The sequence below is a fragment of the Actinophytocola sp. genome (assembly GCF_009379765.1).
In the GTDB taxonomy this organism is placed as follows: domain Bacteria; phylum Actinomycetota; class Actinomycetes; order Mycobacteriales; family Pseudonocardiaceae; genus Actinophytocola.
Map to the genome: position 1 here is coordinate 1 of NZ_WHTD01000048.1, position 48,385 is coordinate 48,385.

Below are 48,385 nucleotides of genomic sequence, written 5' to 3' on the forward strand. Positions count from 1 at the left end.
AGCTCCGGCGGGAACGCCGCAGTCAGCACCCCGACCCCGACCAGATCCGGCAACCGAACCTGCGTACCCACCTTGACCTGCTGTCCCACTCTCGCCACAACCAAGATCATAACCCCACAGCACCTAAGTTAGCGGCATTGCCCCAGGGCCCATCCGGGCGCTTGTACCGGGCGCGCCACGATCCATTGTCGCACTGCTGGCCGTAGGCCATCGGCGGGCTCACCGGCGTGCTGCTCGCCGCGCCCGCCATCGACTTCCACGTCCACGACACCTATTTCGTGGTCGCGCACTTCCACTACGTGTTATTCGGCACGATCGTGTTCGCCACGTTCGCCGGGATCTACTTCTGGTTCCCCAAGTTCACCGGCCGGATGCTGTCCGAACCGTTGGGGCGACTGCACTTCTGGACCACCTTCATCGGCTTCCACACCACGTTCCTGGTCCACCACTGGCTCGGGGCGGAGGGCATGCCCCGTCGCTACGCCGACTACCTGCATTCGGACGAGCTCACCACCCTGCACGCAAACTCCCTCGAGTGGGCAACGACCAGCCCACCGCCGCGACACAAACTTCACCGAGCTACCCAAGATCCGTTCCGAGCGGCCGGCGTTCGAGTTGCACTACCCACACATGGTCGAACGGTTCCGCGAGGAATCTCGCCAGAAACCGACGAAGGACTCCCCCCGCGTACCGGCGCCGTCCGAGGTCGGCGCCGCCGCCATCCAACCAGACGACCAGGCCGACAACACCGACCCACGCAGCAAGTGATCCGTCGTGCTGACCCGATCCGATCGGCGACGGCTCCGGCAGGTGGCGCACGGCTTGCGCTACACCGATCCGGAGTGGGCCCGCCGGCACGATCCACGATGGCGCGTGAGGGCCACCGAGCTCACCCAGCTCGCGGTGGACCTCACCGCGGTCACGCTGGTGGTGGTCGGCGCGACGCTGGTCAGCCTTCCATTCATCTTCGCCGGCATCCTGCTTGCGTCGGGCGGCATCACGAGCCACATCAGCTCACAGGCGCGCAAACCAACTGCCTGAGGTCCAGGCGCTACCGTCAGGTCAGCGGTTGGCCGCCGGTCACGCCGAGCACTTCGCCGGTGATGTAGCTCGATTCCTGCGAAGCGAGGAACACATAGGGTGGGGCGAGCTCGGCGGGCTGTGCGGCGCGGCCGAGTGGGGTCTGCGCGCCGAACGAGTCGACCTTCTCCGCCGGCATGGTTGCCGGGATCAGCGGTGTCCACACCGGCCCCGGGGCCACGGAGTTGACGCGGATGCCCTTGGCCACCAGGTCAGCGGACAGGGCCTTGGTGAAGTTGACGACGGCGGCCTTGGTGCACGCGTAGTCCATCAGCTCCGGTGACGGTTGGAACGCCTGGATGGACGAGGTGTTGATGATGCTCGATCCCGGCTGCATGTATGGCACGGCCGCTTTGCACAGCCAGAACATCGCGTAGACATTCGTCTTGAACACTCGGTCGAACTGCTCCGTGGAGATCCCGAGCAGCCCGTCATCCTGCGCCATCTGGTAGGCGGCGTTGTTGACCAACACGTCGATGCGGCCGAACTCGGCGACCGCTCGCTCGACCAGGTCGCCACAGTGCCGCTCGTCCCGAATGTCGCCGGCCACCAGCACGGCCTCGCGGCCCGCCTGTCGCACCAGCTCCGCCGTGCGCTCGGCGTCGTCCTGCTCGTCGGCGAGGTAGGACAGTAAAAGATCCGCACCCTCGCGGGCGAACGCCACCGCCACCGCCCGGCCGATGCCGGAGTCACCACCGGTGATCACCGCCCTGCGGCTCACCAGCCGGCCGCTTCCCCGGTAGGACTCTTCCCCATGGTCCGGCTCGGGCCGCATGACCTCACCTGTGCCCGGATGCCCCTGCTCCTGTCCCCGCTGCTCCCCCGGTCGTGGGTACTGGTTCCGGGGATCCCGTTGGGTGTACTGGTCGTCGGTCATGGTCGCCCCTTCCGGCGGGTGGATGACTCGTCCGCGACGGTGATCCCCTCTTCCGGCCCGCCGGCCTACGGACCACACGGACATCCCTGCCCGCTCCGCCATCCACAATGGTCCGGAAGTCATTCGCGGCAACCTCCTCCCAGCTTGGTGGTGGCCACCAGCCGCGTCAGCCGGGTACCCGGTGGGGCTCGGTTGCCTGTGGAGGCAGGCCCACGGGCGGTACGGCGTAACCCGCCAGGCGTGCGGGCAGGTCGTCGTTGTCATCGGCCGCACGAAAGACAGGTGGTTCCTGGGCGCGCGGCGGCTCGTCCGCATAGTGACGCCGGACGGTGCGCGCCACCGCCTCGGGCCCGGGCAACACATCGTCCCCCAGGTAACTCACTACGAGCAGGCTCTCTCCCGGATGCGTCTCAACGCCTAGCGCCCAACCATGTTCCTCGTCCCAGACAAGGGCAACGTCGCGGGTGGGAAACGCAGGTAACCGGTCTTCCAGGGCGATGTAGACATTGGCGAGTGGCTCGAGCTGGACCAGCCAGCCCGGCCCCCGCATGCCCACCTCGGTCGCAACGAGCCGGACGTACTCATGCAAACCACGGGCCGCCGCGGAGTCGGAATCCAGTTCCACGATCGTTCAGCCGCCTCTCGTTCGTGAAAATCTGCCTACCGCGCACCGGCTGCTTGACGCGCCCGCACGGATTACCCTCCGCAGGACGCGCCAAACAGCTCACCGATCTCCTCACGTGTCGAGAACACCTGTGACGAATTCTGGGGAGGGCCTCCGTCAATCGGTCCGGTGGGCGGAACGAGCCTCGCGCAGGAACAGACCGAGCGCGACCATGCCGACCCCGAGGAACAGGTGTAGCCAGTTGTCCGCGCCGTTGACCGGAACGAAGTTGGCCGCGCTGTCATGGTCGATGACCAGCCCGTAGAGCCACAGCACCAGGTACACGGCTCCGCCGCCGATGAGGAACGACCTTGCGCCGGACACGGACCGGGCCATCACGAGGCCGACGACACCGAACAGCAGGTGCACGATGTTGTGCAGGATCGACACGTGGAACACGCCGAGCAGCATCGCGGTTGACTCGTGCCCGGCGAAGGTCATGCCCTCGTAGTCGGTAGTCGCGCCTGGTATGAACCCGACTATCCCGAGGAGCAGGAATACCGCCGCCACCACCGTTGCCGCCAACCTCGCCGGGTGCCGGGTCGCCGTATTGGTATCCGCCATCATGTCCTCCAGATTTCGATGTTCGCGGCCGTCGGGCGGTCGCCTGGTGGTCGCGTGCTGCGGGCTACCCGCGAATTGCTGCCGCAACACGCGAGTCGGGTACGGAAACCGTCAGCCGAGCAGGGTCCTGGCGAGCAGGAACACGTTCAGCGCGGAGATGACCAGTGCGACAACGGCCCCGGCGACGGTGGTTGTCCGGCGGTTGACGAATGGACCCATGATGTCGCCACGCCGGGACAGCAGTACGAGCGGCACGAGCGCGAACGGGATGCCGAAGGAAAGGATCACCTGGCTGAGCACCAGTGCCTGCGTGGGGTCCACGCTGGTGGCGAGGAAGGCCAGGGCGGGGCTCATGGTGATCAGCCGCCGCAGCGCCAGCGGGATGCGCCGGCGCAGGAAGCCCGACATCACGACCTGGCCGGAGTAGGTGCCGACGCTGGAGGCGGCCAGCCCGGACGCGAGCAGGGCGAGCGCGAAGGCCAGCGCGGCACCCGGACCGAGCAACGTGCCGAGGCTGCCGTGCATACCCTCCAGCGACTCGGCCGGTGCGGACGTGCCGTGCAGCGCGCTCGCGGCGACGACCAGCATGCTCACATTGACCAGCCCGGCGAGCCCCAGCGCGACGGCGATGTCGAGCCTGCTGGTGCAGCAACGCCCGGCACCGCTCGGCGACGCTCCCCCGGTGCTGGTGCTGGTTCAGCGCCGAGTGCAGGTAGATCACGTGCGGCATGACGGTCGCGCCGAGCATGCCGGTGGCCAGCAGCACGCTGTCCGTGCCGGCGAAACCGGGCACCAGGCCGGCGCCCGCGTCGGTCAGCGGGCCCAGCTGCAGCGTCTGGTAGACGAACCCGGCCAGGATCACGGCCAGCAGCCCGATGATCACCGACTCGAACCGCCTGCGCCGCAACAGCGCCAGCATCAGGATGCCGAACGACACGACCGCGGTGATCGCGGCGGCGGGGAGCAGCGGGATGCCGAACAGCAGGTTCAGCGCCACCGCGGCGCCGACGAACTCGGCGAGGTCGGTGGCCATGGTGACCAGCTCGGCCTGGACCCACAGCAGCCCGATGACCGGGCGGGGATAGTTCTCACGGCACAGCTCCGGCAGGTTCATTCCGGTCGCGATGCCCAAGTTTGGCCGACAGGTACTGGATGAACATCGCCATCAGGCTGGCGCTGACGATCACCCACAGCAGCAGGTAGCCGTAACCGGCGCCGCCGGCCATGTTCATGGCGAAGTTGCCCGGGTCGACGTAGGCGATCGCGACCACGAACGCCGGACCCATCAAACCGGCGACGGTACGGAACCGGGCACGGGACCAGCGGCGCGCCGCTGCGACCGGCGCCGGCCCGACCGGCGCCGGGGCGAGCGAGCTGACCATGGAACACCTCCTGGAGAAGACGGGTGCCTGCCGGCCTCGGGGGGACGGGCCGGCGGGCACCAGGACTACGTGAGCTTCTTGATCGCCTTCTCGATCAGTCCGAGGTTCGCCGGGCTGGTCGCGTACAGCAGTGGATCCGGCTTCGGCGCGGAGGCCCTACCGCCCAGCGGCCCTCCGCTCCGGCCTTGCCGTCGGACAGATGCCAGATCGTGCCGGCGTGCTCCCGGTACTCCTCGTCGAACAGGGCACTCGGCGCGACAGCGCTCTCCAGGCCGTCCTCCTGCAGCTCCTCGATGGCGGCGAGCCACATGTTCTGGTGCACGGTGTCCCGGGCGAGGTTGAACTTCAGCATGTCCCTCACACCCGGGTCGTCAGTCATGTTGTAGAGCCGGGCGGTCTGCAGCCGCCCCTGCGCCTCCGCGGCCACGTTGGCCCGGAAGTCGGCGAGCAGGTTGCCACTGGCGACGATGTAGCGCCCGTTCCACGGCACCCCGTTGCTGTCGGACAGGGTCGGTCCGCCACCGCTGACGATCGCCTGCTGCGGGTCCATTCCGCCGATGATCGCGGCGACCACCGGATCGTCCTCGACCATCGCCGCGGTGGTCTCCGCCGGAGCCCCTTCCAGCAGCCGGGCCACCATGGTCGCGAGCATCTCGACGTCGCCGATCTCCTCGGTCGCCACGTCCATGATCAGGTCCTTGTACTTGCCCTCCATCCGGCAGTTCCAGCCCTGGAACAGGTACTGCATGGTCACAGTCATTTCGCCGTAGGCGCCACCGATCAGCTCCTGCAGCTTGCGCGCGCAGTGCGCGTCCGGCTTCTCGGGCTTCGCCTCGAACTGCAGCCGGCTCGTGTGGGTGAACATGGGCTCTCCTGGTCGGTCGCTCCGCGGATGCGGGTGCCGGTCTCCGACCACGACCGGCACCCGCCGCAATGGCATCCGGGACGCTATAACCGGCCCGTGACACGCTCGGCACGTCACGACCACGCCCGCGCGACCATGCCGTCACCGCGATGTCTCCGCGCTGCTCAGGCCGGGAAAAATCCGGCCGAGAAATGTTGCAGTCGCACGGACCGGGGAACTCGCTCGAGGCCGAACCGAACCCGAGAGCAAGGGGGCTCCCATGACACCGAACCGCGCTGACTGACCGGTGGTGTCCGTGCGACTCCTGGACGGCTTCGAGCTGCGCGTCGACGACGATCCCGTGCCGGTGCTGCCGAGCTCCCAGCGTCTGCTCGCCTATCTCGCCATGCACCAGGGACCGGTCACCCGCGCGGTGCTCGCCGCGGCACTGTGGCCCCGCGCCACCGAGCGGCGGGCGGCCGCGTGCCTGCGCTCGACCGTGTGGCGGTTGGTGAAACCGCCACACGCACTGGTCGACGTCCGCCAGGGCATGCTGGAGATCAGCGCCGCCCCCGAGGTCGATGTCATCGCGGTGCGTCGGTTCGCGGCCGAACTCGCTGTCCCGACGACCGGCTGGCCCACCATGGCCGTCCCGTTCACCGCGCTGACCGCGGAGCTCCTGCCCGGATGGACCGACCATTGGATCGACGCCGAACGCAACTGGTTCCGTCAACTCTGCCTACGCGCCCTGGAAATGCTCAGCGAACGATTCCGCATCGGCGGCGACCACTTCCACGCCCACGAGACCGCGGTCGCCGCCGTACGCAGCGACCCGCTTCGGGAGAGCACGCACCGCCGCCTGATCGAACTCCACCTGGCCGACGCCAACCCGGCAGCGGCCCTGCGCCAGTACGTCGACTACCGCTCCCGGCTACGCACCGAACTCGGCTTGACACCCTCACACGAGATCCGCCGCCTGGTAGAACCGATACTCACCGACCGCGTCGAGACCGCCCCGCCTACCATGCCCGGATCTCGGCACGTGCGTGCCCGACACGCGCCCGAGAAGACCATGCAGAAGCCGACAACGATATGGCACGGTCCAACGGAGGTGACGCGTTGAAGGCTGAAGTAGTCGTGCTACGGCGCGCCCTGCGGTCGGGTCAGCCGTCGTCGGCGTCGTCGTCGGCGTCGGATTCCTCCTGCTGGCGGCGGACCCGTTCCTCGGCTTCCTCGCCCTGCGCCCGGCTGCCCTCGGCGGGTTCGGACGAGTGCTCACTGCGCTGGTCCCCGTTCATCCGGTCCTCCCTCGTTCGTCAGGCCCGCCCTGGGGGTTTCCTGCCCCGACCCAGGGAAACGCTGAGCGCCGGCCACGTACGGCAAACCAGGACGACCAGCGCCAGCTCGACCGGTGCGCCGCCGTAGTACATCAGCTGACCGGCCTGCTGGGCCTGGTCGGTGGGCACACCAGGTGGCGGTTCGGCGTAGAGCAACTTGGCGAGCACGTTGTGCGCCGCGATGGCGGCGATCGACATTCCCGCCCGCCAGGCCGCTGGAGCTCGGTGCGGCGACGGGTCGGGGCCACCGAGGACCGCGTAGGTGAACAGGTACCCGGCCGCTAGGACGTGGGCGGTCACGACCAGCCGCCACCACGGATCGGCGTGTGTCGCGGCGTGAAGACCAGTGCGGTAGAGCGCCCACAGCCCGCCGACGCTGAGCAGTGTCGCTGTCAGCGGGTGGGTCAACACCGCGACGAGCGGCGAGGACCGTGCCCGCGCGACCGGCCGCGCACGAGCCGCCGGCAGGACACGGAGCAGCAGCGTGACCGGCGCCGCGGACACCAGCAGCAGCGGCGCTGCCATGCCCACCAGGACGTGCGTAGCCATGTGGGCCACGAAGTCGTGGTGGGCGCGCTGAGCGAGAGGACCCGCCAGTGCCACCGCCACGCAGAGCCACCCGCCGACCCACCACACCAGCCGGGACAGCGGCCAAGCCGAGCCACGACGCCACAGCCGCGGCAGCCCGGCCAGGTAGGCCAGCACCGCGGCACCGGCCAGCAGCAGACCCAACCACTGATCCGCGGCTCCGTGCTCGGACACGGTCGCTATCCCCTGGCCCTCGCGGAACGGACCCACAGCACGATCCCGACGGCCAGCAGCACCGCCGCGAGGCCGTTCCAGATCAGGTCATACGGCGTCAAGTCCACCCCGTACCGGATCTGATGCAGCCTCATCAGCTTGTGCTGGACCAAACCGTCGTACAGCTGGAAGGACCCCACCCCGATCAGGCAGCCCGCGGCGAACAGGGCGGCGCGGAACCCCCGCTCACGGCGAAGACCACCCACCATGAACAGAGCGGCCACCGTGGCGAACCAGCTGAACGCGTGGAACAACCCGTCGGAGACCAGGCCGATCCCGGTTGTCGACCGGTCGTAGAAGTGGTGCCAGTGCAGCAACTGGTGAAACACCACCTCGTCGACCATCGCCACCGCCCCAACGCCCAGCAGGAACCCGGCCAGGACGGACCTGCCATGCCAGGTGGCGCGGCTACTGGCCGAACTCGCGGTCATGGTGACCCCGTTCAGCCGCCGGCCGAGGGCGCGCCGGCGAAGGCCTCGGTGCCGCGCCGGCTCGCAACGGCTCGACCTCCGCGCGTTGACGGGCAGCCACCTCGATCAGCTCGTCGAAATCGAACATCGGGCAGCCGCACGGCCAGACCGGCCTGGTCACGCAGGGTCGTCCACAGCTGCTTCGTGCCGTCGATGCCCATCGCGAGAATCTCCAGCTCCTCGAACCGGCTGAGCGGCGAGTACGACCTGAGCCGGCCGTTGAGCTTCGACCGTGCGACGCGCTCGGCCACCAACGCGAGCCCAGTCTTGACCACGCTGGTCCGGACACCCAGTCGCCGCATGACGGCGCGGAACGTCTCCACATCCTCGGCGATGCCAGCAGCCACACGGCTGAGAGCCCCGCCGACCGGAGTGTCGTGGTTGTTGCGCGCCGACCGCTTGGCCAGCTCCCGCCCCGCCACTCCCATCGCGAGCTGGTCATTCAGGTAGATCCCCATAAGCTCGTCCACACCACTGAGATACCCGGGCGCCCGCGCGCGAACCACCACAGGCCAGCAAAGCCACCGGGCGAGAATTCATGCCCGTATCGGCCTGACATGGACCGCACCACCGGACGGCCCGAGCACCGGGCCGGCGTTCGGTGTACCGCACGCGCCGTCGGGTGTTCGGCGTAATGGCCCTCGAACTGCCTCCCGGTGACTCGCTGTCGTTCGTCGGCACCGCCACCACCCATCCGGCTGGGTGAGCTCACCGTGTTGACCGACCCCAACTTCCTGCACCTGGGCCAATGGTCCTATTTCGGCCAGGACTTCCCTCGGCGCCGCAGGGTGCGGACCTGCTCAAGCTGCTGCGACCCCGCGCAGGCCGTGCCGGTGCACCACCACGACTACGACCTGTTCACCTCGCCGATGTCCAACTTCATGACCGAAGTGGGTGACTGCGCGCCGGCGGTGCGCGTGCGGCTGCTGCGAGGCGACACGCTGCGTTTCCACAACCACCGCGCCCAGCACAGCGAGAACGTCGAAGGACAACAACTCATAGGCCCCGACTCCACCGATGAGGCGGTCGGGCAAGTCTCGGCCACACCCGCAACTTCGGCATCGGCGAAGCTCTCGGTCTCCACCCCCTCATCGAATCGCCATCCAGCGAGACCTCGGCAAGCATCGACGACCTGGCCTGCCCCCGCACCTGCGCCGCCTCGTCGTAGGTCTTCTGGATGGGCGTGCCGGGACTGCCGTGGTCGGCATAGGCTTTCAGGGTCTTCTCCGGCACGGTGTTCACCGTGCCCGGCGCGATGAGGTTGCTGACGTAGAGGGTGTCGGGGTAGTCGTGGTTCTTCACGCCGGTCGAGGCCCACAGCGGGCGCTGCGGCTTGGCGCCCTGCGCCTCCAGCGCGCGCCACCGGTCGGAGGAGAAGACCTCCTCGTGGGCCTGGTAGGCCAGTTGCGCGTTCGCCACCGCGGCTTTGCCCTTGCGGGAGGGGTCCGCGCCGGCCTTTTCCAGGCGCCTGTCGATCTCGGTGTCCACGCGGGAGATGAAGAAGGACGCCACCGACTCGATCCCGGTCAGCGATCCGCCGTCCTGCACGCGCTGCGCCAGTCCGGACAGGTAGGCGTCCATGACCGCCCGGTACCGCTCGGGGCTGAAGATGAGGGTGACGTTGACGCTGATGCCCCGGGCAATGGACGTGGTGATCGCGGCCAGGCCTTCCTGCGTCGCCGGGATCTTGATGAACAGGTTGAGCCGGTCGACCAGCCACCACAGGTGGGCCGCCTCCGCGGCGGTGGCGTCGGTGTCGTGCGCCACCCCGGGGCCACCTCTAGCGATACCCGGCCGTCGCGGCCGGTGCGCTGCGCCACCGGGGCGAGCAGGTCGCAGGCGTCGCGGACGTCAGCGGCGGTGATGGTTCGCAGTGCCTCCTCGACGCTGATCTTGCGGATGGCCATCGCGTGCACCTTGCCGCACGGTCCGAGGCTGATAGAGGTCGTACAGGTAGAGCTTGCGGGTGATCGGGTTGATCGAGCCGACGGTGGCCGCTGTTCGGGTCCGGGCGACCCGCCGCGGCTTCGTCGTGGATTACAGCGACAGGACAACTCACGGACCTCAACGAGCGACGAAGTCACGCAGGAACCACCGTACGGCAGTTGCAGCGCATCACGGTACCACCATCCATCTGCCGCTGGGGAAGCTCCTTCAACCGTCGGGTTTCCGGCGCTGGGGGTGGGCATCACCTGTCGGAATGCAGTGGGACGGGACGAGCACGTTTGACCGCACACCGAAAGGCAATTCTCGTCCGAAGCTGTTATCGGGCCCACCGGTAGCGGTTTCCCATCGCCCTACCGGAGGTAGCCCCATGACCATGATCCACAATGAGCCGGCACCACCGCTGAGACCCCCAGCCGGTGACGCCCAGCCGATGTTGTCCGGAGAGAAGTCCGACACGCAGAGCGCCCTGATCAAGGTTGCGGTGATCGTGCCGCTGGCCGCGCTCGTGGCGGCGGTGCCGTTCGCGTGGGGATGGGGGTTGGGCTGGGTCGACATCGGGCTGGCCGCGTTCTTCTACACCTTGACGTGTCTGGGGGTCACGGTCGGGTTCCACCGTTACTTCACCCATGGCGCCTTCCGCGCCAGGCGTGGCTTGCGGGTCGTGCTCGCCGTGGTGGGCAGCATGGCGGTGCAGGGCCCGGTGATCGGGTGGGTGGCCGATCACCGGCGCCACCACGCCTACGCCGACCGGGAGGGTGACCCGCACTCGCCGTGGTGGTTCGGCACCACCCCCGTGGCGCTGGTCAAGGGGTTCTGGCACGCGCACATGGGCTGGATGTTCGACCGTGCGCAGACCAACGCCCAGCGTTTCGCGCCAGATCTGCTTGCCGACCGCGACATCCGGCGCGTCGACCGGCTCTTCCCCCTGCTGACCGCGGTCACCCTGCTCGCGCCGGCCGTTCTCGGTGGGTTGATCACGATGTCGTGGTGGGGAGCGGTGACCGCGTTCTTCTGGGCCAGCCTCGTCCGCGTCGCGCTGCTGCACCACGTGACCTGGTCGGTGAACTCGATCTGCCACATGATCGGTGACCGTCCTTTCGAGGCACGGGACAAGTCGGCCAACTTCTGGCCGCTGGCCATCGCGTCGATGGGCGAGTCCTGGCACAACTCCCACCACGCCGACCCCACCTGCGCCCGCCACGGCGTGCGCCGCGGACAGATCGACATCTCCGCCCGGATCATCCGGATCTTCGAGATGCTCGGCTGGGTCTCCAAGGTCCGCTGGCCCAAACCCGAACGCCTCGCCCGCAGACTCAAGACCAACGAGCACACCGCGGATGGGTCCGTCTCGCGAACCGAGATCGAACGTGAACTCACGCGACACCCCGAGGACCGCTGGTCCGGGGATGACTCCCGACTCGGCCAGGAATAGGCGAGTCCCAGCCGGATGGATGGCGCGGCGAGCGGAGTCGACAGCACTGTGTACAACCGGTCCGTCGAACACGCGCCCGGCGATCCGGGCGTTTCACTGGAAAGAGATACGTTGTGTCGCCGAAGAAATCGTCGGAGGTCGGCAGTGCGTCGGATTCTGGCGTCGAGCCGGTGATCGAGGTCGTGAGTGGTGTGGTGAGCATCGTCGAAGGGGTGCAGCGCGCGCTGGCGCCGCGGGTGCACGATGCGTTCGGTGCTTTGGTTTATGACACGGTGCGGTCGGGAGTCAGGGCCGGTGGCACCATGGCCGGATCAATCGCCCGGGTGGTGGGTGTGTCCCTGCCGGTGACGACGGTCGTCGAGTCCGGTGTCGTGCAGCGTGCCGTCGGCGGGGCTAACGCGCGAGTTCCCGGGGTGGCGCGGTCCCGGGGGCCATGACGGTGCGTCTGGACCACCGTCGGGTCGGTCTTGACCGCGAGTCGCTCGCGGCGGCGTACCCCTCCGCGTCCGCGTCGGGCCGGGTGGTGGTGGTGGTGTTCCTGCATGGGCTCGTCGAGACCGAGCGGTCGTGGTTTCACCGGCCGCGGCCCGGCAAGGCTCGAAACGGTACCGACTTCGGCAGCAGGCTGGCTGAGGATCTGGCCGGTACACCGGTGTATGTCCGGTACAACACGGGCCGCCGTATCTGCGACAACGGGCGTGAGCTCGCCGACCTGCTGGCCGAACTGGTCGAAGGGTGGCCCGTGCCGATCACCGAGATCGTCCTCATCGGACACTCGATGGGCGGGTTGGTGGCACGCAGTGCGGTGCGCCAGGCCGGCGACCACCCGACTCCGGGGCTGTCCAAGGTCACCCGGCTGGTGTGCCTTGGCAGTCCACACACGGGTGCGCCGCTCGAGCGAGGGGTGGTGCGGGTGGCCGGAATACTCGGCATGTTCGCCGCGCTGGCTCCGGTCGCCCGGCTCATGGCGTTGCGCAGTGATGGCATCAAGGATCTTGCTCGGGGATCTCTGCACCAGGACCACCGGGCGGAGTATGGGCGGCCGGTCGACGCGGGCCTGCCCGCCGGTGTTCGACAACTCTTCGTTGTCGCAACCCTGTCCCGTTCGGAAGGGAGCTTGTGGGGCCCGCTCATCGGCGATCTGGTGGTGGCGCCGTCGAGCGCGGGAGACCGCACGCAAACCGCGGACCTCGAATGGCTGGGCGGCCTGCACCACTTCGATCTTCTCAGCCACGACGCCGTCTACGGCGTCGTGGCTGAATGGCTCCGGACGTGACTACGCGGTAGTGGTGCCGGCAGGGCGGCATAGCGGGTGTGCACCCGACCGCGACGGGTACTACCCGGTGCCCTGTTCGTTGTGGGAGCGCTGTGGTCGGACTGTGGTTTCTGCTGGACTCGGCGGCCGTGCCGGCCGACCTCGTGGCGGCGCGCACGCAGATGGCGCTGTCGCTGGGCTGGCACATCGTCATCGCGTGCTTCGGGGTCGGGATGCCGATCCCGTTCACCGACCTGCACCGCCTGCCCGGCGACGAGCCAGAGCAGGAGGGGTGGATGAGCGAAGCCCCTGGGGATGCAGAACGATCTTGGTCGAAAGCCGTGCTACGAGGGCTTCACCACATCCAGGCGCCGACACGCCTATGATCACCAACCTGTGATCAACGAGAAGCCTTGCCTGTCAACACTCCTGACGCCGGTTTTCGGCTTGTACGGTAGTGACAGCCGCTTCGGGGCGCGGTCGCTTCACACGACTCTCAGCCTGGCTGACCCACGAGGATGGGACGGTAGGCTCGTGGTCGACGTAGCCGACCTGACCTCGTCGACTGCAATAGCATGATCCGGGTCGCCTGACACGCGGGACCCAGAGGGCGAGACCCTGATACTGCTCACCGGATGGTCAAAGAGCGACCCGGCTGGCGGCGGTAGTGGATGTCGCGAACATGCGGGTGGAGGACGTCACGTGAACCGAGCCGAAACCGGCGGCGCCGCGAACCAGGTTCGAAACGTGTACGTGCATTCGGCCCTGTTCTACGGCTCGGACGAGGAGTACCTGGCCACACTCGTGCCGTTCGTCACCGACGGTCTCGCGCTGGGCCAACCGGTAGCGGTAGCAGTTCCCGGCGAGCGGCTGCGGGTGCTGAGCGCGGCGCTGAATGGCGCGGCGGACGGGGTCAAGATGGTCGACATGACGGTCGCGGGCCGCAACCCCGGGCGCATCATCCCCAGCGTGCTCCGAGGCTTCGCGGACAGGCATGCCGGGGTGCACGTCCGGATCATCGGCGAGCCGATCTGGGCCGGCCGCACGGCCGTCGAGTACCCCGCTTGCGTGCAGCACGAGGCGTTGATCAACTACGCGTTCGCCGGCAGGGACGTCACCATCGTCTGCCCGTACGACACCAAGGGCCTGGACGACCGGGCCCTCGCGGACGCCCATGCGACCCACCCGGTGTTGTGGTCGGCCGACCGGCGCCGCGCCAGCCCGTGGTACGCGCCGGATGTTGTCCTCGACCGCTACAACCAGCCGCTCCACGATGCCGCGGCCGACGCAGACGGTCTCGCGGTCACCAGCGTCACCGAGGTCGCTGCCGCCCGCCGGTTCGCCACGGAGCGGGCGAGCCACCTCGGCCTCGATGACGAGCAGATACCCGACCTGCGGCTCATCGTCACGGAGTTGGTCACCAACAGCCTCGTTCACACCGACGGTGGATGCCGCCTGCGGGTCTGGCACGACCACAGTCACCTGATCTGCGAGGTACGCGACACAGGACGCCTCACAGACCCACTCGCCGGCCGCCACCCAGCGTTGGAAGGGCAGAAGGGCGGCCGCGGCCTACTGCTGGTCCACGAACTCGCCGACCTCGTCCGCACCCACACGAGCCCCCACGGCACGATCATCCACGCACTCCTCCGGCTCTGACCGCGCCGACGTCGTCTCTCCCACGTCACGGGGTTCGCCGAAAGGAGGGGCGAGACCCGCGGCGATGAGGGAGACTCTCGTGGTCGGCCACGGCCCAGCCGACGAACGAACATCTTCGAGTAGCGATCATCGAGGCCACGTCACCTGCCGGTCGGGTTGTGGCCAATGTCGCCCGACAGCTTGGTCCCGGTCTTCGGCGGCGAACTCCCGGTCCGCCAGGTCCGAGATGCGGTGTGCCTGGCCAGCGGGGGCGGCAGGGCTGTAAGCCCAGCTCACACCTCACGGTGACACGTATGCTTGTGCCGCTCAGCATCCGGTCCGGTACCGTCGATCCGATCCATCACCAGATCTGATGAGCTCCCCAGACGGCTCTCGATCCAGGCGGCGACCGAGAGAGCGTCATGCGGTCACGTGCATCGTCACAACGGTTAAGGAGGCGGCCGCGTGAACGAGGACCCAAGCGAGAACGGCAAGGGAGATGCCCTCCCCGACGAAGCGCCGCTCGTTATTCGTGTCGAACGCGACAGAAGTGCCGCGATAGTGCACGTCGCGGGTGAGATCGACCTGTCCACTGCGCCGATGCTGCGTGAGTCGATCACCACAGTGCTGAAGGAGTCGCCGCCCCTGCTGATCGTCGACCTCACCGAGGTAGGTTTCCTGGCCTCCGCCGGTCTCAACGAGCTCATCGTCGCGGGCGAGCAGGCTGAACCGCTCACCAGGTTGCGGGTTGTCACGGCAGGCAGGTCCACCACCCTGCGCACGCTGAACCTGACGGGCCTGGACAACGTACTTGCCATCTTTCCCACAGTCGACGAGGCGCTCGCGACCCCGGCGGTCGACGAGTAGACGGCTCCCACGACCCCGCGGTCATGGCTATGAGCTGTGGCGGGCTGTTCAGCGTGAATGGTGTGGTGGCAAGAGCCGCAGACCACGAGGGTCTTGCGGCGCTGTTTCGCCATCAACGCCGCCCACGCCGGCGAAGTTCGTCCCGGTGGTGTGGCGAGATCAGCGAGTCTGCGGACCTGGTGCACCTGGATGCCGTCGGTGTTCCCGCAGAGTTCGCAGCGGCCCGCCAGCAGCCGAGCGACCAGCTGTTTCGGCGGGCCGTGGCCGGGAGGAGCGGGCGATCGGTCAGGATCGCCCGTGGCTGCCGTTCGAGGGGTATCCGCCGAACCGTGCGACCAGCGGTTTCCTGCTTGGGCGGTCGACGCTGCAGCCGCGACCTGGGCGATCGCTGGTTCGATCTTTGGGGAGAACCTCACTGTCTGTGAGAGTTCACACCTCGGTTGCTCCGCGGCAAATAGTGGCGTCCGCCATGGATGTGCTGTTCACTTCGGTGTGCCAGTTCTGGTGTTGGAGGTGACGGAATGAGCGACGACGCGCAAGCGGAGATGCGGCTGCGCGTGTTGAAGACGGTCACTGACAATGCGCTGATGGAACTGGATATCGAGAAGCTCCAGGAAGTCCTGCTGTGGCGCGTGCGCGATCTGTTCCACGTCGACACCGTCACCATCCTGCTCGCCGACTCCAGGCGCGGACAGCTGCTGGCCAAGGCGTCCGCTGGTCTGGACGAGGAGGTCTTCCAAGGCGTGCGGATACCGATCGGCGTCGGCTTCGCGGGCCGGGTGGCCCAGCTGCTGAAGCCGGTGCAGATAGAGCGCGTCGATGAGTCCACAGTGGTCAACCCGCTGCTGTGGGAGCATGGCCTGCGTGTGCTACTCGGTGTGCCAATGGTGGCGCAGGGTGAACTGATGGGTGTGATGCACCTGGGCAGCACCTCGCCCCGACGGTTCACCGACAACGAGATCGAGTTGCTGCAACTGGTTGCCGACCGAGTCGCGACGACAGCGCACATTCACCGGTCCCGTTCCGAGCAGGCAGCGGCCGCCATGCTGGTGGACAGTCTCCTTCCCGGGCGGCTGCCATCCACGGCGGGCTGGGAGTTGGCCGCTCGCTACGTCGCCGGCGCTGACAGCGGCGTAGGTGGCGACTGGTATGACGTGTTCCCACTACCCGACCACCGCATCGGCCTGGTGATCGGCGACGTGGTCGGCAGCGGCCTGCCCGCCGCGACGGTAATGGGACGGCTACGCAGCGCGCTACGCGCCTACGCGTTGGAGTTTGCCGACCCAGGTGTTGTACTCGGCAAACTCGACCGTAAGGCCAGTCACTTCGAGCACAACACCATGGCCACTGTCGCTTATGCGGTCATCCACACGAGGACCGACAGCATGGACATGGCACTCGCCGGACACCTGCCGCCGATCATCGCGCAGCCCGGCAAAGACGCGGAGTTCGCCGCCGCACCACTGGGCCCACCCATCGGACACCACATGGCCGTGACAGGACGCCGTAGTACCACCCTCGACTTGCCGCCCGGTACGCTCTTCGCCTTCTACACCGACGGCCTGGTGGAACGCCGCAACCTGGACCTCGACAGCCGCATGGAGCAACTGCGGGCGACCGTTCGCCCTGACGCACCAGAGGTGGTCTGCGCACACCTCATGGCAACCATGGTCGGCACCAGTCCCGCCACCGACGACATCGCACTCCTGGTGGGCCGCCACACCACGCCCTCCGGCCAGCCCGCCTGAGCCACCCCTCGCCTGTTTCGGGTCAATCCATCCGGGTGACGGCGGCCGACGGGTACCGTCGACCGCCGTTCCCACATCCCCGAATAAGACGAAGTCACCTGCGACGGTCACTCCGCCGATCCGGGCCTGCGAACGTCCTCCCGCCACGCACCGGTTGCCTGGCCACGATGCTCGATGAAGTCCTTGAAGCGCTGCATGTCGCCCTTGAGGCGACGATTAAGGATTCCGAGCTTGTCGGCCGCCTGCTCGACGAAGCCGTCCGGGTCGATGTCCATCTGGGCGGTCACCCGCGTGGTGTTGTCGTCCAGACGGTGGAAGGTGATCACACCGGCGTGGTCGGGACCGCTGTCCGCCTTCCATGCCACCCGCTCGTCGGGGTGCTGTTCGGTGATGGTGGCGTTGAACTCGCGCGTGACGCCACCGATCTTCGTCACCCAATGTGTATGCGTGTCGTCGAGTTGCCGGACCTCCTCGACAGCCTCCATGAACGACGGGAAGGTCTCGAACTGCGTCCACTGGTTGTAGGCCCTGGAGACGGGCACCTGCACGTCGACCGACTCGGTGATGGTGCTCAACGCACATCCTCCTCGCTACCTCGTGTGATCGGCCAAGCGCCGCCGATCGCATCGATTCTTGGCGCACCTGGGTACCCGAGCCGGCATGACATACACATCAGACAAAGCCGAGCAGAGCACGACGAACGGCGGCTGGACCCTCGGCTCGCCGGAGCACACGAGTCGGCATTCCGCGGCTCAGATTCCGCCAGTCGACCAGCCAGCTGGCGGAATCGCCCACCATGACCGACCAGCCATACCTCTCGCTCAGCGATGAACCGACGCGTCACTGGGTTGGGTCGAAGACCGTGCGGACGCAGCCGTCCTTCTTGTGTTTGAACAGGTCGTAGCCCTTCGCGCCCTCGTCGAGGGACAGCTCGTGGGTGACCAGATGGCTGGTGCTGATCTCGCCTTTCGCCAGCCGTTCCAGCAGCGTTGGGGGATGTAGCGCTGGCCGTGCTGCTGCGCGCCGCGGAGCGTGAGCCCGTTGTTGATCACGGCGCCGAGTGGGAACTTGTCGACCAGGCCGCCGAACACGCCGAGCACGAACACGGTGCCGCCCTTGCGGCAGGCGTGGATGGCTTCCCGGACGGCGGTCGGACGGTCCGACTGCAGGTGCAGTTGCTGCTTGACCTGGTCGTACACATGGTGCGGGCCCGCGCTGTGCGCCTCCATACCCACGGCTTCGATGCGCACGTCCGGCCGCGGCCGGACGTGCGCTCACGGAGTTCGGCGCCGACGTCGGTGGCGGAGTAGTCGATGGTTTCCGAGCCGATGTGCTGCTCGGTCATCGCGAGCCGTTGCGGGATGCAGTCGATGGAGATGACCCGCGCGGCACCGAGCAGCATCGCCGCGCGCGCGCCGCCATCTGGCCGACGGCGCCGCAACCCCATACGGCCACCACGTCGCCCGGTCGTACTCCGCCGAGATCGGCGCCCATCCAGCCGGTCGGGACCGAGTCCGAGACGACCAGGGCGCTGCGGTCGTCGACCTCCGGCGGCACCGGAAAGGCACTGTAGTCGGCGAACGGCACCCGGATGTACTCGGCGTGGGAACCCCGGAACCCGCCCATCGCGTGGGAGTAGCCGAAGATCCCGCCGGGCTCGTAGCCGTAGGCCATCGACGCGATGCCCGGGTTGGTGTTCGTGTTGTCGCACAATGACCACAGGTCGTTCTGGCAGTACCAGCACCGGCCGCAACCGATGAACGACGCGACCACCACCCGGTCGCCGACCTTGTGGTTGCGCACGCCGGGGCGACCTCGACGACGTCACCGAGGAACTCGTGCCCGAGCACGTCTCCGGCCTCCATCGCGGGGATGTAGCCGCCGATCAGGTGCAGGTCCGACCCGCACGTGGTGGACAACCGGACCTTGACGATCATGTCCTGGTCGTTGCGGATCGCCGGGTCGGGCACCGTCTTCGTGGCGAGCTTGTTCACTCCCTGCCAGCACACTGCCTTCACAGCCGTCCCTCCCCACCCGCGCGCCGCGTGATCGCCCGGACCAGTGCGCCGCCGGGAGTCGGCTTGCTGGTGGTTGGCTCGTCCGGCCGGAGCACCTCACCTGCCTCGACCATCGTCTTCAGGTCCCGCAGCGCTCGCCGCAGGTCGCTTGCCGGCGGTGTCGCGCCGGTGCCGGTCTGCCGCGGCCGGGCGGCGACCTCGGTGCCGCGACCACCCGGCGCCGGGGTCAGCCGGGTCTCCACCTCCGCGCCGAGGTCGGTGGCCGCGTCGGCGAGCCGCTCGGGTGGGGCGTTGACGGTGACGACGAGCCAGCGCGCGCCGGCGGTGGTGACGGCGGTGCGATGGGCTGCCACCTTCCTCGCCACGGCCCGACCCGTGACGACGCCGGCGACGACGAGTGCGCCTGTCCGCAGCGGTCTCATGATCGCCCGTCCTCGCCAAGCGTTGTCCGGACGAGATCCTTCGTCCAGTCGAACAGGGACAACACCGGCTCGGCGACACCACCACCGATGAGAAAGGCACCCGCTCCGGACACCGTGCGTGCCATCGCCAGCCCGGCGATGCCGAACAGCAGGTGCACCGCCACCACCATGGCCGCGGTCCGAACAGGGTGCGCGCGAGCCACAGACGTTGCCATCGGACTCCCTTCGACGATGGCGGGCATCGAATTCCGCCCGCCTCGTGCGGCGGACATACCCGCCAATCCGGCGTTCATTCCTCCGGTTTCCGATGTGCCGCGGACCTGGGCACCGGCACCTGGACCACCCTCGCGCAGGTCGTCGCCAACTCACTCGGCGTGGACGTCGAGGACGTGACCATGCGCATCGGCGACACCCGCTACCCGACCGCCTCGGTCGCCGGCGGCTCGTCCGGCATGACCACCTGGGCTGCCCGGTCGTGAACGCCGCCCGCGCCTTCCGGGACAAGCACGGCACCCAGCCAGCGGACGGCGCGGAGGCCGAGGCCACCTCGCTCGACGGGGACGACCCGCATGTGAACCCGGTGAGCAGCTAGGGAATCGGCGAGATCGGCATCGTGGGCACTGCGGCGGCCGTCGCCAACGCCGTGCACCACGCCACCGGCATTCGGGTCCGCGACCTCCCATCACACTCGACAAGATGCTGGCGGCCATGCGGCACACCCGCGAGAAACCCCAGCCCTGACCAGGTCGTGCCGGCCTCGTCGTCGACGGCCTTCCTGACTCGGCGGAGTCGGGTGCGGCGACGTGAGCTTACGTGGCCGGAGATACCACCGGTCGCCAACACGATGCCGGCGAAGATGAAGGACATGCACGGTCGCGCGTAGTCCGCGCGCAACCTGCCGGAGCCGGCGCCGGTCAGCACATGGCTGGCCTGTCACCCCGATCCCGATTGGTCGAACGCCTCGGTCCCGGCGGCGGCCCGGAACGGCTCGATCTCGGCGCGTTGATGGGCAGCGCGGTCGATCAGCACGTCGAAGTCGACATCGGGTAGCCGCGCACCGAGACCGGCCAGATCACGCAAGGTCGTCCACAGCTGTTTCTTGCCGTCGATGCCCATCGCGAGGATCTCCAACTCCTCGAACCGGCTCAACGGCGAGTACGACCTGACTCGACCGTTCGGCTTCACCCTCCCCACCCGCTCGGCCACGATCGCCAGCCCAGTCTTCACCCGGCTGATCTGGACCCCCAGCGGACGCATGATGCCGCGGAACGTCTCGACGTCCTCGGCGATTCCGGCCGCCACCCGTCCGAGCGCCTCGCCCGCCGGAGTATCGCGGTTGTTGTGTGCCGACCGCTTGGCGAGCTCCCGCCACGCCACGCCCATAGCCAGTTGGTCGTTCAGGTAAATGCCAAGGAAACGGTCCATGGCCTGGTGATACCCGTTTCATCACCATGAAACCATCGCCGCCGTGCCCCGTCAGGCCACAAGCACCTCACGGACCTTGGGCGGAAGGTCGACAAGCCGGCTCCACCTCGTCGAGGGAGACGATCGCTCCGATCTCCTTGTGCAGTCCGCGCCTCTGTCGTGGCAGATCACTCCGGGCACGTAGCCGAGCGCGGCTGGTATCCCGCCTGCGCCTTACGGGATTGAACCGCCCCGGGTTCGGTAGAGACTCGTTACTGGGTCGGGCGACCAGACTGGTCAACCGTCGGGCCGGCTGACGCACATCCGGGAAGCTGTGCGGTGGCGAGCACCCATCCCTGTCAGCCCAGCGACGTCCGCGCCACGGATGATTTGACACACGACACGCTGTATGACCGCGCGGCGAGGTCTGGGATGAGCCCCGCCGATCGATTGCGGCTGATGAGAGCGTGCGTCTCGTTCGGCGTCAGGTGCTGGACGTCTACCGGTCGAAGGTGAACACCGCCTGCAGGACGTGCCTGCGGTGGTGGGCGAGGTCGGTGAGCAGGGCCGGCGCCAGCTCGATGGGCACCAGGTCGGTGATCACGTGTTCGCGCATGCCCTTGGCTTCAGCCCGCAGCAGGCGGATGGTTTCAGCCGAGAGGCGCTCCCGGTCCCATAGGTGCATTGTGCCCCTGGGCACCCGCCCGATCTGCGCGCAGCGGATCGCGAGTCCGTTGTGGTGGAACTCCTCCCCCAGCCGCAGGTCCGCCGCGCCGCCGGCGTAGAACGCGAGGTCGATCACGGCGCCCTGGGGCCGCAGCAGTCGCAGTGCGAGCGCGAGGTTCTCGGCGTTGCCCCGGCACTGGAACACGACGTCCGCGCCGCGATCCCGGCTGGCGTGACGCCACCGGGACTTCAGCGTCTCCGCCGGCTCGCCGCCCGGGTCGAGCACCTCGAACCCCAGCGCGCCCGCCGCGGCCTGCCGCTGCGGTGTGGAGTCGACGAGCACGACCTCCTCGGCGCCGTGGTAGCGGGCGAACAAGGCGGTCAGCAGGCCGACCACCCCCGCACCGGTCACCGCGACCCTGCGACCGAGCACGCCGTCGGACAACGACCGCACGTCGGTCCCGTGCAGTTCGGCGGCCGCGTGCAGGAGCCCGTTCGCGCAGATCGGCCCCATGTGGGCGACATAGATCCCGAGCAGCGGGTCGAGGTCGTCCGGCAGGGGCACCACCCGGTCGACGAACGGGTCGACGCGGTAGCCGGAGCGGTGCCCGTAGGTCATCGCCACCGTCGTGCCCGCCGCGACCGCGGGGGCGCGGCTCTCCCGCACGATGGCGACCTCCATGTAGCCGAGTTTGCGGACCGGGTATCCGTCGCCCTCGCCCGGCCGGAACAGGCCCAGCTCAGCGTCCCACCCGGAGTCCAGAAAAGGGTTGGTGCCCTTGAGGAAGCTCAGCTCGGTGCCCGCGGATAGTCCACTGTAGATTGTTTCGGCGCGGAAGGTGCCCGCAGTCGGGGCGTCGGGCGGCTCGGTACGCACGCTCACCTGTCCGGGCGCGTCGATCACCAGCACGCGGTCATCCATTCGGTTCCTCCAGTAGGTGCACCGGCTCGCCGTCCTCGGCGGAACGCGCGAGCGCGCAGGCGAGCCGGTGGGTGCGCAGTGCCTCGGCGTAGGGCACCCGCACGTCGTCGGCACGGCCGAGCACGGCGTCGACGAACGCCCGGTCCGCGGCCCGCTTGGCATCGTCGGGATCGACCGCCTCCCACGCCGGTTCCCGGTCGTCGGCGCGGACCGCGATGCCGTCCTCGGTGATCGTGATCGCGAGACCGTCGGCGAAGACCTCCAGTCCGGCACGCTGTTTCCAGCCCAGCACGCAGGTGGCGGACAGGGTTCCGACCGCCCCGTCCGCGAACCGCAGGGCCGCCGCGGTCGCCCCGGCGACGTCACCGCCCGCCGCGGGCGCACCGGCGACGGCGTGCACCTCGACGACCTCGCCCGCGAGCAGCCGGGCCAGGTCCAGCACGTGCACGGCCTGCTCGATGGCCTGTCCGCCGGACCGGTCCCGGTGCGACCACCACGGCACGGGCGGCACCTTGTCCAGCCATGCGCCGGCCACGAGCCGGACCGGCCGGTCCGCGAGCAGTTCGTGGGCACGCCGCACCGTGGCCGCGTAGCGCCAGTGGTGGCCAACCGCGGTCAGCACACGGGCGTCCGCGACCACGGCGGCCACCCGCTCGGCCACTTCGAGGTCGAGCCCGAGCGGCTTCTCCACGAACATCGGCAGGCCGGCGGCGGCGATCGCCTCCTCGATGCGGCCGTGCCCGAACGGCGGCACGCACACGTACACCGCGTCCACGCCCGCGTCGAGTAGTTCCTCGAGGTCGGCGGCGGGGCGCGCACGCCAGGTCCTGGCGAACTCCGCCCGCCGCGGCTCGTCCGGGTCAGTCACCGCCGCCAGACCGACGTCCGGGAACTCGTTCAGCATGCGGGCATGCCGGTCCGCCACCGCGCCCGCGCCGACGAACCCGACCCCACAGTCACGCACCCGTCCTCCTCGGTCACCGTCGAGAGTCCTCTTCCTATACGACACGGGGATTGCCGGTCCGACCGCGACGAAACGGATCGCGACCAGATGATTCGGTCACCGTGCACGGGGAAGCCCCTTCGCCGTGAACGAGACAACGGCCGGGCTGTCCGACGCAGTCGCGGACTGGTTACCCCGCCGCACCTGGCGCTCCGACCAGTGGCGAGCGGAGGCGCTCGCGACGCGGAAGGACGGTCAGCGGATCAGCGTGGTGATCCCCGCGCGGAACGAGGAACGCACCATCGGCGCCATCGTCACCACGGTGTGTGAATGCCTGATGCGGACGGTGCCACTGGTCGACGAGCTCATCGTGGTGGACTCCCGCTCCACTGACACCACCGCCGCCACCGCCGCCGCAGCTGGCGCGACGGTGGTCGCGCAGGACGACGTGCTCCCCGCGCTGGAGCCGATGAACGGCAAGGGCGACGCCCTGTGGAAGGGGCTCGCGGCCAGCACCGGTGACATCGTCGCGTTCATCGACGGAGACCTGCGCGACTTCAGCGCACGCTTCGTCACCGGGCTGCTCGGTCCGCTGCTCACCCAACCCGGCGTGAGCTACGTCAAGGGCTTCTACCAACGCCCGCTGGTGGACGGCGGCGGCGTGGACCGCGACGGCGGCGGTCGGGTGACCGAGCTGGTGGCGCGCCCGCTGCTCGACTTCTACTGGCCGGACCTCGCCGGTTTCGTCCAACCGCTGGCCGGTGAGTACGCGGGGCGGCGTGACGTGCTCGCGGGGGTGCCGTTCGTCGTGGACTACGGCGTGGAGGTCGGGCACCTGATCGACCTGCTCCACGCCTACGGGCTCGACGCGCTCGGCCAGGTCGACCTCGGCGTCCGTCTGCACCGGCACCAGCCCAACCACCGCCTCGGGCACATGTCGGCGCAGATCCTGCTCACCGTGCTCAACCGGCTGGAGAACACGGGCCGAGTCATCGGCGCGACGCCACCGTCGACCACACTCGCCCAGTTCCTCACCGACGACGAACCCGCCACCGGCTCAGACGCCGGCCCCGGCGGCGGTCAGGTGGCCGGGCTGGGCCGCAGGCTCGTCCTGACCCGCATGTCGCCGGCGGAACGACCGCCGCTGACGACCGTCGAGCAGGCACAGCCATGAGTCTCACCGTGCTCATGAACGCGGGGCCATGGCTGCCGGTGCCGCCGAACGGCTATGGCGGGATCGAGAATGTCGTCGCGACACTGACAACCGCGCTCCGCGAGTTGGGCGTGCGCGTGGTCATGGCCACGGTCGCCGACAGCACGCTCCCGGTCGACGAACGGATCACGCACTTCCGGCACGGCCAGTTCGAGCACCTACTCGAGCCGTACAACCGCGTCTCCGGGCTCGCCCACGCACACCAGCAGCGCGTGCTCGCAGAACTGCGGCGACGCGACGACATCGACCTCGTGCACGACCACCTCGAGGTGGTCGGGCCGAGCATCCTCGCCTGCACAGACGCCCCCACGCTGCACACGCTGCACTGGGATCCGCGGCGGCACGCCGAGTTCTACTCCGCTCTCGACGGCGGACCACACCTGCGCGTCAACGGGGTCTCCCGGGCGCAGCTCGCGACGGCGCCGCCCGCCCTGCGCGCACGCAGCGTCGGCCACGTGCACCTGGCCACCCCGCTCGCCGACGGCGCGGATCGCAAGCCAGTGCCGCGCAAGGAGGACCACGTGGTGGTGCTCGGCCGGATCACCCCGTGCAAGGGCCAGCACGTCGCGATCCGGGTCGCCGCCAAGGCCGCGTTGCCGCTGGTGCTCGCCGGCCCGGTCGGGCCCTGCCGCGACCAGGCCGAGCTGGACGAGGCGTTGCGCGGCAACGGGAACGCGGCCGCGAACCCGGACGTGCGGTACTTCCTCGAGGAGATCGCACCGCACGTCGACGCCACCCGGGTGAGCTGGCCGGGCACCCTCTGCGACACGGAGCGGACTCGGCTGGTCGGCACCGCACGGGCGGCGCTGTTCCCCATCGAATGGGACGAGCCAGGCGGCACGGCGGTGATCGAGTCACTCGCCCTGGCCTGCCCGGTGATCGGCTACCGCCGCGGGTGCCTGCCCGAACTCGTCGACCACGACCACACCGGACTGCTCGCCGACCCCGGCGACGAGGACCAGCTCGTCGAGCAACTCCTCGCCGGCAAAGGGATAGACCCGGCCGTGTGCGCTCGCGAGGCCGCGCGGAGGTTCACGCCACGTGTCATGGCGCGGCGGTATCTCCAGCTGTACGAGCACATCCGCACGAGCACGTGCTGACCGACCACGCCTCGCGCTCGTGCGCGGGCTGGTCGATCAGCACGCGTAACCGCATTCCCGAGCTCACGGGTTGATGGCCGGCAAACGCGCTGAGGGTCGAGATCTCGATGCGCGCGGGCGTGGTCGATGATCAGTTCACCATCCAGGCTCTTGTTACCGCTTCCGGTGCGCGCGGGTGTCCTCAGACGGTGCGGGCGCCGGTTTTGGTGGTGAAGCGGAACTCGAGGGTCACTGGCAGGGAGGTGAGGTCGAGTGCGTTGCGGAGGCGAGGAAGGCCGTGGGTGTTGAGGCGGTGGCGGATATCGGCGAGGTCCGCATCGTGTTCGGTGGTGACGACCACGGCGAGTGTCGGAGCGTGCTGGGTGCCGGTGAGGTCGGCGTGCGCGGTGCGGATGCCGGGATATGCGGTGATATCGGCGACGAACGGTGTGGCAGCGATGCGCAATGGACCTGGATCCCGAGGTCAAGCGGGTCATTGCTCTGCTCCGGTTGGGGAGTCCAAACGGGCGCGCCCGACGGGACTTCCGACCCAGGTCAGACGCGCGGGCAATGCCCACGCGTCGACCGTCGTTGGGCCCTTGTGGCCGTGCGTGTCCCTGTATTGGTTGGAGGGGAAGGGTGAGGAGCGTGCCATGGCCCACGACGACGAGTTCATGCGAACGAGCGACGCCTTCTCGTGGTACCAGGAGTCCGATCCGGCGACGCGCGCCACCATCGTCGCGGTCGTCTGGCTCGATCGGGCGCCGGACCTGGAACGCCTGGTCGAACGGGTGGGCGCGGCGAGCAAGTTGGTGCCGCGCCTGCGTCAGCGGGTGGTGGAGCCGCCGGCACGCATCGCCGTAGGCAGGGGCTGCTGCTGGCCGAACTTGTCATGGGCCACAGCCGCGTTCACGCACCGACCGGGTGGATTCACGCGTCCCCGGTGCGTCTGCCCGTTCAGCGCACAACTGGTGGGCAAAACGGGGCAACCCCGGCGACGACGCTCCATCCGGCGGTCGTGGCACGGCTGTGTTTGCGCTTCTTACCGGGAGCCGGTGCTGATCCTGTGCGTTGGCTCCGCCTGGGCTGCGCCGACATCGGCGGTCACCGCCCGGGTCTGTCCCGAGGCGGGCCCGAACGACCGGCAATGGCGCCGGCGACTACCCAGCGATGTGGAAGCACAGATCCGCCGGCTGCACCAAGCACGTGGCAAGTGATAACGACGAGCAGCACGTTGTCAAGATCACCGGGCTCACGATGGGCGGTCGCCGCCGGCCTTGCGGTGCGCTGGCACCGCGTCCGTTTGGTTGGCGGTGTCGGTGTCAACCGGGTGCAGTGGTGTGTGGTCGCGTCGTGGTCGATGTGTCTGGTTGGCTCGCGCGAGCCGGAGACATGCTCCGGGCCGCCCCACGTCTGGTCGTCGCGCTTATTCAGTCGATGCTTGGCCATGGCTTCTCCCAACGACGTCCCTTCGAACACCCGGTTCGGCGGCAGCTCACACGGCCACGCGGTCGTCAGGGGCGGTGACCGACGCCGGTGCGCAACTCGTGCAGGCGCCCACCCTTGACTCGCGGGGTCAACGGTGGTGTCGGCATGCCGGCCCCCTCTCGCAGTCCGTCCAGGAACTCGGCAATCACGTCGGTGGACCTGTGGCGTGGCGTCCAGCCCAGCTCTCGTCGCGCCCTGCCGGTGTCCATGAGCGGTAGCCGCAGCACCGCGTCGAACAGGTCCGGCGTTGCGGGTACCGCGTGCAGATGCCAGGCGGCCGCCAGCGGAGCACGAAGTGCCCACCGCGGCGTCGGTACGGTCCGCGCGCCGAGGATTTCAGCGAGCACCGGCGCGTCGAGTACTGGTTCGGCGGCGAGGTTGAACGCCCCGTGGACCTCACCCAGCGCCGCCAAGCGGTAGGCCTCGGCGGCGTCGGCGGTGTGCAGCGCCTGCACGCGGAGCCCGGAAACGTCGGGCACGATCGGGATGAGTCCTGGCCGCGCGAGGCCGCCGGCGAACAAGGGACCGGCGAACAGGCGTCGTTGTTCGGAAGCCGACTCTCGTTTGAACAGGAACGCCGGCCGCATCCGCACCACCCGGATGCCCGGGTTCTGCGGGACGAAGCTGTCGAGATAGCGCTCCAGGTAGGCCTTCTCCCGAGTGTAGGCGGCGGCCGGCCAGCCATGGGTCGGCCAGCTCTCGACGACCCGGCTGTCCTTGGGCCCAGGTGAGTAAGCGCCGACCGACGAGGCGTGGATCAGGGCCGGCACACCCCGTCTGGCGACAGCCTCGAAGGTGCGGATGCTGCCCAACACGTTGGCCCGCCAGGTGGTGACCGGGTCTCGGGCCGGTTGAAACAGCCAGGCGAGGTGGATCACCACGTCGGCGCCGGCCACGAACCGGTCGAGGTCGTCGTCCTCGGCCAGGTCAACGCGGGCCCAGTCCAGTTTCGGACACGACCACCGCGGTTCCCGACGGGCAAGTCCCAGGATCGAGGTGACCGAGGGATCCTCGCTGAGCGCCTGCACCACGCTGGTGCCCACGTTGCCGCTGGCGCCGGTGACCACCACCCGAAGACTCTGTGGCTGCCGTTCCTCGCTCATGACATCCCCTCGCAGGCTCGGTGATGCCGCTCGCGGTCACCCTGTGACATTGACTCGCTCGTAAGCTCGCTCATGGGTTCTGGTCCCCTTCGGTGCCGTGCACGATCTCCACGGGTTCGACCTCGCCACCGAACGCTTCGGCCGCCGCACGGACACGCAATCGCTCCAACTGGTCGATCTGCCGGCGGGCGCGGCCGATCAGCTCATCGAGCCGAGTCGAATCGAGTCGCGAATCCGTTTCGGCGCGCACCCGCAGCGTCCGCCAGCCGGCGGACTTGCCCTCCACCCCGAGCCGCATCGCCTCCAGTTCGACGACGCGGCTCAGCGGAGACCGGACGACCAGCCGACCGTTGAGCTTGAGCCGGCTGACCTTCTCCACGGCCCATGCCGCCCAGGTCTTGTAGTGGCGGACCGGCACGTCCAATGCGGTCATCATGTCCAGCAACGCCGCGCGGTCCTCGGCGACCTCGCTCGCCAGCCGCTGGAGCACCTCTCCACCGGCCCACTCGCGCTCCGCACCAGCCAACCTCCTGGCCAGCTCACCGCCGCCGACGGCGCCCGCCAGATGGTCATTCAGGTAGATGCCGAGCAAGGTGTTGTCGTTGAGAGCAGCAGCCATGCCAGTGGCGTACCCGCCACTTCGAGGCCTAATCCCGACGGGGCACGAATAGCGCGGCGCATGGCGGGCAGCCAACACCGACTGTCGATTCCGGTCGCGGCCACTGAGTCACGGGCGAGGAAGCCGACCCTCAGCCGCTGCTAATCCGACCCGTGTCACAGGGAACCGATTGACGGCTGCCGCGCGGACCTCGTCCTGGCGTGCGCCGCGCGTGGGGCGGCCGAGGGTCGGTTCCGGCGCGTTGATCTCGCCGGGTTCCCGGTCCTTTCGAAGTCCTCGCCACCCGGAGTGCCGCAGCCTGCGGTCGCTGCGGGTGGACTGCCGGTAGACGACTTCACCGACCAGTACCGGCTCGACCCCAGTGCGCGTGCCGGGCGTCCTCTCGCGGCGGCTCGGTCGTGAACGGGCATGTCGGGCGCTCCAGTTTGTAGATTCCGGACTACGGAATTCGGGTCTGTTGATCGTGAGAGACGCTGTCGATGTCGGCCGTGGTCTCGCGCAAGGCGTCGACCAGCTCTTTGATCCGTGACCGCGGCAGCGGGCGCTCGGCGCGGCGACGGCGATCGAGGCGACTACGCGCGGTATCCGATGTCGGATCGACGAGGACGACCGGCGCGCCGGGGAGTGGATGTCCGACCGACCCCGGCCGGACCTCCGAACCGGGTGTGTTGCCGATCAGCGCGGTCGTCTCGGTTTGCCCGAATCCGTCCCTGATCGTCAAGCCCCACGCGGCCCGGATCTGCTCGATCACCTCAGGGTTGAGGGGTTCTCCCGCCGCGGCGAGCTCGCGCAGCGTCCCGGGGCCGCTCGAGAGGTCCGCCTTGATCAGCATGCGCCACACGGTGGGCGGGGCGCAGAAGGACGTGACCTCAGCCGAGCGCAGAAGGTCGAGCATCGAACGTGCGTCGAAACGGGTGTAGTTGTAGACGAAGATGGTCGCCTCGGCGATCCACGGGGCGAAGAAGCAGGACCAGGCGTGCTTGGCCCAACCGGATGCCGAGATGTTGAGGTGCACATCCCCCGGTCTGAGACCGAGCCAGTACATGGTCGTCAGATGGCCGACGGGATAGGACGCGTTGGTGTGCTCTACGAGCTTCGGTTTGCTCGTCGTTCCCGAGGTGAAGTAGAAGAGCAGCGGGTCCGTTGTGGCCCGTCGGGGATGCTCGACCGGGTCCGACGCTTCGCGGCGTGCCTCGCGGATGTCGGACCAACCTTCGGGCGGACCGTCGCCGGTTCCGACGCGGAGTCGAATGAGGTTTGCGTCGATGTCGTCGAACTTCCAACAGTCGTCGGCGTTGCAGACGACAACGCGAACGTCGGCGCGGCTGATGCGGTCCGCCAGGTCTTCCGGTCCGAGCGCCGTGGTCGTTGGCACCACGATCGCGCCGATCTTCATGATCGCGAGCATCGTCTCCCACAGCTCGACCTGGTTCCCGAGCATGACGATGACCGGGTCGCCACTCTTCACGCCGACGCCGCCGAGCCACCTGGCGAGCTGGTTCGAGCGCTTCGCCATCTCGTCGAACGTGTACGCGACATGGCTACCCGACTCGTCCGCGATGACGAGAGCGGGCGTGTGGCTGTCCTGAGCGATGCGGTCGAACCAGTCGTGTGCCCAGTTGAACCGCGCTCCGACGTCGGGCCACTCGAAGTCGGCGACAGCGCGATCCCTCTGGCCGCGCAGGGCCAGCAACGTGTCCCGGGCCTCACGATACGTCGGGCGGCGTGGTGCACCCATTCCTACCTCCGATGCGGGTGTCTGGTGAGCCTGACGCATCAGGCCAGTTGCTGGTGGTGCGACCAGGTGATCTTCGCGACGCTGGAGTGGCCTCCCGGGCCGCCCGCGGCCAGTACGAGGACGTCCTCCGGCTTGTCGAAGACCGGCACCCAGTCGTCGTCACTGGCAGACCGCGGGAACAGGCGGTCGCCGGTGAAGGCCTGGGCACGGACGTCGCCGACACGTCGTCCGCTGTGCTTGGCGATGTACTCGCTGACGTCGTTCTTGCTCCACCCGGCGTTGGCGATGTGGTTGCGGTGGTCCTCACCGAGCAGCACCGCCGCACGCCGGCCGATGCGCTGGAACAGGCTTTCGTCCTCCCGGTTGAACGGCGCGTTGTACTGGGTGGACAGTGAGAAGAACTCGACGATCGGACCCAGCACGGCCTCCGGGTCACGTGCCTCGAGGTGGTTGATCTCGAACGGATGCCAGGAGCAGGCGACGAATGCGGCGCTGTCGTCGGCGTTGTAGCCCGCTTCGACATGGAACGGCTGCCAGGGGCTGTTCTCCTCGTCTTCACCGATGACCCATCCGTACCGGTACGCCGAGCCCATGGTCGCCCTGTCGTACAGGCCGATCTTCGCTTGCCAGAGGTTAATGAGGCAGAGGTGGATGGCCCGACCGATCGTGGCGTTGGCGCGTGTCCCAGGGCCCATCACGCTCATCCGGGTGTTGACACCGAGCCTCGTACGGATCGGTCCGTTGAGAACTACCAGCGGCGCGAACGACGCTGTGCTCACAATCCATTGCGGACCCTCGAGAACGATCGAGTCCATGGCGGCCAACACGATCGGGAAGTAGTTCGGCCGGCATCCGGCCATCACCGCATTCACGGCGACATCGCGGACTGTCACGGCGCGGAGAGGACTGTCCTGGGCGTCGGAGCGGGTGCTGGGGGCCAGTTCGTGCCTGCACTGTCGCCACCACGGCAACGGGGTGTGATCTACCGGGCATCGGACTATATGGTGGACCGCGCGCTGGCGGGCGACGGCCCGCTGCGCGGGGCGACCGTCTCGAGCGCGGCCTGGGACACCGTTCTCCTGCTCGCCACCGATTCGCAGTCGCTGGCCGTTGGCCTGGCCGTCCAGGACGCTGGCCTGTTCGATATCGCCGCCAACGCCTACTACCAGGCCGCCAGGAACAGTCCGATCGGCCGGTACGACTTCGCGCACACCATGGCGCTGCACGAGGACCTCGAGCGGGCCGAAGCGGCGTTTCGCGGGCTGTCCGCGGCCGGCGATACCAACGCCACGGTGCGGCTCGCCAACCTGCTGAGTGATCAAGGTCGAGACAGCGAGGCGAAACTTCTCTACCAGGGCGCCGCCCGCGCGGAGAACCTTCGCGCAGAGGCCCGCATGGCCCTGCTGTACGGCAAGCACGGTGGTGGTGCGGAGCGCGACGAGTTCTACCGCCGGGCCGCCGACGACGGGGACACGGACGCCATGGTCGCCCAAGCCCGAAGGGCCACGGCCCAAGACGTCGAGTCGCTGTACCGGCGTGCTGCCGACGCAGGAAACATCGATGCCATAATCGGGCTCTCCCTTCGGCTCATCCGGAAGGGGCGCACGAGCGAAGCTCAGGAATACTTCGAGCGGGCGGGACGCCCATTTCCGCTACCGTGACAAGGCCGAGGTGGAGGTGAAGAAAGCCGCGGCGTTGCTCCAACGGCTTCCACCTCCCGCTACCCCGCCGACCTCCTCGGAACGCTCGTTATCGAGCTGGTCCCACAGGCTTGTCCGGCGCCGGTGGACACCGCCGCCCACCTCCGGACGGCACCGGCCAAGATCCGAGGTTATGGCGCCATTCGCCGGGTATCCGAAGCTCCCAACAGAGCCAGGAGGCCCAGATGACTCAGCCAACCGGCGGCTACGTCCCGCCGCATGGAGAAGAACCTCAGTCCACCCCGGAGGTCGCGAGGAACGAGGCGTTCGATGTCGCCCGTACCGCGGCGCAGAGCGGCGGTCAGGTCGGCGACACCGCCGGCGAGCAGGCGAAGCGCGTCGCCGCAGAGACCGCCCGGCAGGCCAGAGACCTGATGCAGGAAGGTCGGGACCAGCTCGTCGACCAGGCCCGGGAAGGACAGCGCAAGGCTGCGAGCAGCATGCACACGCTGGCCGACCAGCTACGTGACATGTCCCAGAAGGCCGATGGCGAGGGCCTCGCGCCTGAGATGGTGCGCCAGGCCTCGGACCGCACGCGCAGCGTCGCGGCCTGGCTCGACGAGCGCGAGCCCGGCGCGCTGCTCGATGAGGTGCGCCGCTTCGCCCGCCGCAAGCCCGGCATGTTCCTTGCCGGCGCCGCCGTCGCCGGCGTGCTCATCGGCCGGCTCACCAGAGGCGCGGTGGCCGCCGCGCGCGACGACTCGAGCCCGGGCGAACGCCGCGAACCAGTCGCCCGGTCGATGCCCACCCCACCACCGGTGACGACACCGGACCCGTACGCCGAACCCGCCCTGGGCGCGGTTCCGGGACAGCCCGTGGCCGGGCCCGGCTACGCAACGCCGCCCCCACCACCGCCGGTCACGCAGCCCGGAGCGCCGACAGCGGCACCCGGCCGGCGCCCCGGACCGGTGACCCGATGACTGGCCCGGTGATGCCGCCGACGCCGTCCACGGTTCCCGGCGGCCCAGCCCCGGGAGACCCGGACGTCGAACACACGTCGGTCGGCGAACTGCTCGGCGACATCTCCCGCGACCTGTCCACGCTCCTTCGTCAGGAACTCGCTCTGGCGAAGGCCGAGGTCAAGCAGGAGGCGGCCAAGGCGGGCAAGGGCGCGGGCATGCTCGGCGGCGCGGGTTTCGCCGGATGCATGGTGCTGCTCTTCCTGTCCCTCGCGCTCTGGTGGGCGCTGGCCAACGTGATGGACGAAGGCCTCGCCGCATTGATCGTCGCGGTCCTGTGGGCCGTCGCCGGAGCCGTTCTCTACGCCATCGGTCGCAAGCGCCTGCGCGAGCTCAACCCCATGCCCGAACGCACCGTGGACACCCTCAAGCAGATGCCGGATGCGATTACCCCTCACGAGGAGAGACCATGACCACGCCCAACGACCCGGACCGGCTCCGCCGCGACATCGAACGCACGCAGAGAAACCTGAGCTCCGATGTGGACAGACTGACCGAGAAGGTGACGCCCGGACGCATCGTGCACCGCAGGGTCGACCGCGCCCGCCGCGCGATGACCACGATGCGCGACCGGGTCATGGGCACCGCGTCGAGCGGCGCAGCCACGGCCGGCGGCACCATGTCCGACACGATGGTCACCGCCCGCGACAAGATCGGCGACGCGGCGTCGTCGGTCGCCGAGGGCACCTCGTCGACGGCGTCCAGCGTGGCGCAGACCGTCGAGGAGGCGCCGCAGGCCATCCGCCGCGGCACCGAGGGCAACCCACTGGCCGCAGGCCTGATCGCGTTCGGCGCCGGCTGGCTGCTGTCCTCACTGATGCCCACCAGCAAGGTCGAGCAGCAGCTCGCCGAGCAGGCGAAGGAAGCGGCGCAGGAGTACGGGCAGCCGGTGGCCGAGCACCTGGGCCACGCGGCCGAAGAGGTTCGCGACAACCTGCGCGAGCCCGCACAGCAGGCCGTCGAGTCCGTGAAGGGCACCGCGTCCGATGCCGCGAGCACGGTCGCGGACGAGGCGAAGGACGCGGCCAGCGACGTCACCGACCGCGCCCAGGAAGCGAAGTCGACCGTCCAGCGCGAGTCCTGACGCAATCCGGCCGCCCCCCGGACCGGCCCACCGGAGCCGGTCCGGGCATCGTTGGGACGTCGACCTCGGCCCGCGATCGGTTGATCACGTGGCGTACCAGAGTTCTCGGGCAGCTGCCCCGCACGGCTCGCGTGTTTAGGCCGCGAGCTGGCGGGAATCGCTCGCACGGGACCACGAGGGTGGAGGTGGCGATGAAGGCCGTTGTGTGGCACGGCAAGCGGGATGTCCGTGTGCCGGCCGAGCGACTCGTGGCGCCGAAGCTGCCAGAGCCACGCGGGCCGCTGTCCGCCGCGGTGATCGCGACGCTGCGGCAGGACCCGCCACCCGGACCGATGCCGCTGATGGAGGCCGATCGGGCCGACCCGTACGGTGAGGACCTCACCCTCGCCCTGCACGTCTGCTACGAGCTGCACTACCGCGGGTTCCGCGCGGTGCACGCGGACTGGGAGTGGCAACCTGACCTGCTCAGCCTTCGCTCGGGCTTGGAGCACACGTTCCTGGCCGCCCTACGCTCCGATGTAGATGGTGGCGATGATGTCGTCGCCGCGCTCGACCCGCTGCTCGTGGAGCCGGTACCCGGCGACGGCGTGACCCATCGGCTGCGCGACACGGGCACCCTCGAGCAGGTGCGGGAGTACTTCGCGCACCGCTCGATCTACCACCTCAAGGAAGCCGACCCGCACGCCTGGGTGATCCCTCGACTGTCCGGGCAGGCCAAGGCATCACTGGTGGCGGTGGAGTTCGACGAGTTCGGCGGCGGCCACGCCGATCGGATGCACGCACAGCTCTTCGCCGACCTGCTGGCCGGCGCCGACCTCGACCCCGGCTACCTGCACTACCTCGACCAGGTCCCGGCTCCGGCGATCGCGGTGGTGAACCTGATGTCGTTGTTCGGCCTGCACCGCGGCCTGCGCGGAGCATTGGTCGGGCACTTCACCTCCGCCGAGATCACCACCGCACCCAGCGCCCACCGGATGGCCCAGGCGCTGCAGCGGCTACGCCTGCCCGATGCCTGTGTGCGGTTCTACACAGAGCACATCGAGGCCGACGCGGTGCACGAGCAGGTATGCGCCGCGACGTGCTCGGCGACCTGCTCGACCGCGAGCCCGACCTGGCCGCCGACGTCGTGCTCGGTGTGCGGGCCACCGAACTGCTCGAACAGCGGCTGGCCACCCACCTGATGACCGCGTGGGACGCCGGCGTCACGTCGCTTCGTCAGCCGCTGCGCTGAGGAGACCCGGTGCGCACTCGACGCCGGTGACTGGTGTCGCACAACGGGTAGCGCTTGCTGCGCCGGCACGTGCACACCGCGACGAGGAACCGGTCCGACCGCACCGGCGTGCCGTCGTCGAGTACCACGTCCACCGGGCCCTCGAGCAACAGCGGGCCGCCGCTCACCTGCACAGCCCTGCGCACGTCATGCTGCCCGTTCGATTCGGTCACCGCGGATCACCACCAATTCCTCGTGCCGCTGCCCGACATCGATCAGACCGCCGTCCTCCAAAAACGCGACCCGACCGCGCAGCACCGGACCGAACGGCTCGATGTGCCGAGCGACCACCGACGCCTTCAACCCACCGCCCCGCAGCTGATGCAGCGTCCGATCCACACCACACAGCTGCGAGTGAACGATCAGCACCATGCCGCCCGGCGCGAGCAGCAGCGGCGCCAACGCAGCCACCCGGTCGACCATGGCCCGCCCCTCGCGCCCGGCGTCCCACGCCCTGGCCCGGCCCCGGCCCGGCGGACTCGGTAGCTCGCACGGCACATACGGTGGGTTGGCCACGATCACGTCGAACAGGCGCTCGGCCGCCACCTCCAACGCATCTCCCCACCGGACCTGGATAGGCAGCCCCCGCGCCCTGGCGTTGCACCACGTCGCCAGTGCGGCCCGTCGCGACACGTCCACCGCCAACACATCACCAGCACCGGCAGTGGCCGCGGCTACAGACAGCGCACCGGTACCCGACCCGACGTCCAACACCCGGGCGCCGTCCGGAATCGCGGCCTGCCGGAGAGCGTCAACCAACAACCATGTATCCGCTTGTGGCCGGTACACACCCGGCAGTCTGATCAGCATCGCGCTGGATACCTCGTCCACAGCAACAGAAACACGCCGCGGTCCGTTGCGTACTATCCGGACTGCTCGGTCGTGTCGTGTGGGGTGCCGACCGGCTTGGACTCCGGTGACCCGCGCTGTCGCAGGTAGACACTGAACACGGCCATCGAGCCGATCGCCAGGAACTCGGACTGCCAGTTCTGCAGCGACCGGTTCCAGAAGTCTGCGCTGGCCACGTACTGCGCCCAGGACACCGGGTCGGTGAGCTGGCTGAGCTGTTCGGCATTGAAGGCGCTGAGCCCGGCGATCGACTGGGCCAGCCACGACAGCAGGAACAGCCCGCCCATCACGATGCAGAGCGAGCGAGAGAACACGGCGGTGCGCCACCCACCGGCCCGGGCCCAGTTCGGTGACCGTGCGGTGGCGTGCCGCCCGACCCGCTGCTTCTCGTCGGACTCGTGCCCGATCTCGTCGGGGTGCTTGGACTCCGGCGAGCCGCGTTGAACCAACCACACCGTGGCGAGGATGTAGAGGAAGAACTGCAGGTACTCCGACTGCCAGTTCTCCGCGACGTCGACGGCGAAGTCCGAGGTGGTGAGGAAGTTCCAGAACGGGACCGGCTGGCCGCCGCCGAGCACCTGGCGATGGTTGAAGTCCGCGTGCCCGGCGATCGCCTGCCCGACCAGGGCGCCGAGGAACGACAACCCGAAGGCGACGCTGAGCCCGTTGTCTCGCAGAAACCGCTTCATCCCCGCCTCACATCCGGAGCAGGCCGACGACGACGAAGTACGCCAGCCCCGCCAGGACCATCCCGAGATAGACCACGAACACCGTCCGGCGCAGCGTTTCCCGCATCACGCCCCCAGCAGGCAGTCGTAGGTGCCGTCCGTCGCGCGGGTGCAGCCGGCCGCGGCCACCCGCCACCCGACGTTCAGCTCGACCAGGAACAGCGTGCCGGTCGACGCGCGTGCCTGCGCACGGTCACCCCACACCTCCACGCCCTCGACCGCCCCACCAGCGATGTCGACCGAGCCGAGCGAGCTCGTACACGGCCCGCCCCCGGAGTACTCCAGGCTCTCCCGCGTGTCCGTCGCGAGCAGCGCACACGCAACGCGGGTGTCACCGTCGCCCATGGCGGCGAGAAAGTCCGTCGCGACGGCCGCCGAGTCGGTCTCGCGCTGACCCGTCCCGCAGCCAACGCACAGAATGATCAACACCGCCACGACACCGAGCCGGTAGATCAGCACCCGGCGATCCTCCGACCGGTGGCAGACGGTGTCAATTCGGCAGGACAGCCGGTTTGAGCGCGACCTCGCCGGGTAGCGGTATAGCGCGACGTTTCCGAGGATCCGGAGGGCACGATGCGCATTCTCGGCATCAACGCGATATTCCATGATCCGGCCGCCGCGCTGATCGTGGACGGCGAGGTGGTCGCCGCCGCGGAGGAGGAGCGGTTCAACCGGCGCAAGCACGGCAAGCCCGCCGTCTCGTTCGCCGCGTGGGAGCTGCCGGAGCAGTCCGCCCGCTGGTGCCTCGAGACCGCCGACCTCGATCCGGCCGACCTCGACGCGGTCGGCTACTCCTACGACCCGGCGCTGGTCGACCACTCGCTCGACGGCCTGGATCCTTCCTGGGAGACGCTGCGCACCACCTACGCGCGCAGGGCGCCGATGTTCCTGCGCGCCGCCCTCCCGGGACTGGACCCGCGGATCGTGCGGTTCGTCCGCCATCACGTCGCGCACGCCGCGTCGAGTGGGCTGTGCGGTCCGTTCCCCGACTCCGCGGTGCTCGTCTCGGACGGACGCGGCGAGGCGACGTCCTACCTGGCCGGCGAGTATCGCGACGGCAAGCTCGAGGAGCTGGCGAGCCAGGCCCTTCCGCACTCGCTCGGGCTGCGCTACGAGGACCTCACTGAGCACCTGGGCTTCCACCGGTCGAGCGACGAGTACAAGGTGATGGCGCTCGCCTCCTACGGCACGCCGCGGTTCCTGCCCGCGATGCGCGAGCGGATCTTCGCCACCGGCGACGGTGGCTTCCACGCGGACGGCATCGAGTGGACGGACCACGCGCCGCGCCGCTCGGCGTCCGGCGAGCTGCTCCAGGAGCACGCCGACCTCGCCGCGAGCCTCCAGCGGCGACTGGAGGAGCTGCTGTTGGAGCTGGCCGAGTGGCTCTACCGGCGCACCGGCCAGTCACGGCTGACGATGGCCGGCGGGGTCGCGCTGAACTGCGTGGCGAACACCCGCCTGTACGCGGAGGGACCGTTCGAGGAGATCTGGGTGCAGCCCGCGGCCGGCGACGCCGGCACCGCGTTGGGCGCCGCCGCGACGGTCGCCACCGAACTCGGCGAGCGGCCGGCGCCGATGCCGGGTGCGGACCTCGGCCGTGGCTTCACCGACGCGCAGCTGCGGCAGGCCCTGGACAGGGCCATGGTGCGCTACGAGCGGCCGGCCGACGTCGCGGTCGCGGCGGCCGAGGCACTGACCGCCGACAAGATCGTGGCCTGGTTCTGCGGTCGGGCCGAGTACGGCCCGCGAGCGCTGGGCCACCGCTCGCTGCTGGCGCATCCTGGCCAGGCGGCGAACCTGGAGCGGCTCAACGACGTGAAGGGGCGCGAGCAGTTCCGCCCGGTCGCGCCGATGGTGCTGGCCGAGCGGGCGGGTGAGCTGTTCGGCCGCGGCCCAATCCCCAGCCCTTACATGCTGTTCGTGCACGACGTGGCGCCGGTCTGGCGAGACCGGGTCCCGGCGGTGACCCATGTGGACGGTACGGCGCGGATCCAGACCGTCGACCGGGCCGACGAGCCGCTGCTGGCTCGGATGCTGACCGAGTTCGAGGCCCGCACCGGGCTCCCGGTCGTGGTCAACACGAGCCTCAACACCGCGGGCCGGCCGATGGTCGACAGCCCGCGCGACGTCCTGGAGTGCTTCGGCGCGAGCCCGATCGACGTGCTGGTGCTCGGTCCGTTCGTGGTGCGCCGGCCATGACCCTCGACTACACCGTCGTCATTCCGACCACCGGGCGGGACAACCTCATCCCGCTGCTGTCCGCGGTGACCGGCTGCGCCGGCCCGCGTCCCGCGGAGATCATCGTCGTGGACGACCGGCCGACCGGCCCGCCGCTGTCGCTGCCCGGCTTCGTGCGCGTGGTGCGTTCCGGCGGCAGGGGTCCGGCGGCGGCCCGCAACGCCGGCTGGCGGCTGGCGCGCACCGAGTGGGTCGCGTTCCTCGACGACGACGTGATCGTCTCCGGTTCCTGGGCGGCCGACCTGGCCGCCGACCTCGACGTGGGACTGGACGTCGCGGCCTCCCAGGCCCGGATCGTCGTCCCGGTGGGCCCACGGCCGACCGACGACGAGCGGGGCACCGTGGGCCTGGAGACATCGCGATGGATCACCGCGGACATGGCCTACCGCAGGTCCGCGCTGGTCGAGGTCGGCGGTTTCGACGAGCGGTTCCCGCGTGCGTTCCGGGAGGACTCGGACCTGGCGCTACGCGTGCTGGCGGCCGGCCACGAGCTGCGCCGCGGCACCCGGCGCACGACACATCCCGCCGCGCACGGCGACTTCCTCGCGAGCCTGCGCCGGCAGGCCGGCAATGCGGACAACGCGCTGATGCGGCACAAGCACGGCCCGGGCTGGCGGCACCGCGCCGCGGCCAGCCCGGGCCTCCTCGGCCAGCACGCGCTCACCACGGTGAGCGCGGCGGCCGGCGCGGTCCTGGCCGGTCCGCGCCGCACCCGCCGGCTGGCCGGCGCGGCCGCGGCGGTGTGGGCGATGCTCACCTGCTCCTTCGCCTGGCGACGGATCCGGCCCGGCCCACGCACCCGGTCGGAGGTCGCCCGGATGCTGGTGACGAGCGTGCTGATCCCTCCGGCGGCCGTGGGCCACCGCGTGGCCGGAGAGCTGCGGGTCCGGCGGCGGTGGACCGACCGGTCCGTCGCCGCGGTGCTGTTCGACCGGGACGACACGCTCATCGCCGACGTGCCCTACCTGAACGATCCCGAACAGGTGCGGCCCGTGCCGGGTGCCGCCGAGGTGCTGCGCCGGCTGCGTGCGGCCGGCATCCCGGTCGGCGTGGTGAGCAACCAGTCCGGGGTGGCGCGCGGGCTGATCAGCCCCGAACAGCTCACCGCGGTCAACGACCGGGTCGAGGCGCTGCTCGGCCCGTTCGACACCTGGCAGGTCTGCGTGCACGGCGACGCTGACGGGTGCCCCTGCCGCAAGCCCGCGCCCGGCCTCGTCCGCCGGGCCGCCGAGGCGCTGGGCGTCGACCCGCGCCGGTGCGTCGTCATCGGCGACACCGGCGCGGACGTCGACGCGGCGGAAGCGGCCGGGGCACGCGGGATCCTCGTGCCGACCGACCGCACCTTGCCCGACGAGACAGCCAGGTCATCGACGGTCGCCGCCACCATCACCGACGCCGTCGACCTGGCCATGAGCCGCCATCCCGAGGGAGGGACGACATGAAAGCCCTGGGCACCGTACTGATCACCGGTGGAGCGTCCGGCCTCGGTGCGGCCACCGTGGACGCGGTACGCGACGCGGGCGGACGCCCGCTGGTCATCGACCGGGTGCCGCCGCCGGCGGACGTGGCGCACGTCGTCGCCGACCTGGCCGACAGCGCGGCCACCGAGGCGGCCGTCGCGTGGCTCGTCGGCCGCGCGGGCGGGACGCTCGACGCCCTGTTCACGCCCGGCGGCACCGACGCGTGCGGCCCGCTCGCCAGCGTGTCCACGCAGGACTGGGAGCGCGTGGTGAAGGTCAACCTGCTCGGCACCGCCGCGGTCGTGCGGGCCGCACTGCCCTATCTCGAACGCTCGCACGGCACGGTCGTCACCTGCGCCTCCACCCTGGGCATCAAGGCGGTGAGCGACGCGACCGCCTACTGCGCCTCGAAGTTCGGTGTCGTCGGCTTCACCCGCGCGCTCGCCGCGGAGACCGCCGGCCGGGTCGGCGTCACCCTGCTCGTCCCGGGCGGCATGCACACCGCGTTCTTCGACGACCGCGACGAGAAGTACAAGCCACCGGCCGACGCGAAGCTGAACGACCCGCGCGACGTCGCCGAGACCGTGCTGTTCGCGTTGCGCCAACCATCCGGCTGCCAGGTGCGCGAGCTCGTCGTGTGCCCGTCGGCGGAGTCCTCGTGGCCGTGACGGGCGAGGTGCTCGTGCTGCGCGCGCTCGGCATCGGTGACCTGCTGGTGGCCGTACCCGCCCTGCGCGGGCTGCGGCGGGCGTTCCCGGACGACCACCTCGTCCTCGCCGCGCCGGCGGGCCTCGCCGAACTGGTCACCCTCGTCGGCGCGGTCGACGAGCTGCTGCCCACGCCCGGGCTCGGCGCGCTGCACTGGCACCGCGACCCGCCGAAAGAGGCGGTGAACCTGCACGGCAGCGGCCCGGAGAGCATCGCCGACCTGCGGGCCACCACGCCACACCGGCTGGTCACCTACCGCCACCGCGACGTCCCGGACGTCGGCGGGCCGCCCTGGCCGGACGGCGGGCACGAGGTCGACCGGTGGTGCCGGCTGCTCCACGCGCACGGCATCGCCGCCGACCCCGCGGACCTCGCGCTGCACCGGCCCGCCACGCCGAGCCCCGCACCCGGCGCGGTGGTGATCCACCCCGGCGCCGCGTTCCCCGCGCGCCGCTGGCCGCCGGAACGCTTCGCCGAGGTCGCACGCAGGTTCGCCGCCGACGGGCACCATGTGGTGGTCACCGGCAGCGACAGCGAGCGCGAGCTGGCCACCCACGTCGCGATCGAGGCCGGGCTGCCGCCGCGGGACGTGCTCGCCGGCCGCACCGGGCTCGGCGAGCTCGCCGCCCTCGTCGCCGACGCGACGCTGGTCGTGTGCGGTGACACCGGCATGGGCCACCTCGCCACCGCTTACGGCACCCCGTCGGTGGTGCTGTTCGGCCCGACCCCGCCGTCCCGCTGGGGTCCGCCGGCGGATCGGCGTCAGCATCGTCCGCTGTGGACCGGCCAGGCCGCTGACCCGTTCGGCACACGTGCGGATCCCGGTCTGCTCCAGCTGTCCGTCGCGGACGTGCTGGCCGCGGTGCCGGCAGGTCGGGTCACCCGGCCCACCTTCTCGTGCGAGTGCTTCAGCGCCGCGAACGCCGTCCGGTGGGCCCGGCGCCCCTCGCCGTAGGTCTCCACCGCGGAATCGTGCGCCGCCGCCCAGGTTCGCCGCATTTTCTTCGACGAACGGCGTACCGTGCTGGGCAATTCCTTGCGTGCGGGCAGGAGACCACACGTCGGCTCGGCCGGCCGCCGAAATCCGCGTGAGCCAAAACCCTTCGCCGTGTGTTTGAGCCGCTTCTCTACGGCAAAACGTTGCCTATGGAAAAGCATGGCCGGGCTCTCGTGGCCAGGTTGGACAGCAACGGCGACGTCCTCCTGGCCGGCCCCGCCGTGCGCGCTGCCGCGGCCACCCACCGCGTCACGCTCCTGTGCGGACCGTCCGGCGAACAGGCCGCCCGGCTCCTACCGGGCGTCGACGACCTGCTGGTCTGGCGCTGTCCGTGGATCGTGGCCGACCCGCCCGCGACGAGGGCCGAGGACCTCGCGACCGTGGTCGACGCGGTCCGCCGGGCGAAGCCGGAGACGGCGCTCATCCTCACCTCCTTCCACCAGTCGCCGCTGCCGCTGGCCCTGCTCCTGCGCCTGGCCGGTGTCCCCCAGATCGCCGCGATCTGCCCCGACTACCCCGGCAGCCTCCTCGATCACCGTCTTCCCGACACCGACCTGCCCGAGCCGGAACGGGCACTGGGCGTGGCGGTGGCCGCCGGTTTCTCCCTGCCACCAGGTGACACCGGCGAGTTGCAGGTCCTCGCGCCGCCGGACGTGTCGCAGCTGGTCGGCAGCGGCCACGTCGTGGTCCATCCCGGTGCGACGGCACCGGCCCGCGTGCCCTCGCCCCACCGAACCCGAGCGATCGTGGCGGCCCTCGCCGAACACGGCCACCGGGTGGTCGTCACCGGCGGGCCGGCGGAGACGGAGCTCACCGCCGAGGTCGCGGGACCGCACGCACTCGACCTCGGCGGGCGGATCACGTTCGCCGAGCTCGCCGGCGTGCTCGCCGCGGCGCGGGTAGTCGTCGTGGGCAACACCGCCGCGGCACATCTCGCCGCCGCGGTCGGGACGCCGGTCGTGTCGCTGTTCGCGCCGGTCGTGCCGGCGATCCGATGGGCGCCCTACCGGGTGGCGCACGTGCTGCTCGGTGACCAGGACGCACCGTGCGCGGGCACCCGGACCCGCACCTGCCCGGTGCCCGGCCACCCGTGCCTTGACACGATCGCTGCGGCCGAGGTCGTCGCCGCCGTCGACTCGATGGCGAGGGCGGCCGCATGAGGGTCCTGCTCTGGCACGTGCACGGCTCGTGGACGACGTCGTTCGTCCACGGAGGACACACCTACCTCCTACCCACCCTGCCCGAGGGCGGCCCATGGGGTCGCGGCCGCAGCGGCCGGGACTGGCCGGACACGGTCGAGGACGTCCCGGCCGCCACCCTGGCACAGTCCGACGTGGACATCGCGGTACTGCAACGTCCCGAGGAGCTGGCGATGGCCGAGGAATGGCTCGGCCGGCGCCTCGGTACCGGGGTTCCGGCGGTGTACGTGGAGCACAACACGCCCAGGGGTGACGTGCCGAACACCCGTCACCCGCTGGCCGAGCGGACCGACATCCCGCTCGTCCACGTCACCCACTTCAACCGGCTGCTGTGGGACTGCGGGCGGGCCCCGGCCACGGTGATCGAGCACGGGATCGTGGACCCGGGGCACCGTTACACCGGCGAGCTCGCGCGAGCCGCCGTGGTGACCAACGAACCGGTTCGGCGGTGGCGGGTCACGGGTACGGACCTGCTGCCCGCGTTCGCCGCCGCCGCGCCGTTGGACGTCTTCGGTATGGGCCTGGACGGGCTCGGCGAGCGGGTCGGCCTGGGTCCGGAACGCCTGGTGACCAAGGGCGATCTGGCACAGGAGCGGTTGCACAGGGAGCTGGCCCGGCGCCGCGTGTACGTGCACACGACCCGCTGGACCTCGCTCGGCCTTTCGCTGCTGGAAGCCATGTACCTCGGCATGCCGGTGGTGAGCCTGGCCTGCACCGAGGCCCCCGCCGCGGTGCCCGCGAACGCCGGGATGGTGTCGGCGAATGTCGACGAGCTCGTCGACACGACGAGAGCACTGATCGCCGACCCCACGTTCGCGGCCGAGAAAGGAAGGCGAGCGCGCGAGTTCGCGCTCGAGAACTATGACCTGAGCGCGTTCTTGAGAAGCTGGGACGCCTTGCTCACCGCGTCAACCAAGGGTCAAGGTGGTTAACCGATGAGAATCGCCATGGTGTCCGAGCACGCGAATCCCCTCGCCGCGCTGGGCGGCGTCGATGCCGGCGGCCAGAACCTGCTCGTGGCGGAGCTGTCCGCGGCCCTGGTCCGGCAAGGACACCAGGTCACCGTCTACACCAGACGCGACGATCCCGAGCCGCCGGACGAGATCGTGACCGCGCACGGCTACGTGGTCGTACACGTGCCGGCCGGGCCGGCACACCACGTGCCGAAGGACGCCCTGCCGCGGTACATGGGCGAGTTCGCCCGGTTCCTGCGTGAGCGGTGGGAGGCCGATCCGCCGGATGTGGCGCACGCGCACTTCTGGATGTCGGGCCTCGCCGCGGTGTCCGCCGGCCGGGTCGCCGGAGTGCCGGTCGTACAGACCTTTCACGCGCTTGGCGTCGTGAAGCGGCGCCACCAGGGCACTGCGGACACGAGCCCCGAGCAGCGGATCGGCACCGAGCGGATGCTCGGCCGCGAGGCGGACCGGATCGCCGCGACCTGTTCGGACGAGGTGTTCGAGCTGTTGCGCCTTGGCGTGCCGCGGGCACGGATCTCCGTGGTCCCCTGTGGCGTCGATCTCGAGCAGTTCAGCCCGGAGGGCGAGGCGATGCCTCGGGGCGGGTTCGCGCACCGGCTGGTCTCGGTCGGGAGGTTGGTGCCGCGCAAGGGTTTCGCCACCGTGATCGCGGCGCTGCGGGCGCTACCGGACACCGAGCTGATCATCGCGGGCGGGCCGGACAAGAGCGAGCTCGGCGACGACGAGCACGCGCGGTTCCTGCGCTCGTTCGCCGAGTCGATCGGGGTGGCCGACCAGGTTCAGCTGGCCGGGCGGGTGTCGCGTGGCGACATGCCGTTGCTGCTGCGCTCGGCGGACGCGGTGGTGTGCACACCGTGGTACGAGCCGTTCGGGATCGTGCCCCTCGAGGCGATGGCCTGCGGGGTGCCGGTGGTCGCCGCCGCGGTCGGCGGCCTGACCGACACCGTCGTCGACCGAGTCACCGGCGCGCTCGTGCCGCCACGCAAGCCCCGCGCGCTCGCCGCGACGCTGCACCACCTGCTGACGCACCGCTCGACCCGAGAGCAAATGGGCGCCGCGGGTAGCGACCGCGCGTGCGCGCGCTACTCATGGGACCGGGTGGCGACGGAGATCACCCACGTCTACGAACGTGCCGTCGGCTCCACCGCCGACGCCACGCGGCGGCCGGCCGACCGAGCAGTCGGGGGTCAACGATGAGGCTGTCGCTGCCCAACCAGGCCCACGACCACCTCGACGCGCTCGGCGACACGTTGCTGGCCCTGCGCCGGCAGGCGTCACACCTGCAGCGGTGGGGAACGGTGCTCGCCCGCCGGCTGTCCGAGGGCGGCCGGCTGCTGGCCGCGGGCAACGGCGGGTCGGCGGCCGAGGCACAACACCTGACCGCGGAGCTGGTCGGCCGCTTCGACGGCGACCGCCCGCCGTTCTCCGCGATCTCCCTGCACGCCGACACGTCCAGTCTGACCGCGATCGGCAACGACTACGGCTACGACGAGGTGTTCGCGCGGCAGGTCGCCGCGCACGCTCGGCCGCTGGACGTGCTGGTACTGCTGTCCACCAGCGGCCGCAGCCGCAATCTCCTGCGCGCCGCGTACGCCGGGATCAACGTAGGCACGTTGGTGTGGGCGTTGACCGGGCCCGCGCCCAACTCGCTGGCAAGCCTCGCCGAGGACGCGGTGTGCCTGCCGGGTGACCCGGCCAACGTCCAAGAGGCCCACCTGGTCGCCGTACACATGATGTGTCGCGCCTTCGAGGCCGCCCTGGCCGACGCGGGCCGAAACCCCGCCGCCTCCTGACCCGCATGAGCGCCGCCCGGACGACGGTCGTGATCGCCACCCGCAACCGGTGCGCGGAGCTCCTGCGCACGCTCGGCAAGCTCGCGGCGCTGCGGCCGCGGCCGCCGGTCATCGTGCTCGACAACGACTCCGACGACGCCACCGCGCCGGCGGTCGCCGCGGCCGCCGAGTCGCTGGGAGAGATCCATCTGATCCGGCTGCCGCACAACGCGGGCGCGACGGCCCGCAACCTCGGCGTGGCACAGGCCGACACCCCCTATGTCGCGTTCAGCGACGACGACTCCTGGTGGGCCGAGGACGCGCTACCCCGGGCGGAGCGGACGTTCGACTCGCACCCCTCGCTCGGGCTGCTGGCGGCACGGACGCTGGTCGGGCCGGACGAGCACGAGGATCCGGTGTCGACGCAGATGGCCCGCAGTCCCCTAGGCCACGATCCGATCCTGCCCGGCCCATCGGTCCTCGGGTTCCTCGCGTGCTCGTCAATCGTGCGCCGGGAGGCCTTCATCGAGGTGGGCGGGTTCAGCTCGGTTCTGCACTTCGCCGGCGAGGAGACGCTGCTCGCCTACGACCTCGCCGCGGCCGGCTGGCAACTGTGCTACGTGAGTGGTGTGCGGGCCCATCACCACCCATCGCTCGTGCGTGGCGACCGGCTGGAGCGGGACGTGCGACAGCTGCGCAACCGCATGCTGGTGACCTGGATGCGCCGCCCGGTGCCGGTGGCCCTACGGGCCAGCTTCGGACTGCTGTGCCAAACGTTGCGCTACCCGCCGGCCGGCCTGGCCGCGGCGGGCACGTTGCTGCGGCTCCCGGCGGCGCTGGCGCGCCGGCGCCGCCTACCGGACGAGGTGGAGGAGTGGATCCGCGTGCTGGACACCTCCCCATGAGCGCGACGGTCGTCGTCATCACGCGCAACCGCCGTGCCGAACTGCTGGTCACGTTGCGGCACATGACCTCGCTGCCAGACCAGATGCCGATCATCGTGGTGGACAACGGATCCACCGACGGCACGTCCGACGCGGTCGCCGCGGAGTTCCCGGCCGTGACCCTGATCCGTAGCGAGCGCAACCTCGGCGCGCTGGGTCGAAACCTCGCGGCCGAGCGGATCCGCACGCCGTACCTGGCGTGCTGCGACGACGACACCCGCTGGCAGCCGGGTTCGCTCCGGCGGGCGGTCGCGTTGCTGGACCGGTACCCGGGCCTGGCGTCGGTGACCGGGCGGTGCCTGGTGGAGCCGTCGCTCGTGGAGGACCCGATCACCCCGGAGCTGCGGGACTCGCCGGTGCCAGGACCGCCGTGGCTGCCGGGGCCCGCGCTGCTCGGCGTGATGGCGGGTCTGTCGATGTTCCGGCTGAGCGCGTTCCGGGAGGTGGGCGGCTTCTCGCCACGTCTGTGGCTGGGTGGCGAAGAAGAGCTGTTCACCATCGACCTGGCGGCCCGCGGTTGGTGGTGCTGCTGGGCGGAGGACGTGGTGATCCACCACGCGCCGTCCCGGGTACGTGACTCGCGCCGGCGCCGGCAGCTGGGGATCCGCAACACGCTGTGGACGTCCTGGCTGCGCCGGCCGGTGCCGAGTGCGTGGCGAGCGACGCGGCGGGTGCTCGGCTCGGCACCGCGAGACCTGGCGACGGTGCAAGCGGTGTGGTGGGCGGTACGAGGGCTGCCCTGGGTGCTACGGGAGCGCCAGGTGGTACCGGCCGAGGTGGAACACGGCCTGTGCCTGCTGGAGGAGTCGCAGCGTAGGTCCGCCGCCCGCCGCTACGTGGGCTAGCCGGGTATTCCGCACATGGGGGTTGATCAACTCGAGTTGGTTGTCGGGTGCGGTACTTGATCATCTTAGGGTGGTGGGGTCGACGCCGAGTAGATCCAGGAGCCGGGCCTGAAGTGGTGAGGGTTGGGGGATGC

Annotated in this window: 51 protein-coding genes and 10 pseudogenes; 30 read left to right on the forward strand and 31 right to left on the reverse strand. The window is 69.9% G+C overall.

Features of this window, described 5'->3' with window-relative positions:
• Positions 1–209: 209 nt before the first annotated feature.
• Together GEV28_RS16505 and GEV28_RS16510 are read left to right on the forward strand one after the other, a co-directional pair.
• Positions 210–768 (forward strand): annotated as a pseudogene (locus GEV28_RS16505) (cbb3-type cytochrome c oxidase subunit I); the annotation flags it as partial.
• A gap of 6 nt (positions 769–774) precedes the next feature.
• Positions 775–1,041 (forward strand): DUF3040 domain-containing protein, encoded by a 267-nt coding sequence (locus GEV28_RS16510; protein ID WP_291412962.1) that lies wholly within the window; start codon positions 775–777, stop codon positions 1,039–1,041.
• Between the two features lie 16 nt (positions 1,042–1,057).
• Here the strand turns inward: GEV28_RS16510 and GEV28_RS16515 are convergent, their stop codons facing one another.
• From GEV28_RS16515 to GEV28_RS16535, 7 genes and pseudogenes are all read right to left on the reverse strand, one after another.
• The gene (locus GEV28_RS16515; protein WP_291412963.1) at positions 1,058–1,957 is read right to left on the reverse strand and encodes an SDR family oxidoreductase; all 900 of its coding nucleotides are present in this window, start codon (positions 1,955–1,957) and stop codon (positions 1,058–1,060) included.
• 166 nt (positions 1,958–2,123) lie between these two features.
• Positions 2,124–2,582, reverse strand: a complete 459-nt coding sequence (locus GEV28_RS16520) for a DUF6292 family protein (protein ID WP_291412964.1) — start codon at positions 2,580–2,582, stop codon at positions 2,124–2,126.
• Between the two features lie 156 nt (positions 2,583–2,738).
• Complete coding sequence (locus tag GEV28_RS16525) at positions 2,739–3,188, reverse strand: DUF4383 domain-containing protein (protein ID WP_291412965.1); 450 nt, start codon at positions 3,186–3,188, stop codon at positions 2,739–2,741.
• A 108-nt stretch (positions 3,189–3,296) separates the two neighbouring features.
• The gene (locus GEV28_RS42345; protein ID WP_367115111.1) at positions 3,297–3,779 is read right to left on the reverse strand and encodes an Nramp family divalent metal transporter; all 483 of its coding nucleotides are present in this window, start codon (positions 3,777–3,779) and stop codon (positions 3,297–3,299) included.
• A gap of 145 nt (positions 3,780–3,924) precedes the next feature.
• Positions 3,925–4,299 (reverse strand): annotated as a pseudogene (locus GEV28_RS42350) (Nramp family divalent metal transporter); the annotation flags it as partial.
• On the reverse strand, positions 4,274–4,567 hold the full coding sequence (locus GEV28_RS42355) for an Nramp family divalent metal transporter (protein WP_367115112.1): 294 nt from the start codon (positions 4,565–4,567) through the stop codon (positions 4,274–4,276). The gene GEV28_RS42355 and the pseudogene GEV28_RS42350, both read right to left, overlap by 26 nt.
• 65 nt (positions 4,568–4,632) lie before the next feature.
• Positions 4,633–5,432, reverse strand: a pseudogene (locus tag GEV28_RS16535) (manganese catalase family protein).
• A gap of 295 nt (positions 5,433–5,727) precedes the next feature.
• Here GEV28_RS16535 and GEV28_RS16540 point away from each other — a divergent pair.
• Positions 5,728–6,534: a BTAD domain-containing putative transcriptional regulator gene (locus GEV28_RS16540; RefSeq protein WP_291412967.1), complete on the forward strand. Its 807-nt coding sequence runs from the start codon at positions 5,728–5,730 to the stop codon at positions 6,532–6,534.
• A gap of 40 nt (positions 6,535–6,574) precedes the next feature.
• Here GEV28_RS16540 and GEV28_RS16545 read toward each other — a convergent pair whose 3' ends face one another.
• The 5 genes and pseudogenes from GEV28_RS16545 to tal all read right to left on the reverse strand — a co-directional run.
• On the reverse strand, positions 6,575–6,709 hold the full coding sequence (locus GEV28_RS16545) for a hypothetical protein (protein ID WP_291412968.1): 135 nt from the start codon (positions 6,707–6,709) through the stop codon (positions 6,575–6,577).
• 18 nt (positions 6,710–6,727) lie between these two features.
• A complete protein-coding gene (locus GEV28_RS16550) occupies positions 6,728–7,510 on the reverse strand; it encodes a cytochrome c oxidase assembly protein (protein ID WP_291412969.1) in 783 nt (260 codons plus the stop codon).
• A gap of 5 nt (positions 7,511–7,515) precedes the next feature.
• Positions 7,516–7,980 carry a DUF2243 domain-containing protein gene (locus GEV28_RS16555; RefSeq protein ID WP_291412970.1) on the reverse strand — a complete coding sequence of 155 codons (465 nt, stop codon included), beginning with the start codon at positions 7,978–7,980 and terminating at the stop codon, positions 7,516–7,518.
• Positions 7,981–7,991: 11 nt separating this feature from the next.
• Positions 7,992–8,489 carry a hypothetical protein gene (locus GEV28_RS16560; RefSeq protein ID WP_291412971.1) on the reverse strand — a complete coding sequence of 166 codons (498 nt, stop codon included), beginning with the start codon at positions 8,487–8,489 and terminating at the stop codon, positions 7,992–7,994.
• Between the two features lie 676 nt (positions 8,490–9,165).
• Positions 9,166–9,938, reverse strand: a pseudogene (gene tal / locus GEV28_RS16565) (transaldolase); the annotation flags it as partial.
• 458 nt (positions 9,939–10,396) lie between these two features.
• Here tal and GEV28_RS16570 point away from each other — a divergent pair.
• The 6 genes from GEV28_RS16570 (at position 10,397) to GEV28_RS16595 (ending at position 15,158) form a co-directional block, all read left to right on the forward strand.
• Positions 10,397–11,398, forward strand: coding sequence for an acyl-CoA desaturase (locus tag GEV28_RS16570; protein WP_291412972.1), 1,002 nt, complete (start codon positions 10,397–10,399; stop codon positions 11,396–11,398).
• A 170-nt stretch (positions 11,399–11,568) separates the two neighbouring features.
• Complete coding sequence (locus GEV28_RS16575) at positions 11,569–11,835, forward strand: hypothetical protein (protein ID WP_291412973.1); 267 nt, start codon at positions 11,569–11,571, stop codon at positions 11,833–11,835.
• Complete coding sequence (locus tag GEV28_RS16580) at positions 11,832–12,674, forward strand: alpha/beta fold hydrolase (protein ID WP_291412974.1); 843 nt, start codon at positions 11,832–11,834, stop codon at positions 12,672–12,674. The genes GEV28_RS16575 and GEV28_RS16580 overlap by 4 nt, the downstream gene beginning before the upstream one ends.
• A 92-nt stretch (positions 12,675–12,766) precedes the next feature.
• Positions 12,767–13,039, forward strand: coding sequence for a hypothetical protein (locus tag GEV28_RS16585; protein WP_291412975.1), 273 nt, complete (start codon positions 12,767–12,769; stop codon positions 13,037–13,039).
• Positions 13,040–13,355: 316 nt separating this feature from the next.
• A complete protein-coding gene (locus tag GEV28_RS16590) occupies positions 13,356–14,312 on the forward strand; it encodes an anti-sigma factor RsbA family regulatory protein (protein WP_291412976.1) in 957 nt (318 codons plus the stop codon).
• A 444-nt stretch (positions 14,313–14,756) separates the two neighbouring features.
• The gene (locus tag GEV28_RS16595) at positions 14,757–15,158 is read left to right on the forward strand and encodes an STAS domain-containing protein (RefSeq protein WP_291412977.1); all 402 of its coding nucleotides are present in this window, start codon (positions 14,757–14,759) and stop codon (positions 15,156–15,158) included.
• A gap of 125 nt (positions 15,159–15,283) precedes the next feature.
• Here the strand turns inward: GEV28_RS16595 and GEV28_RS42360 are convergent.
• Positions 15,284–15,574, reverse strand: a pseudogene (locus GEV28_RS42360) (hypothetical protein); the annotation flags it as partial.
• Between the two features lie 105 nt (positions 15,575–15,679).
• Between GEV28_RS42360 and GEV28_RS16600 the strand changes: the two are divergent.
• On the forward strand, positions 15,680–16,906 hold the full coding sequence (locus GEV28_RS16600; RefSeq protein WP_291412978.1) for a PP2C family protein-serine/threonine phosphatase: 1,227 nt from the start codon (positions 15,680–15,682) through the stop codon (positions 16,904–16,906).
• Positions 16,907–17,013: 107 nt separating this feature from the next.
• Here GEV28_RS16600 and GEV28_RS16605 read toward each other — a convergent pair whose 3' ends face one another.
• Positions 17,014–17,481 (reverse strand): SRPBCC family protein, encoded by a 468-nt coding sequence (locus GEV28_RS16605; protein ID WP_291412979.1) that lies wholly within the window; start codon positions 17,479–17,481, stop codon positions 17,014–17,016.
• Between the two features lie 435 nt (positions 17,482–17,916).
• On the opposite strand from GEV28_RS16605, the gene GEV28_RS16610 reads away from it, so the two are divergent.
• Complete coding sequence (locus tag GEV28_RS16610) at positions 17,917–18,216, forward strand: hypothetical protein (protein ID WP_291412980.1); 300 nt, start codon at positions 17,917–17,919, stop codon at positions 18,214–18,216.
• A gap of 31 nt (positions 18,217–18,247) precedes the next feature.
• Here the strand turns inward: GEV28_RS16610 and GEV28_RS16615 are convergent, their stop codons facing one another.
• From GEV28_RS16615 to GEV28_RS16625, 4 genes and pseudogenes are all read right to left on the reverse strand, one after another.
• A complete protein-coding gene (locus GEV28_RS16615) occupies positions 18,248–18,580 on the reverse strand; it encodes a hypothetical protein (protein WP_367115114.1) in 333 nt (110 codons plus the stop codon).
• An 80-nt stretch (positions 18,581–18,660) separates the two neighbouring features.
• Positions 18,661–18,843, reverse strand: a pseudogene (locus GEV28_RS42365) (alcohol dehydrogenase catalytic domain-containing protein); the annotation flags it as partial.
• 77 nt (positions 18,844–18,920) lie between these two features.
• Positions 18,921–19,346, reverse strand: a complete 426-nt coding sequence (locus GEV28_RS16620; RefSeq protein ID WP_291412982.1) for a hypothetical protein — start codon at positions 19,344–19,346, stop codon at positions 18,921–18,923.
• Positions 19,347–19,396: 50 nt separating this feature from the next.
• Positions 19,397–19,504: pseudogene (locus GEV28_RS16625) on the reverse strand (DUF4383 domain-containing protein); the annotation flags it as partial.
• Positions 19,505–19,657: 153 nt separating this feature from the next.
• Here GEV28_RS16625 and GEV28_RS16630 point away from each other — a divergent pair.
• Positions 19,658–20,028, forward strand: a pseudogene (locus tag GEV28_RS16630) (molybdopterin cofactor-binding domain-containing protein); the annotation flags it as partial.
• A gap of 251 nt (positions 20,029–20,279) precedes the next feature.
• Here the strand turns inward: GEV28_RS16630 and GEV28_RS16635 are convergent.
• From GEV28_RS16635 to GEV28_RS16645, 3 genes are all read right to left on the reverse strand, one after another.
• Positions 20,280–20,771, reverse strand: a complete 492-nt coding sequence (locus tag GEV28_RS16635; RefSeq protein WP_291412983.1) for a hypothetical protein — start codon at positions 20,769–20,771, stop codon at positions 20,280–20,282.
• Positions 20,772–21,249: 478 nt separating this feature from the next.
• Entirely contained in the window at positions 21,250–22,338 is a 1,089-nt protein-coding gene (locus tag GEV28_RS16640) for a zinc-binding alcohol dehydrogenase (protein WP_291412984.1), read from the reverse strand.
• Complete coding sequence (locus tag GEV28_RS16645; protein ID WP_291412985.1) at positions 22,331–23,302, reverse strand: Gfo/Idh/MocA family oxidoreductase; 972 nt, start codon at positions 23,300–23,302, stop codon at positions 22,331–22,333. Before GEV28_RS16645 ends, GEV28_RS16640 begins: the two co-directional genes overlap by 8 nt.
• Positions 23,303–23,426: 124 nt before the next feature.
• Here GEV28_RS16645 and GEV28_RS16650 point away from each other — a divergent pair, with 124 nt between their 5' ends.
• The gene (locus GEV28_RS16650; protein WP_291412986.1) at positions 23,427–24,455 is read left to right on the forward strand and encodes a glucosyl-3-phosphoglycerate synthase; all 1,029 of its coding nucleotides are present in this window, start codon (positions 23,427–23,429) and stop codon (positions 24,453–24,455) included.
• Entirely contained in the window at positions 24,452–25,594 is a 1,143-nt protein-coding gene (locus GEV28_RS16655) for a glycosyltransferase (RefSeq protein ID WP_291412987.1), read from the forward strand. Before GEV28_RS16650 ends, GEV28_RS16655 begins: the two co-directional genes overlap by 4 nt.
• 181 nt (positions 25,595–25,775) lie before the next feature.
• Here the strand turns inward: GEV28_RS16655 and GEV28_RS16660 are convergent, their stop codons facing one another.
• Positions 25,776–26,039 carry a hypothetical protein gene (locus tag GEV28_RS16660; protein ID WP_291412988.1) on the reverse strand — a complete coding sequence of 88 codons (264 nt, stop codon included), beginning with the start codon at positions 26,037–26,039 and terminating at the stop codon, positions 25,776–25,778.
• Between the two features lie 187 nt (positions 26,040–26,226).
• On the opposite strand from GEV28_RS16660, the gene GEV28_RS16665 reads away from it, so the two are divergent.
• A complete protein-coding gene (locus GEV28_RS16665; protein ID WP_291412989.1) occupies positions 26,227–26,790 on the forward strand; it encodes a hypothetical protein in 564 nt (187 codons plus the stop codon).
• Between the two features lie 297 nt (positions 26,791–27,087).
• Here the strand turns inward: GEV28_RS16665 and GEV28_RS16670 are convergent, their stop codons facing one another.
• The 4 genes from GEV28_RS16670 to GEV28_RS16685 form a co-directional block, all read right to left on the reverse strand.
• Complete coding sequence (locus tag GEV28_RS16670; protein WP_291412990.1) at positions 27,088–28,164, reverse strand: NAD-dependent epimerase/dehydratase family protein; 1,077 nt, start codon at positions 28,162–28,164, stop codon at positions 27,088–27,090.
• Between the two features lie 70 nt (positions 28,165–28,234).
• Positions 28,235–28,756, reverse strand: a complete 522-nt coding sequence (locus tag GEV28_RS16675; protein WP_291412991.1) for a hypothetical protein — start codon at positions 28,754–28,756, stop codon at positions 28,235–28,237.
• 466 nt (positions 28,757–29,222) lie between these two features.
• A complete protein-coding gene (locus GEV28_RS16680; RefSeq protein ID WP_367115113.1) occupies positions 29,223–30,560 on the reverse strand; it encodes an AMP-binding protein in 1,338 nt (445 codons plus the stop codon).
• Positions 30,560–31,216 (reverse strand): hypothetical protein, encoded by a 657-nt coding sequence (locus GEV28_RS16685; RefSeq protein WP_291412993.1) that lies wholly within the window; start codon positions 31,214–31,216, stop codon positions 30,560–30,562. The genes GEV28_RS16680 and GEV28_RS16685 overlap by 1 nt, the downstream gene beginning before the upstream one ends.
• A 282-nt stretch (positions 31,217–31,498) precedes the next feature.
• Between GEV28_RS16685 and GEV28_RS16690 the strand changes: the two genes are divergently transcribed.
• From GEV28_RS16690 to GEV28_RS16710, 5 genes and pseudogenes are all read left to right on the forward strand, one after another.
• The gene (locus tag GEV28_RS16690) at positions 31,499–32,182 is read left to right on the forward strand and encodes a hypothetical protein (RefSeq protein WP_291412994.1); all 684 of its coding nucleotides are present in this window, start codon (positions 31,499–31,501) and stop codon (positions 32,180–32,182) included.
• Positions 32,183–32,406: 224 nt separating this feature from the next.
• Positions 32,407–33,141 (forward strand): hypothetical protein, encoded by a 735-nt coding sequence (locus GEV28_RS16695; RefSeq protein WP_291412995.1) that lies wholly within the window; start codon positions 32,407–32,409, stop codon positions 33,139–33,141.
• Positions 33,138–33,593: a phage holin family protein gene (locus GEV28_RS16700; RefSeq protein ID WP_291412996.1), complete on the forward strand. Its 456-nt coding sequence runs from the start codon at positions 33,138–33,140 to the stop codon at positions 33,591–33,593. The genes GEV28_RS16695 and GEV28_RS16700 overlap by 4 nt, the downstream gene beginning before the upstream one ends.
• Positions 33,590–34,264 carry a DUF3618 domain-containing protein gene (locus GEV28_RS16705; protein ID WP_291412997.1) on the forward strand — a complete coding sequence of 225 codons (675 nt, stop codon included), beginning with the start codon at positions 33,590–33,592 and terminating at the stop codon, positions 34,262–34,264. The genes GEV28_RS16700 and GEV28_RS16705 overlap by 4 nt, the downstream gene beginning before the upstream one ends.
• A gap of 191 nt (positions 34,265–34,455) precedes the next feature.
• Positions 34,456–35,495 (forward strand): annotated as a pseudogene (locus GEV28_RS16710) (iron-containing redox enzyme family protein).
• On the opposite strand, the gene GEV28_RS16715 reads toward GEV28_RS16710, so the two are convergent.
• The 4 genes from GEV28_RS16715 to GEV28_RS16730 all read right to left on the reverse strand — a co-directional run bounded on the left by GEV28_RS16715 (position 35,480) and on the right by GEV28_RS16730 (position 37,570).
• A complete protein-coding gene (locus GEV28_RS16715; RefSeq protein ID WP_291412998.1) occupies positions 35,480–35,707 on the reverse strand; it encodes a CDGSH iron-sulfur domain-containing protein in 228 nt (75 codons plus the stop codon). The pseudogene GEV28_RS16710 and the gene GEV28_RS16715 sit on opposite strands and share 16 nt — an antisense overlap.
• A complete protein-coding gene (locus tag GEV28_RS16720; RefSeq protein WP_291412999.1) occupies positions 35,682–36,344 on the reverse strand; it encodes a HemK2/MTQ2 family protein methyltransferase in 663 nt (220 codons plus the stop codon). Before GEV28_RS16720 ends, GEV28_RS16715 begins: the two co-directional genes overlap by 26 nt.
• 53 nt (positions 36,345–36,397) lie before the next feature.
• Positions 36,398–37,072, reverse strand: coding sequence for a DUF6766 family protein (locus tag GEV28_RS16725; RefSeq protein ID WP_291413000.1), 675 nt, complete (start codon positions 37,070–37,072; stop codon positions 36,398–36,400).
• Positions 37,073–37,177: 105 nt separating this feature from the next.
• Complete coding sequence (locus GEV28_RS16730) at positions 37,178–37,570, reverse strand: hypothetical protein (RefSeq protein WP_291413001.1); 393 nt, start codon at positions 37,568–37,570, stop codon at positions 37,178–37,180.
• 114 nt (positions 37,571–37,684) lie between these two features.
• On the opposite strand from GEV28_RS16730, the gene GEV28_RS16735 reads away from it, so the two are divergent.
• From GEV28_RS16735 to GEV28_RS16750, 4 genes are read left to right on the forward strand one after another with little or no spacing between them, the layout of a single operon-like run.
• Positions 37,685–39,310 (forward strand): carbamoyltransferase C-terminal domain-containing protein, encoded by a 1,626-nt coding sequence (locus GEV28_RS16735; protein WP_291413002.1) that lies wholly within the window; start codon positions 37,685–37,687, stop codon positions 39,308–39,310.
• Complete coding sequence (locus GEV28_RS16740; RefSeq protein WP_291413003.1) at positions 39,307–40,791, forward strand: HAD-IIIA family hydrolase; 1,485 nt, start codon at positions 39,307–39,309, stop codon at positions 40,789–40,791. Before GEV28_RS16735 ends, GEV28_RS16740 begins: the two co-directional genes overlap by 4 nt.
• The gene (locus tag GEV28_RS16745) at positions 40,788–41,477 is read left to right on the forward strand and encodes an SDR family oxidoreductase (protein WP_291413004.1); all 690 of its coding nucleotides are present in this window, start codon (positions 40,788–40,790) and stop codon (positions 41,475–41,477) included. The genes GEV28_RS16740 and GEV28_RS16745 overlap by 4 nt, the downstream gene beginning before the upstream one ends.
• The gene (locus GEV28_RS16750; RefSeq protein WP_291413005.1) at positions 41,468–42,472 is read left to right on the forward strand and encodes a glycosyltransferase family 9 protein; all 1,005 of its coding nucleotides are present in this window, start codon (positions 41,468–41,470) and stop codon (positions 42,470–42,472) included. Before GEV28_RS16745 ends, GEV28_RS16750 begins: the two co-directional genes overlap by 10 nt.
• Here GEV28_RS16750 and GEV28_RS16755 read toward each other — a convergent pair.
• Positions 42,403–42,567: pseudogene (locus tag GEV28_RS16755) on the reverse strand (ChaB family protein); the annotation flags it as partial. The gene GEV28_RS16750 and the pseudogene GEV28_RS16755 sit on opposite strands and share 70 nt — an antisense overlap.
• A gap of 96 nt (positions 42,568–42,663) precedes the next feature.
• Between GEV28_RS16755 and GEV28_RS16760 the strand changes: the two are divergent.
• Genes GEV28_RS16760 through GEV28_RS16785 form a run of 6 tightly spaced genes read left to right on the forward strand, consistent with a single transcriptional unit; the run spans position 42,664 to position 48,251 of the window.
• Positions 42,664–43,674 carry a glycosyltransferase family 9 protein gene (locus tag GEV28_RS16760; RefSeq protein WP_291413006.1) on the forward strand — a complete coding sequence of 337 codons (1,011 nt, stop codon included), beginning with the start codon at positions 42,664–42,666 and terminating at the stop codon, positions 43,672–43,674.
• A complete protein-coding gene (locus GEV28_RS16765) occupies positions 43,671–44,645 on the forward strand; it encodes a glycosyltransferase (RefSeq protein ID WP_291413007.1) in 975 nt (324 codons plus the stop codon). Before GEV28_RS16760 ends, GEV28_RS16765 begins: the two co-directional genes overlap by 4 nt.
• A gap of 3 nt (positions 44,646–44,648) precedes the next feature.
• Entirely contained in the window at positions 44,649–45,887 is a 1,239-nt protein-coding gene (locus GEV28_RS16770) for a glycosyltransferase (protein ID WP_291413008.1), read from the forward strand.
• The gene (locus GEV28_RS16775) at positions 45,884–46,483 is read left to right on the forward strand and encodes an SIS domain-containing protein (protein ID WP_291413009.1); all 600 of its coding nucleotides are present in this window, start codon (positions 45,884–45,886) and stop codon (positions 46,481–46,483) included. Before GEV28_RS16770 ends, GEV28_RS16775 begins: the two co-directional genes overlap by 4 nt.
• A 5-nt stretch (positions 46,484–46,488) precedes the next feature.
• Positions 46,489–47,367: a glycosyltransferase gene (locus GEV28_RS16780; RefSeq protein ID WP_291413010.1), complete on the forward strand. Its 879-nt coding sequence runs from the start codon at positions 46,489–46,491 to the stop codon at positions 47,365–47,367.
• Positions 47,364–48,251 (forward strand): glycosyltransferase, encoded by an 888-nt coding sequence (locus tag GEV28_RS16785; protein WP_291413011.1) that lies wholly within the window; start codon positions 47,364–47,366, stop codon positions 48,249–48,251. The genes GEV28_RS16780 and GEV28_RS16785 overlap by 4 nt, the downstream gene beginning before the upstream one ends.
• Positions 48,252–48,385: the final 134 nt, after the last annotated feature.

Excerpts from the sequence above, each read along its gene's own strand:
- GEV28_RS16570 (WP_291412972.1), top strand. The coding sequence starts at position 10,397 with ATGTTGTCCGGAGAGAAGTCCGACACGCAGAGCGCCCTGATCAAGGTT.
- GEV28_RS16515 (WP_291412963.1), bottom strand. The coding sequence starts at position 1,957 with ATGACCGACGACCAGTACACCCAACGGGATCCCCGGAACCAGTACCCA.
- GEV28_RS16770 (WP_291413008.1), top strand. The coding sequence starts at position 44,649 with ATGAGAATCGCCATGGTGTCCGAGCACGCGAATCCCCTCGCCGCGCTG.
- GEV28_RS16580 (WP_291412974.1), top strand. The coding sequence starts at position 11,832 with ATGACGGTGCGTCTGGACCACCGTCGGGTCGGTCTTGACCGCGAGTCG.
- GEV28_RS16635 (WP_291412983.1), bottom strand. The coding sequence starts at position 20,771 with ATGGACCGTTTCCTTGGCATTTACCTGAACGACCAACTGGCTATGGGC.
- GEV28_RS16640 (WP_291412984.1), bottom strand. The coding sequence starts at position 22,338 with ATGGATGACCGCGTGCTGGTGATCGACGCGCCCGGACAGGTGAGCGTG.
- GEV28_RS16720 (WP_291412999.1), bottom strand. The coding sequence starts at position 36,344 with ATGCTGATCAGACTGCCGGGTGTGTACCGGCCACAAGCGGATACATGG.
- GEV28_RS42355 (WP_367115112.1), bottom strand. The coding sequence starts at position 4,567 with ATGGTCAGCTCGCTCGCCCCGGCGCCGGTCGGGCCGGCGCCGGTCGCA.
- GEV28_RS16700 (WP_291412996.1), top strand. The coding sequence starts at position 33,138 with ATGACTGGCCCGGTGATGCCGCCGACGCCGTCCACGGTTCCCGGCGGC.
- GEV28_RS16555 (WP_291412970.1), bottom strand. The coding sequence starts at position 7,980 with ATGACCGCGAGTTCGGCCAGTAGCCGCGCCACCTGGCATGGCAGGTCC.
- GEV28_RS16745 (WP_291413004.1), top strand. The coding sequence starts at position 40,788 with ATGAAAGCCCTGGGCACCGTACTGATCACCGGTGGAGCGTCCGGCCTC.
- GEV28_RS16615 (WP_367115114.1), bottom strand. The coding sequence starts at position 18,580 with ATGGCCTACGGCTACGAGCCCGGCGGGATCTTCGGCTACTCCCACGCG.
- GEV28_RS16670 (WP_291412990.1), bottom strand. The coding sequence starts at position 28,164 with ATGAGCGAGGAACGGCAGCCACAGAGTCTTCGGGTGGTGGTCACCGGC.
- GEV28_RS16775 (WP_291413009.1), top strand. The coding sequence starts at position 45,884 with ATGAGGCTGTCGCTGCCCAACCAGGCCCACGACCACCTCGACGCGCTC.
- GEV28_RS16725 (WP_291413000.1), bottom strand. The coding sequence starts at position 37,072 with ATGAAGCGGTTTCTGCGAGACAACGGGCTCAGCGTCGCCTTCGGGTTG.
- GEV28_RS16780 (WP_291413010.1), top strand. The coding sequence starts at position 46,489 with ATGAGCGCCGCCCGGACGACGGTCGTGATCGCCACCCGCAACCGGTGC.
- GEV28_RS16620 (WP_291412982.1), bottom strand. The coding sequence starts at position 19,346 with ATGAGACCGCTGCGGACAGGCGCACTCGTCGTCGCCGGCGTCGTCACG.
- GEV28_RS16765 (WP_291413007.1), top strand. The coding sequence starts at position 43,671 with ATGAGGGTCCTGCTCTGGCACGTGCACGGCTCGTGGACGACGTCGTTC.
- GEV28_RS16545 (WP_291412968.1), bottom strand. The coding sequence starts at position 6,709 with ATGAACGGGGACCAGCGCAGTGAGCACTCGTCCGAACCCGCCGAGGGC.
- GEV28_RS16740 (WP_291413003.1), top strand. The coding sequence starts at position 39,307 with ATGACCCTCGACTACACCGTCGTCATTCCGACCACCGGGCGGGACAAC.
- GEV28_RS16760 (WP_291413006.1), top strand. The coding sequence starts at position 42,664 with ATGGAAAAGCATGGCCGGGCTCTCGTGGCCAGGTTGGACAGCAACGGC.
- GEV28_RS16525 (WP_291412965.1), bottom strand. The coding sequence starts at position 3,188 with ATGATGGCGGATACCAATACGGCGACCCGGCACCCGGCGAGGTTGGCG.
- GEV28_RS16600 (WP_291412978.1), top strand. The coding sequence starts at position 15,680 with ATGAGCGACGACGCGCAAGCGGAGATGCGGCTGCGCGTGTTGAAGACG.
- GEV28_RS16735 (WP_291413002.1), top strand. The coding sequence starts at position 37,685 with ATGCGCATTCTCGGCATCAACGCGATATTCCATGATCCGGCCGCCGCG.
- GEV28_RS16695 (WP_291412995.1), top strand. The coding sequence starts at position 32,407 with ATGACTCAGCCAACCGGCGGCTACGTCCCGCCGCATGGAGAAGAACCT.
- GEV28_RS16785 (WP_291413011.1), top strand. The coding sequence starts at position 47,364 with ATGAGCGCGACGGTCGTCGTCATCACGCGCAACCGCCGTGCCGAACTG.
- GEV28_RS16685 (WP_291412993.1), bottom strand. The coding sequence starts at position 31,216 with ATGGGCCCTGGGACACGCGCCAACGCCACGATCGGTCGGGCCATCCAC.
- GEV28_RS16705 (WP_291412997.1), top strand. The coding sequence starts at position 33,590 with ATGACCACGCCCAACGACCCGGACCGGCTCCGCCGCGACATCGAACGC.
- GEV28_RS16665 (WP_291412989.1), top strand. The coding sequence starts at position 26,227 with ATGGCCCACGACGACGAGTTCATGCGAACGAGCGACGCCTTCTCGTGG.
- GEV28_RS16655 (WP_291412987.1), top strand. The coding sequence starts at position 24,452 with ATGAGTCTCACCGTGCTCATGAACGCGGGGCCATGGCTGCCGGTGCCG.
- GEV28_RS16680 (WP_367115113.1), bottom strand. The coding sequence starts at position 30,560 with ATGCGTCAGGCTCACCAGACACCCGCATCGGAGGTAGGAATGGGTGCA.